Genomic DNA, 57,671 nt, shown 5'->3' on the forward strand with positions numbered 1-57,671 from the left:
CGCCACGATCGTGCACTCGGACAGAGGCAGCCAATCCCGGAACAAGAGAATTTCGCGAAAGCGTTGCACCGCAACGGATTGGTCGAGTCAACCAAACCCGGGGCAGTCCCGCCTCCGCAACCCAGAGAATCAACGCCTCCGGACCCGCGCGACCACGACCCGTCGCCACCGCGGACACCTCAACCCCGCGTAATTTCGAAGCGCGTGATGGAGCAGGCCGTACGCGACGGCATAATTCAGCACAACCCGGCGCAGGTTACCGGGTGGCAACGCGACTACCAGCAGGCCGCAGACGAATTGGACGATCCCCGCTCACTGGCACTGCCTGACCGGGAATCACTCACCGCGCTTTCCGACGCGCTTGTCGAGCGGTCCGCAACCGGCTTCACCGGGTGGGCCGACGTGGTGATATTCGCAGCCTGCACAGCGGCGCGGATCGGGGAGGTCTCCGGCGTCCGGGCCGAGGACATCGACCGGGAATCCTGGATGTGGACGGTACGCCGGCAGACCACACCCGGACCCGGTGGCCTGATCGACAAGTGCGCCACGGGAGATCGCCGGGCACGGATCACTGACCACCACCCAGCGGTACCTACACCCGGACCGACAGTCGATCACGGAGGCGGGAACGGCGATGAACGCCGACAACGACTCAACGGGCTGATCAACGGGTACCACCGGGCAGTCTGACACGATCTCCAAAACACCGGTTCAAAGCCGGTAAACGAGTTTGGCACGGTACACAGGCCTGACGCTCCCACACGTCGTCCCATGGCAGAACGCGGGCGTTGAGCACCTTCGGCGGTCATGCGTTCGGCCGCGCGCCGTAGTCCGGGCCGGCCTCCACCAGGCAGACAGACCGGTCGGGATCCTCGCTCACCCGGCTTGCCAGCACGGAGCCCGCCACCCCGCCCCGAGGATGACGACGTCGTAGCCGGTGGCGGCCGACGTGCCCGTCATATCCACTCCAGGGCGCCGTCACCAGCGGCGGCCTCGACCCGCGGGCGGGTCCAGTTCCGCCGCACGGGCGAGCAGCGCGCCCCGGTCGATGGAGTCGACGTTCGTCGCCGCCACGGTACAGGCGTAGGCCCCGGAGATCGCGCCGTACAGGGCGCACCGCCGCGCCGGCTCTCCTGCGAGCCAGCCGAGCAGGAAGCCTGCGGCGAAGGCGTCGCCCGCACCGTTGGAGTCCACCACCAGCGCCGGCGGATCGACCGCCGGAACATGGCTGAACTCGCCGTCGACCAGCAGGTACGCTCCCTCGGCTCCGGCGGTGGCGACGACCGTGCGGGCCCGGCCGCGTTCGACGATGCGGCGCATCGTCTGCTCGGGGTCGGCCAGTGCGGCCGACGACACGAAGACGAGGTCGGCCGCGTAGGCGAAGTCCTCGTGGTAAGGCTCGTTGCCGTCCCAGTTGTGCAGGTCCGTGGAGATGGTTACGCCCGCCGCGTGCAGCGTGGGGAGGGCGAAGGCGCACGGATAGGTGATCGACACGTGGGCGTGCCGGCTCGCCGCGGCGAGGGCGGTGACCGTCTCCACCGGGAGCCGGTCCCCCGCCTCGGATCGGCTGCTGTCGTACAGGGACAGCCGCCGTCCGTCCGGGGCGACGAGGTTGACCGCACGGCGGGTACCGGCCCGCAGCGGAAAGGCGGTGAGCGGGATGCCCCGCTCGGCGTGCAGGGCGCGAACCAAGTCGCCCTCGTGGTCGTCGCCGATCACATCGATGTGGTGGGTACGCAGACCCAGTGCGTGGACCGCCATCGCCACGAAGTCGCCGGTCTGCCCCGCGCGGGTCGTGATCGCCGGCACCATGTAGCTGTCGGCGAACGGAAGGGGCAGCTGCGGTGCGTGGACGATGGTGTCCACGCCGGCGCCACCCAGAACAAGGACGTCGATCTCAGTGCTCACAGGTGCTCCTCAGGGGAGGTGGTGCGGGGCTGGTGTAGATGGCGGCGACATCCCGCCCAGGGTCCAGGTGGACGGGGAGTGTTTGGGACCAGGTCAGCGCCTCGCCGCTGACCTCGTCGACGAGATCGACGGAGCGCGCGGAGATCCCGAGGTCGCCGGGGGCGAGGACGAGCGTGCCCCGGCGCGGGACGTCGGGGTCGAGACTCACCACGCACAGGACCATGTCCCCCGTGGCGGGGCCCGTCCTCGAGTACGCGATCAGCCGATCGCCGTCGATGTGGTGGAAGCGCAGGGTACGCAGCCGGTGCAGGGCGGGAGGCACCCGCCGGATCTGGTTGAGCTGGCCGATCCACTTCTCGATGGACCGGGCGGCGGCGAAGTCGCGCCTGCCGCAGCTCGAACCTCTCGGCGTGCGGCCAGGCGTGGCCGCCGGGTCGGGCGGGCTCGTTCGCGCAGATCTCGTAGCCGCTGTAGATCCCCCAACTCGGGGACATGGTCGCGGCCAGCGCGGCGTGGACCGCGAACATGCGTGGCCCGGCGTGGTGCAGGATGCGCGGCAGGACGTCACGCCTCCACTGCCGCATCGCCGCCGTCGATCGCCTCATCACAACCGCTGCGCAGAGAAGAAGCCCGCCAACAGCACCTGACGACCGACCGAGTGGACGCCCCAGCCGTTGCCCCGCTCAGCCCGACGTGCTCCCACGATGCTGGTACGACTGCTGTCAAAACCGCCCACAATCGATGAACTACCGGCAGGCGGTGGAGCGAAAGCCCAGCCCCCCTGCCAAGATCGACGCCATGACAACGCCGCAGCCACCGTAACAGGGACTGTAAAAAACAACGGCTCTGTCTCACGTTCGGTGGTGATGAAGCGGGCCAGCGCGGTCATCTGTGGACAGGCGCTGGTGAGGGTGTGGACGAGCGTTCACTGGTGGTCTGTGAGCTGGTCGGGTGGGGTCAGGAGGTAGCGGGTCAACCGGCTGGGAGACAGAGCTGGGCGGTCGGCTTCGATGCGGCCTTGGGTGATGTAGCGGTAGAGCAGGTTGAGGCTGCCGGTGTAGCCCAGTTCCTGATCTCGGCGAGAGGCTGCGTAGCGCCGGCGGCGGGGTCTTGTTGGCGGCGTCGGCGCAGGTGGTCACGGTAGGGGTCGACGAGGGTGGGCCGGTGCTGCGGTGCGCGGGCCAGGCGTTCGGGTTGGCTGACGCGGGCGTGGCGTGTGACGGTGTTGAGACCGAGGTGGAGCCGGCGGGCGCATTCGAGCAGGCCGACGCCCTTGTCGAGCAGGTCGTGGACCTGCTGCCACCGCTGCCGGGTGGTCACGGCCCGGATGCCGGCCTGCGGCGGCAGGTCAGCGGCGGCCCAGCACGTACTGTGGGCGGTGACCTCTTTACGGACGGCCTCTGCGAGGTTGTGCCACAAATGCCAGCGGTCCGCGATCTGCACCGCGCCGGGTAGGGCGCGGCGGACCGCTTCGGCATAGGCGCCGGAGAGAGTCCCGACACACCACCTCGACACCGGGATGCTCCCGCAGCCACGTTTCCAGCGTTGCGGCCTTGCGGTCGGGCAGCACATCAACGCGCTCACGGGTGACCGCGTCGATCAGGACGGTGGCATAACGCCGGCGTCGACACGACGCGAAGTCATCCACCCCGAGCACGCGGGGCACCCGGCGCTCGGGCAGCGGCAGGCGCAGCAGGGCCCGCAGGGCGGTGTGCCGGGACACGACCACCGCCAGGCCCGACACCCCGGCCCGGCCAGCCAGATGACGCACCACCGCACCGACCTGGGAGATCAGCCGGGTTTGCGGTCGGTGGCGAGGCCTTGGCAGGTGGCCTGCATGTGGGAGGCCGTGGAGCTGGGGGTGTGAACCGCCCGATCTCAGGTTGATCTGAACCCAGCTTTAGGTTGTAGAACGGCAAGGTGGCTCAACACACGATCACCAACCCCCCATCGTCCCCTTCCAGTCACCGGCGGCGGCTGCCGTACCGGTACTGGGTCGCCGTCGTCTATGTGCTGGGCCTGTTCGTGGAGATCATGGACACCACAATCGTCAACGTGGCGGTTCCCGCCTTGGCCGCCGAGTTCGGGACGACGCCGAATCACACGCACTGGGCGGTGTTGGGCTATCTGCTGTCACTGGCCCTGTTCATACCCGCTTCGGGCTGGATCGGTGACCGCTTCGGCTCCAAGCGCGTCTTCCTCGTCGCCCTCGCCCTCTTCACCGTGGCTTCGGCCCTGTGCGGCCTGGCCCAAACGCTGGACCAACTCATCGCCTTCCGGATCCTGCAGGGTGTGGGCGGTGGCATGCTGACCCCGGTGGGTGGGGCCATGCTGTACCGGGCCTTCCCACAGTCGCAGCGCGCCAAGGCCGCCACCGCCGTGTTCGGCGTTGCCGTGCTTGCTCCCGCCGTGGGCCCCGTGCTCGGCGGGCTGCTGGTCGACACAGCGTCGTGGCGGTGGATCTTCTACATCAACATTCCCCTCGGCATTCTCACCATGGCCCTGGCCGCCACCGTGCTGGTGGAGCATCGTGAGCCCCACGCCCACCGCTTCGACATCGCCGGGTTCGTGCTGGGAGGTGCGGCCCTCACCACGATGCTCTACGGGCTGTCGCTCGGCCCGACGCTGGGGTGGACCTCCCCCACCATCGTGGCTGCCCTGATCTGCGCTCCGCTGTTGGCAGTCGCCTTCGTCATGGTCGAGCGCACCAGGTCCGAGCCCTTGGTGCACGTGGCGCTGTTCAAGGATCCGATGTTCCGTATCGGCAACATCGCCGGCAGTTTCCTCATCGGGGGCTACCTCGGCTTGATCTTCCTGCTGCCGTTGTTCCTCCAGGGCCCCCAGGGTCAATCCGCACTCCACAGCGGCCTGATCCTGCTACCCCAGTCGGTCGGAGCCCTCGTCTCGTCGCAGATCGCCGGCCGTTGGTGGTACCGCCACTACGGACCCCGCCCGCTCATGCTGTACGGGGCGCTTCTGGCCGCGGCCAGTGGCGTCGCCCTCCTCGCCGTCGGGGCTGACACCGACCCTCTGGTCACGGCCGCTCTACTGGGGCTACGGGGCCTGGCCATCGGACCGGTGTTCATCGCCCTCCAGACCGCCACCTACGCCACCATCAGCCCGGCCGCGACCGGGCAGGCCGTCGCCATCTACAACACCCAACGTCAGGTCAGCGCTGCGGTCGGTATCGCCCTGGGGGCGGCATGGCTCACCGCCCGGACCCCGGACAGCGCCGAGGCCGTCGATACGGTGTCGGTCTTCCACGAATCCTTCGTGCTGGTCAGCATTCTCCTACTTGTCGGCGCGTTGATTTCAGCCAGGATCAAGAACGCCGACGCTCGAGCCACCATGGATCCGCCACCCGAACCACCTACCCGCACGGCAGGAGAGGAGTCGGACCGGCCAGCGCAGCTATCCGTTCCAGGCAGTTGACCGCAGCCTGCACCCCCGCCGGCGGAACGTATCCGTTGCCGGCACTGACCGACGAAGGTGCGCCGAAGGCGACCTGGTTCTCCCGTAGGGCGGCAAAGACGTGGTCCGGATTCCCGGCGACCGGAAGGCCGGCGAGCAGCATGCCGGTCATCGCGATATGGAAAGTCCGCTCCGCCCATCGTGTGGTACTGGTTGTCCAATCCGAGGATCGGGCCAGAGTTGTAGTTCTGTAGGCCCCGCGCTTGGGTAGCTGTCCCGGGACCACAAATGTTTGATCTTGGTGCTAGATACGGATCGGCCCCGCGCAACGTTGTTTCGTGCTAATGCCTCGTCGTACAGCCTTGGACGGGTAATCCGGGTGGCGGATCTTGGAGTTGGTCGCGAAACCGGTCTTCGGTTGGGCGCGTTGGTTGCGCCGGCGGATGTAGTCGCCGGTCGCGGTGTCCTGCTCGGTGTGGGTGCGGTGGTCGGTGCCGCCCAGGGCGAAGTAGCGCACGGCGGCGAACTCGGCTTCGATCCAGTTCAGCCAGGACGCGTACGTCGGTAGGAACACCAACTCGACGTGGTTGGTGGCGCACCAGGCGCGGACCTCGGGGTGTTTGTGTGGGGAGAAGTTGTCGCAGATCAGGTACAGCTTCTGGTCGGGCCAGCGGGCGCGTAGGGTCTTCAGGAAGGACAGGAACTCGCGCCAGCGTTTACGGTCACGGATGCGGTAGTGCAGCCTGCCGGTGGCCAGGTCGAGGGCGGCGATCATGTGCCGTACGCCCTGGTCGCGGTGGTAGGTGACGCGTAGTCGCACGGGGTGTGCCTGGGGTCGCCGGGCCGGCCGGGGCGGGGTTGCAGGTTCAGGGGCCCGAACTCGTCGACGCACAGCACACGCCCGCCCGGCGGCGGGTGGTCGTAAAGGTCCAGGATCCGGCGCATCGTGGTGGTGAGGTCGGGGTCGGTGCTGGCTTTCCAGGTCTTGGTGGCCTGCCATGACACGCCACGTTCGTGCAGGACACGGCGCACGGTCTCGACGCTGATCGTGGTGACGTAGCCGATGGCGGTGAGGTAGTCACGCAGTTTGGCCAGGGACCAGCCCGAGGACGGCTGGCTGAGGAAACGGGGGGGCGCACCGGGCGATGACGTAGATCCAGTCGCGGGTCTGCTCTTCGATCCGTCTCGGTGCGCCCCCGCTCCATTGTGGGTTCAGGGCGTCGAACCCCCGCTCGTTGAACGCGTGGATCCTTCGCCGTCCGGCTGATCTGCTGCAACCGCTGGCCCTCGGCCATCGGCACCCTGCCGGGCGAACACTTCCGGTCTTCTACCCACCGGCCACCACCTCCCACACGAGCACTGGGAGACAGCTTTCCTGATCCATCCTCAGAACCGACGCATTACCCGATCAACGTTCAAAGACGAGGCGCTAGGGGACAGTTGAGCTGATTCCGTCATCGATTCGACTAAACTGGACCGGACAGGTCACGATCACGAGGATCGGAGCAACGCGCCGTGGCCACCCCGGACCTCGCGATCCCTCCAGGACCCCGAGCCGACGCCGACGTAGCAGGCGTTTGCTCAGTCCGGTGAGGGCGGTGTTCCTTCCCAGACCGAACTACTCGAGGAGCGTGCCCGTGTTAGATTGACAATCTGATTTTTCCATTGGACGATCGATCGATGACCGGCGGCATCAACTACCTTGACGAGCCCGACCGCGTCGCCGCCGCGCTACCACCACTACGCAGGCAGCTACTCGGCAGACTGCGGGTACCGGCCTCAGCGACACAACTCGCGACAAGCCTGCGCATCCCCCGCCAGCGGGTGAACTACCACCTGCGCGCGCTTGAGGCGATCGGCCTCGTCGAGCTGGTCGAGGAACGACAGCGACGCGGCTGCACGGAGCGGATCATGCGCGCCAAGCCGGGCGCGCTCGTGGTCAACCCGACCCTGATGGGTGTGGACGAGAACGTGCCCGAGCCTGACGGTGCGCTCGCCGACCAACACTCGGCCGAACACCTTGTCGGAGTTGCGGCCGCCGCGGTGCGCGACGTCGCCCGCATGCAGGTCGGGGCGGCGGAGTCCGGCAAACGCCTGCTCACGTTCACAATCGAGACACACGTGCGGTTCGCCGACCCCGCCGTGGTACACCAGTTCACCGAGGAAGTCACCGAGCTCATCACACAGATAGCGACCACATACGACACTGAGGGCGGCCGTCCGTACCGAGTGGTCGCTGCCGGATACCCGGCACCGGCAACGGAGGCACCAACGATTCAATGAATACCCCAAAGATCGAAATTACGGTTGACACCACCGTCGACGCTGCTTGGCAGGCATTGCGAGACACCGACACCCTCCGCCGATGGCACGGCTGGGACACCGACGAGATCGCCGAGGAAATTCAATCCATCTACTTCACCGATGTCACCGTAGATGACCAGAGACGCGTGCTCGTCGCCAACGGCGGCGACCGTTTCGAGGTGCACCCGCAGGCCGACGGAGTGCGCGTCACACTCACCCGTGCGCCACTGTCGGGAAACCCGGAATGGGACGCCTACTACGACGACATCACCGAGGGGTGGACCTCGTTCCTCCAACAGCTACGCTTCATACTCAGCCACCACACCAGCGGCACTCGACGTACTCTCTTCTTCTCCAACCAGCACATCCACTCCAGCACCGTCGTTGACCGGCTAGGCCTGACCGGCGTGGCGGCAACACCAGCCGGCAGCCCCTACACCGCCACCGTCGTTGGCGGCAGGACAACAGGCAACGTCTGGTTTCGGTCGACCCATCAACTCGGCCTGACCATCGACGCATGGGGACCAGGGCTGCTGGTGCTCGCGGGGAACGCACCATCGCAGACCAATCCAGCGGGATCCGCGACGGCCATTCTCAACACCTACAACCTCGACGACACCGCGTTCGGTCAGGTCTCCGAACAATGGTCAGCGTGGTGGGCCAAGCACACGCACTGACATCGGTACCACAACAGCGAGAGGAATGAACACATGATGAGCCAAGACAAGGTAGGCACAATCGCGGGCTTCGACCTCACCGTGCAGAACGCGGACGGCGTCCGTGACTTCTACGCGGATGTGGTCGGCTGGAAGCCGGAGCCGCTGAGTATGGGCGCCTACGACGACTACATGATGCTCGCGCAGGATGGCAACCCGGTCGCTGGCATCTGCCACGCCAAAAGCAGCAACGCTGACCTGCCGCCGCAGTGGATCACCTACATCGCGGTCAGCGACCTTTCCGCGAGCCTGGCCCGGGTGACTGAGAAGGGTGGCGAGGTCGTGCGGCAGCCCAACGGCACCGGCCCGGGCGGGTTCGCACTGATCAAGGACCCTGCGGGCGCGGTCGTTGCGCTGATGCAGAACCCACACACCAGCTGAGCCGCACTCGGCCTCAGCGATCGGCCACCCGCCGGGCCACGTAGAGCATGTAGCGCGGCTCGAGCGACTCCACGCAGTAGGCGAATGCAGTAACGAATCCGTCGAAGACCGCGTCGCCGTGCTGTGCGCGCAGGTCCGTTTCGTTGTCCCGCAATGCCTGCAACAGCAACGCGTAGGTCCGGTGGGTGTGCTCGGTAAGATCGACGAACTCGCGAAGTTCAAAGCCAGCCGTGCGTAGCAAGGCTGGATAGTCGTCGAGGGGGACGATGGGTCCCAGTAGGGCGACCCCGCGGAATGCCTCCACCGCGTCGGCGCGCGTCCCGGTCAATGGTGGGTGGGTGAAGAAGTCAGTAGCGACGAACAGCCCACCGGGCTTGAGGGTACGGGCGACCTGCGCGAGCGCGCGGGCGCGGTCGGTCATGTGCACCAGTGACTCGATCGCCCATGCCACGTCGAAATGGGCGTCCGGAAACGGAAGCTCCTGGGTCGCGTCGGCCATCTGGAAGCTAGCCCGGCCGGCGAGCCCGGCTGCGACCGCGCCCTCGTTCGCTCGCTCGACCTGGGTATCGGAGTCGGAAACACCCGACACCGAGCAACCGGTTTCAGTAGCCGCCCGCCGCGCGGGTTTACCCAAACCACAACCCACGTCGAGCAGGTGCTGACCAGCGCCGAGCCTGCTGCGGGCGAGCACCAGCTCGGTCAGCCGGTCGGTGGCAACAGTCTGGTCACTGGTGTCGTCGGGGCTATCCCAGTACCCGACGTGCAGGTTCTCGTCCCAGACATCGGTGCGCATCGACTCATCTGATTTGTAGTCGTACCTGGCCTGCTCGTCGGTGACGGACATACACGTTCTCCTCGTCGGAGGCTGCGGTCAGGTTCTGCGGTACGACACCGGCAGTGAGCGCAGGCAAAAAATTCCGGGTGCGTCGTAGTACGAAAGCGCCTCCACCGCGGGCGCCAGCGATGTGGTGCGTTCAGCGAGTAGCCCCAGCACGACGGAGGACTCCATCCGGGCCAGGCTGGCGCCGAGGCAGTAGTGAATCCCGAGCCCGAAGCCGAGGTGCTTGCTGTCCCGGCCAAGCACGAACGTGTCGGGATCGGCGAACTGCCGCTCGTCTCGGTTACCGGAGGCGATCCACAGGCGCAGGAGCTGGTCACCAGGCACCACCTGATTACCGATCGTCACCTCGGTCGTGGTGAACCGGTAAACCTCAGTGAACGGCGTTCGGTGTCGCAGTACCTCCTCGAGCAGAATTGCGGTGTCAACCTGTCCCTGCCGCCACCGCAGCATGATGTCCTGTCGCTCACCCAGAGCCAACAATGTGTTGCCGAGCAGCGCGGTCGTGGTGATGTGGCCGGCGGTCAGCAAGAGAATCGCAAAGTTGCGAATCTCCCTGTCGTTGAGGCGTTCCCCGTCGATTTCGGCGTGCGCGAGCGCGCTGATCAGGTCATCCCCGGGCTTGGCGCGACGACGCTCTGCGTGGTCGAGCATGTAGCTGCCAAGTTCATCGAGCGTGGACTGCATGCTCGCCATGTAGGCGCCATCGAATGGATCATCCGCGCTGATGGCGTAGAACTCGTCAGCCGCACGAACCAGGTACCCCCGGTCACTCTCGGGTAGCCCGAGGAGCTCGCCGATGACATACACCGGTAGCAGGTAGGCGAGGTCGCCGATGATGTCGAACTCGCCCTCGACCCTACGGTCCACGAACGCCCGGTTAAGCAGCAGCTCACCAATCGAACGGACACGCGGGGCCAGCTGCTCGACCAGTCGCGGCGTGAAGGCCGCGCTAATCAGCCCCCGCAGCCTGGTATGCCGCGGAGGGTCGACCGCGACCAAGCTGCCCTCGGCTTCTTCGGCCAGCTCGGGCGGCATCGACCGGCCCGGGTCGGACGAGAACGTGACAGGATCCTTGAGTATCTGGGCGATGTCGGCGTACCGAAACACATTCCAGCTCTTGGTGCCCTGGTCGTACCACACGGGCTGGTCATCCCGCATCCGCCGGAACCAGGGCAGCACGCGCTTACCTCCGTCCGCGAACGTGAGGCGCGGCACGGCAGCCATCACCACTCCCTCCGACGATATGACAAATTGTCATGACAGCGTGACATCCAGTCATACAGCAGGCGGACCTTGTCGGGCAAGGGGGCGTTCGTGGCATCCGCACAGGAGCACCGCACCCCTTCGTCCATAGGCAGTGGTGGATAGATATGAAAGACGTCCACCAGGGCCATACGGTGACGGCGCTGCGATTGGCCAGGCGGAGGCCGGCCTGATCGACGTCATCCGGGTCAGCCGCGCCGCACAGAGGCCGTTTCCTGCAACCCACGGAGCACGTACGGCACCGCCTCCGCCTGGAAGTCGACGTCCGGGACGAGCTCACGCACGCTGCCCTCAAGCACCAGGAGAGCGAGGATCGGAAAGACGAACTGCGGATCGGCGTACAACCCACGCGATCGCTGGATCGCGAAGAGCGTGGCGGCGAAGGACGCCAGGTCGAAGTCCGAGGCCCTGACCGAGCTATTGCGTGCCACCAGGGCCACCACGTCGTTCCGGAAGCCATCCCGGTCGTACCGGCCCCCGCCATCGAGGGCCGTCGACAACAAGATCTCGGCGCAGCGCTGCCCGTCACTACGGCCGAGGTAGTAGAAGAACTCGGCGAACCTGCGGCGAGTGAGGTCGGTCAAGCCGCGGACGAAGCCGGTGTCCACGATCACCGCGGTGCCATCCGACATCAGATACAGGTTCCCCGGATGGAGGTCACAGTGCACGAATCCGTCCTGGAAGAGCATCTGGTACGCGGCCCTCAGCCCGTTGAGCATCGCGGTCCGCCGGGCGGGGGTTCGCTCGGTGTTTCGTTCCAGCGCCCCGATCCACTCCGTCACCAGGACCGTGTGGCCGGAAAGCTCCGACACGACGGCCGGCACCCGGACGTCCGGCAGGCAGCTCAGGTTCTCGCGCAGCCGGGTCAGCGACTGCGCCTCCCGGACGAAGTTGAGCTGCTCGTACACGGCGGCCGAGACTTGGTCGACTATCTCCGCCAGTGGAACCTGACGCATCGCTGGTAGCCGGCCGACGACCCGAGCGACGGCACCGACCAACGCCAGATCGAGTCTCATGGTCTCTTCGATTCCCGGCCGCCGTACTTTGATGGCGACCACGCGACCGTCGTAGAGGCAGGCCCGGTAGACGCAGGCGATGCTGCCCGCCGCCGCCGGTGTCAGCCCGGCCGCCCCGCCGATGACACGGGATGTCACCATTGGTGGCACGGTTCGGATGACGGCGGCGAGGTCGGACGGCGGGGACACCCGGTCATGCAGCCGGGACAGGTTCCGGCACAGCCACGGAGGCAGAAGGTCGACCCGTGTGCTGAGCACCTGACCCAACTTGACGTAGGCCGGACCGAGCTGTTCGACCGCGTCGGTGAGAGTGACTGCCAGCTGCTCCCGGACACGGGCTCCTCGCATGCCCCTCGGCCGCAGGGCGTCGATCAGCAGGCGAACCGCGAGCCGCCCGGCCCAGCCCACCAGCAGCACGGCGATCGTGACGGCCCGAACAACGAGAGCCCACCATCGAAACAATCGTTTCAGCATCGATTCTCCTCGGCAACGGCAACGGCAACGGCAACGGCAACGGCAACGGCAACGGCAACGGCAAGAACCCTAGTCCGGCCCTGCGCAGTTTTCTGTTTCCTGGGAACGGGACAGCAAGACTTCGAAGTAATTTGCACCCGAAGCTACGCTTTCTTGCTGCACTGCGTCGCAGTGTTGACGTCACCCCCTCGCACTGCCAACCCTTGAAACGCACCACCGTAGGCGGGGCCATGGCATGTGGAGCAGCTGCCGGCGGAGCCGTCCACTCTTGGGCGACTCCATGGCTCGCCGCCTGCGGCCGAAATCTGAACCGGCAAAGAGGTCGCGAATGGCTCGCACTCGGCCTTGCAGCGGGTGTCCGTATTCGCCGTCCGAGGCGAAATCGCTCGGTGGCTGCTCCACACCGGGTTTCGTCGCACGCATATCGCAGGCACCGCAATCACCAGAGATGAAAGGGTGATCAAGAACATGACACTCCAATCCATCGGTCTGTCCACCGGGGGTCGGGACCGCGCGCCTGAGTGGGAGCACTACCTCAAGGGTGACCCGGCTCTGTTGAACAGCGAGCTCGGCGACATCCTGGACCGGGACGCGGTGCGGCTCGACATCCGCACCGACGACCAGGTCGCCTACGAGGCGTTGCACCACCCGGACCCGATGGTCCGCGAGCAGTCCCTGTACCAGGCGATGGACCGCCGGCTGCCGGAAGCGATCGACCTGATCGCGGAGAGCATCGCCACCGACGAAAGCCGTGAGGTGCGGTGGAACGCGCTGTGGGCGCTAGAGAAGATCGGCGGGCCACGGGCCCTGCAGGTCATCGAGCGGCACGTCAACGACGACGACGCCGACGTCGGCGAGTGGGCGAAGCTGTTCAGCTCCGAGCTGCGCACCGGCCTGCCTGCCTTTGACAACCGGTCGTTCACCTGGGACAGCGACCGGACCTTCGACGAGACGATTCTGCTCAACATCCACTGCGATGTCTATGTCGCACTCGATGAGACGGGACGCAACTGGGGCAAGATCTCCCTGGCCCCGCAGGGCCTCGCCCGCAGCTACGGACAGGCGCATGCGTGCCCGAACACGGACACCCGGAACCAGAAGCTCATCATCAGCAAGACGCTGTCTGGCCTGCACGACGACGGAACACCGCACACCGAGAACTTTGTGTTCCGTGGGCTCACCAACCACGCCAACCCCGGCCGCGGCAGCTTCTACTTCGAGTCGCGCGGTCTTCGCCCGATCTTCCTGTCCGGCCGTGCCGACGACGACAGCCTGGGGCACCGCAACGAGATGGTCGCCGCCAAGCGCAGTGGCGAGTGGACCCTCGACCCGAGTATCCAGATCAGGGGCGAGTCGGCGATCCGCTACGTCCGAGGCCGGGTACACACCTGGGGCTATGTCAACTTCGACACCATGGCGGGCAGCTCGCTGGAGGAGGTGCTGTTCCCCGGCAACAGCATCCTCGGCACGTTGGACACCCCCACTGGACCGCTGGCCAACGCGTTCATCGTGGGCACGTTCAAGGGCAAGCTCGTCGACTGGGATGGCGACGACAAAGTCAACGTCAACTCGCTCGACATCTACTCGACGCGGGATGGGGATGTCGACTCCAACCAGGACGGCACCGCCGACATCCCGGGGGTGCAGTTCTGCCCCCGTACGAACTGGATGAACTGAACTGACTGAACTCCGGGGCGGACGGCGGTAGCTGTCCGCCCCGGAGCCGTCCAACGACGGTCTGCCGGACGAAGCCGAGCAGGGGCGCCATTGTCACACTTAATTCCCATTTGCCGCTTTTGGGCCACGTCGTTCGTGATGCCATTAGCAAGATTAGATAACTATGCACAGCATAAAGGGCGCTTGACTGAACGCAACGATGCAAGCGGCCGTACACGGACTCGGCAAACCCGGGAGGACTAACCTCGGGTCTTTGTGGGCCCTGGGTGGCGCAATCGACGGCAGCAAGAGACATGTGACCGCGCCCGTCGGGTTAGATGCGGCCGCGACTCGGCGACCCTGGGGAGGGCTACGCGATGACCACTGTTGACCAGCTATGGCGACAAAGGGGGAACTGTTTAGAATGTGCCCAAGTCACGAGGTGTAGCAACCTGGGGATGTGTCTTGAAAACCCTACCAATGCCGCTCGGCTAGATTCCGTCACTCGGGCTATCGAATACATGACAGCCCATTTCTCGGAACCCCAACGCCTTTCCGACATAGCTCAGGCCGCGTTGCTCAGCCCGTTCCACTTCCATCGGGTATTCCGGCACGTCACATCCACCACACCGGCACGATTTCTGACCGCACTGCGGATGGCCCGCGCCCGGAGCATGCTAGTCAATTCGAACCTGTCAGTGACCGAGGTCTGTCTGGGCGTCGGATACTCCGGCCTCGGCACCTTCATCAGCCAGTTCACCAAGCTGACCGGAATGTCGCCACGACGGTTCCGGTCGGCAATGTCCGTCTTCGGCCACATTCGGTTGAGCGAGCTGACCGATCCGGCCGCCGAGCGCCACTTCACCCCGGGACCAGTCGGCGCCGTCACCGGCGGGCCGAGCACCGGCGGCTGCGCGGTGCTAGGGCTCTACCGGTCAGAGGAGCCCGACGATGTCCCGGTGACCTATGGCGTACTGGAAACCAACCGCCTGAGCCACTTCCGGCCGCTGGCAGACGGGGCGTACCACGCCGTGGCGCTGGGCTTCGACAACCGCTCGACGCTGTCCGACGTGCTCGGCGACAACGGCTGGCAGGCGCAGTTCGTCGGTACGGGCGACACGCCCATCGTCGTCCGCGGCGGACGCACCGACCGGAGCTTTCAGATCGCGCTTCGATGCCCGCGCCCCATCGATCCTCCCGTGCAGCTCACCTCGGCACTGCTCGCCCTGGCCCAGCGTAGGCAGCCGCCGCTACTGAAGACGGGTAGCTGACGGGAGCACACGTTCTCGGCCACAACCGCATGTGGAATCGCTGCGGCACCCGACCCAGGTGAGCAGGTCGAGTGCCGCAGCGATCACCCGCTGAATGCCGTCAGGGCCACCCGCAGCTCGACCGGCAGGTCGACCGGCACCGGGCCGTCCAGGGTACGGCGTAGACACGCCACCGTCTGCTGGCCCCGAGCGACCTCCCGCCCTCCACGACGGAACTCGAAGTGCATGCCCAGCCGGTGCCCGTGCTGACCGTCCACGCGCATCCGCACTTCTATCTCGTCTAGGCCGAAGCACTCCTCGTAGTAGTCCATGCCGCACGACACGGTCACCAGGACCAGGTCACCCCGACGTATTTGATCTAGGACGGCGGGTGCGTGGTCACCGAGAAACCGCTCCCGGCAGTGCCCCTGCCAATGTAGGAAGTGCGCGAAGTAGACGTTCCCCACGACATTGGTCTCGTCCAGGGTCACCACGTGTCGATGGACATACCACCTACTCATGTCGCCCCAATCTGGTCGCCACCGCCACCACCACCTGCTTCGCCTCTTTGCCCCAGGCCAACGCGGTCGTCACCGCCACGTCCTGCCCCGTGGAGACGAGCAAGCCGTCCGGCTCCGCCTCGCCGTGCGCCAGTGCCTGGTCCGGATCGACGCCGAGCTTGACCAGAGCCTCCCGAGCGGCCCACAACCGGGTTGTGGCTACCTCTGGGGCGTCTCCGGTGTGCTGCCGGAGATCGTCCACGGTCACCCGCGCGGAGGCGTCCAGCAACCCTGCCAGCGACCGGTCCGTCACCGGCTCCCAGTCCACTCCCACCGGACGGTCGGTGAGCGCGACGAGCACCTGCCCGTCGGCGTAGCTCGCGCTGGCATACCGGCCGGGCACGTGGAGCGCGCCGGACGGCTTGTGGCCCAGCTCCGACTCGGGCAGGGCGAGATGCCGAGCCACCAGACCGCGCGCACCCTCCGTCTCACGCCGGCCCGCTCCCACGACGAACTCCACTGCGTCGACCGCACCGACCTCGATTAACCGACGACTCAGCCACGGAGCAACCAGCTCCACGCCAAGTCGGCCGCAGTCCCGGGCCGCGATGAACTCCGGGTTCTCGCCGACCGCTCGCAGCCGCAAGCCCCGCCACCGCGCTACCGGACTACCGGAGCGGGTGACGTCGACGTCGAAAACGTACTCGTCCGTGCCATGCCACGTCTCCCGCGCCTCGACGGTGAGTAGACCGCGCAGTGGCTGCCAGACGACCACCTCGGCCGCGCCCACCGGTAGTACCCGGCGGTGCGGCGCACAGGCGAGCAGCGTATGGATCACCGCGTCGTGCCCACCCGGGCAGCCGAGCAGCAGATCCTGACCGAGGAACGACGCGAACCAGCGCTCCGATTCGCTGGCCTCGACCACCGCGCGCACCCCGAACGCCGAAACCGATTCCGCGCAGACGAGACGACGCATCTGTCCCTCATGAAAGAGCACCGATTCATACCAGGAATGAGCGCCGTTCTCCTCCGGTCCGGCCGTTTCCACCCGCGAGCACGGCCGGGACTCCTCGCCGCCCCCCACGCTGCTCGCCGGCGGCGCCGGGGGTTGCCCGACCACCGTCCCGCTAAATCGGTCAGTAGCGAAACCGTCGGTGTCCGCGCGGATCACCACTGCGACATCCGTCCCGCCCTCATCGGCCAGCGCCGCCACCCGAATCCGCCTCGTGTGGAGCTCGGGAATGTCGATCGGCGCGGCGAAGCGGACGTCCCGAATCGCCCAACCGACCCGGTTGCCGAGGGTCAACGACGCCAGCTGCACCATTGCCTCCAGACCCAGCACGGCGGGCAGCAGCGACACATCGCCGACACGGTGATCCCGTAAATACGGGTCCGCTCCGGCCGACAAGACCGCCTCGGTCACCGTGGCAACCTGTCCAATCCGGCTGACCATGACTTCAGCGAAGCGCAGCCGACCCAAATCGGGAGCATCAGGCGCGGGCTGTGGACTCAACGTGGCGGATTCGGGAAACGCCGCCGTACACAGCACGGTCACCGGAGCGGTCGGATCGGTGAGGATTCGCCACAGCGCCGCGACACCGTCATCGGGGGCGATGCCGCCAACCCCGCGCCTACGCAGCGAATCGAGTACGTCTAGACGGACCCCCATACCGATCCCGGACCAGACCGACCACTCGATCACGTGCGCCCGAACCGCCGGGTGATCGCCGGCCCACCGTTCCACCTCATGACGCAGCCAGTCGTTACCGACACAGTAGGCGGCCTGCCCGGCCAACCCCTGACGGCCGATGATGGAGCCAAACGCCAGCACCAAACGTAGGTCCGGCCCCACGGCGGTGAGCAGTGACTTGAGCCCGTCCACCTTGCCGCCCAGGTGATCCTGAAGCTCCTTCGCCGAGACCTGTGAAAGCTGCGCCGGCCGGTTGATTCCGGCACCATGCACAACCGCCCGGACCGCGCCGAGCCGCCCCGCACCGGCCACCACCGCCCGTACCGCCTCGGGGTCGGTCAGATCGGCTCGCTCATAGTGCAGCCGGTCGTCGCCGAGGACCGCACTCAGCCGCCGCAGCGCTTCGCCCGTTTCGGCGTCCTCAATGGGGCGCCGCCCGAGGACCAAGAGCCGACATCCGGTTCGTTCGGCGATCGCCGCCGCGACGAAAGCCGTGATGCCAGTGGCACCACCGGTGACGATACAGAGATCGTCGGGGCCCAGCGGCACCTCCCGCGACCCGTCGGCCGGGCGATGCAGGGAGGTGACCAGCCGCTGGACGCCGCGGGGCCCGACCCGTAGCTCCCCGTATCCGGCCGGCACCGCCAACCCGGCCAGCCTCGTGATGTCTTCAGGGGAGGTAGCTTCGAGCACTGTCACCGCGCTGCCCGGAAGTTCTGCCGCGACCGAACGGCCGACAGCGGCGGCGGCGGGATGGCCGTCGTGCACGATCGCCAGCCGGGCCGGCTGCTCGACGGCGATCCGCGTCAGGGCGGCAGCTACCTCCACGGGTCCGTCGTCTGGGCCGAGTGCGACAGCTAGTCCGTGCGACGCTGCTGTCTGCTCAGACACGGCGGGGAAGACCGCGTGCAAGGGGTGGCCCACCGGCGCCTCGACCCGCCACCGTACGCCGCTGGTGGCCATCACAGTGTTCTCAACCGGCACCCAGTCGTGCCGGAACAGTCGTACCCAGGGTGCTACGCCCTGGACCGGTTCCTCCTCATCATCAGCGGCGGGCAGCTGTGCGAGCACCTCCGCCGCCTCGGCGACGGTCGCCTCGGCCAGCGACAGTGGCGCAGAAGGTGGTTGCCGGCCCAGCGCCGATGCGACCGCGGCGACGGTACGGGCGATCCGCAGTGAGTTCAGGTGCAGGTCACCGAGGAGTCTGGTTGCCGGGGCAATGCTCGTCACCGGTAGTTCCAGCTCGGTGGCGAGGTGGGCGCACAGCTGGTTGAGTGGGTCCACCTCGGGCGGAGTCGGCGCTGGCCGAGCGGAGGCGGTCCGCACCACCGCATCTGCCCCGCTCGACAGCGGCTCGACTCGACCCGGCTGGGGAACGGGTTCCGCCTCGGTCGACACAGATCCCGCCCCGGGCAGCCCGGCGGCGGAGATGCCGGAACCACACGGGCTGCTGAGAAATGACATGGCCGTCCCTGGCCGGAGCGGGCGGTAGGGCCGCCCCGCGTACCAGGCGGTGAGGTCGCCAGCGCCGGCGGCAACGACAGCAGCGGTGGCGAGGGCAAGTGAGCGGGGCGATCCCCCGCAGTCCAGGCTGACCGCCGGTACGGCCGAGAACCTGGCAGCGAGCCGGGACAGCATGGTCCCCGGACCTGCCTCGACGAGCAGGTCACACTGCTGGCCAAGCGCGCGGGCTGCGGCGACGAACCGCACCGGGGCGGTGAGCTGATGGGTGAGCAGGGCCACCAGGTCGTCGCTTTCGCGCAACGCCTCTCCGGTCACGCTGGATACGACCGGCCACGACCGTCGGGGAAATCCGACCATGTTCAGCTCGGCGGCCCAGGCCGGCTGGGCAGGTCCCATCGCCGGGCTGTGGAAGCCGTACGACACCGGTAGTCGAACCGCCTCGATGCCGCTGTCCCGTAGCGCCGCCTCCAGCCCGGCAAGGTTCTCGTCGGCGCCGGCGAGCACGGTACGGTCCGGAGCGTTGAGGGCCGACACCACAAGACCGTGCTCGGTCGCCAACCGGACCGCCCGCGCCTCGTCGACGGACAGACTCACCATGCCCGTGCCCGCCATCCCGTGCCGCGCCATGACGCGGCCCCTGACGACGACCAACTGGATGAGCCGGCCCATGTCCACAGCACCAGCCCAGGCAAGGGCGGTCAACTCGCCGAGGCTGTGCCCGACCGCACCGACTGGGGCGCAGCCGAGTTGATCCAGCCAGGCCAGGCCGAGGAGTGACTGCCACACCACGGCGGGTTGTGCCGCCTCGGTGCCGGAAGCCCCGGTGTCCGCGGGCCGCTCGGGCAGCTCGCGGAGTAGCCGGGCCAGTGGGCCGGGGTCGTGCCGCACAGGGGCGCCTTGGCCGGGCAGGAGCAGCCCCACTCGCGCCGGCGGTCCGCCGCCCAACGCCACTCCGGCGCTCTCATCGACCAGGACGTGGCCGTTCCACGTAGCTAACAACCTGGTCGCGGCGCGGGCCGCGGCGGTCAGCTCGTCGGCGTCCTGGACGACCAGGGCGCAGCGGATCCTGGCTGTCCCCCCGGCTGCAGCGCTGAGAGTCGCCGCGACGTCACCGACCTCGGCGTCGCTAAGCATCGCGCCCCAGTCGACAAGACGGTCGAGTTGCTTGGTCAACTCACCTCGGTCGGCGGCTTCGAGCAGCACGATCTCCGGTTGGATCGGGGGGTGTGCCCAGGCCTGGGCCGAGGCGGAAATCCGGCGGTGGCCGGCAGCGGCACCGGACGCGCCGCTCTCCACCACGACGTGGCTGTTGATCCCGCCGAACCCCATCGCGGAGACGCCGGCTGTCAGCCGGTGGCCCCGCCACGGCTCCGGCTCGTCGAGCACTCGCAATTTGGCGTCTGCCCCGCGAAGCAGGGGGTGCGGTGTGTGGCAGCCTGTGGTCGGCGGAAGTATCCGGTGATACACGGCGAGAACAGTCTTGATCAGTGCCGCCGCTCCAGCGGCCGCCTTCGTGTGGCCGATGTTTGCCTTCACTGAGCCGAGCGCCGCAGCACCGGTCGCATCGCGCCGGATTCGGGTCAGCGTTTCCAGCTCGACCCGATCGCCGACAGCGGTTCCGGTGCCATGCCCCTCGATGAGGCCGACGTGCTCCGGCTTCACCCCGGCCGCCTGATATGCCCGCCGCAGTGCCAGCGCCTGCCCGCCCATGTCCGGCCGGGTCAAGCCCCCGGACCCATCCGAAGACGTCGCCCAGCCGGTCAGCCTCGCGTAGACACGCAGTCCACGCCGTTGCGCCTCGTCGGCGCGCATGAGGGCAACGATGCCGCACCCCTCCCCCGGCAGGAAGCCGGTGGGTTGCTCGTCATACACACGCATCTGCCCGTGGGCGAGCGCGCCGAGGCGGGCGAAGCCGATCATCTCCAGCGGGTCCAGGGACAGGTCGACACCACCGGCGAGGGCGAAGTCCAGCTCGCCGGAGAGCAACGCGTTGGCCGCGGTGATGACGGCGAGCAAACTCGACGCGCAGGCACCATCGACCGTGTAACCAGTACCGTGAAAGTCAAAGTGGTTGCAGATGCGGCCAGCGATGGTGTTACTCAGCGCCCCTGCCAGTGACTCGTCGCCCGGCTCCGGGAATGCAGCGGCGATCCGGTGCCAGGCCTGATCGAGTACTTGTGCGGCGACCGCGGAATCCACTCTGGTGTCGTGTAAGGCGGCCTCCACCGATCGGCGAACGAACGGCCAGTGCATCCGCACCAGGCCCGCCCGGCTGAATTCACCGGTGAGCGAGTTGCCGAGCACAACACCGACGCGGTCGGCGTCCAGGTCGGCGCCCGCGGGGAATCCGGCGTCCGCCAGGGCCGCCCCCGCCGTCTCCAACGCCAGCCAATGCGCATGATCCGCAGCTCGCCAGCCAACCCCGGACACGCGGAAGGCCTCGCGGTCGAAGTGCCAGTCCCGCAGCAGTGCGGCGCGGCGGACGTACGTCGAATCCGGCGCGTGCGGCGCCCCGAGCCGGTGCGCGGGGTCCAGCCGTTCGGCCGGGATCGCCCGAAACGCGCGGCGGCGGGCCAGCACCGAGCGCCACAGTTGCGTGGGATCGTCGGCATCGGGATAGCGGCAAGCCATGCCGACCACCGCGATCTGCCGTTCGTTCGCCCTCATGCGGCTGCCTTCCCCAGGCGCGTCCGCCGGGCCCGAATCAGCCGGTGGCGATCGACCAACAGCAGGCCCGCCCGAAGGGTGCAGGTGATGACCAGAGCGAGGAACAGTCCGTACGAGACGTGTGCAAGCACCAGCAGGCCGTAGACGGCCGCGGTGCACAGCCCGAACCACACCTGATTGCCGCGGGCGCGGGGCGTGGTGCCAGGATCAGTGATCATGTAATTGGTGAAAAGGATGAAGGCAAGGCCAGTCATCGGCAGTAGCGCGGCGACGAAGTCGTGGTCGAAGAGGACCGCTCGCAGTAACGCCTGCCCGACGAAGCCGGCCAGCCAACCCAGGATCAACGGCATCTTTCCAGTGAGCTTGCCGTTGAGCAGCGTGCCGGCCATGAGGACGCCGAGCGGCAGCAGCCAATCCAGCGCCCCGGAGATCCCAGCGGTGAAATGATAGGGCGGCGCGATGCTGACCCAGGGAAAGAGCAGGAGAGTCAGCGCGATGCCGGCGTTGGAGGGGTTGAGCACGTGCCGCGGCCGACCATCGACTCGGATCCGCAGGACGTGCCGGGAGGCCACCGCCGTGGCGATGGCGAACAGGTACGGCCAGGGCGAGGAGTTGCCGTAGAGCAGCATCGCGCAGGCCAGCGCGCCGATGTGGGTGGGTAGGAGGTAGTCCACCAGCCGCCGGAAGCCACCGAGGAAGGCCGCCGGGCGCCGCTCGACACGGGCTTGGAACGTTTCCAGGGCCAGATCAAGGGCATAACCCAGCAGAAGGGTCAAAACCGGCGTCACTGGTGCCTGCTCGAACCCGAGGAAGAGGTGGCCGAGCAGGGTGAGAATCGTGATGGACAGGGCGAAGCGACGCAGGGCTCGTACTCGGAGCTCTCCTGGAGCAGCGGATATCACAACGCACACCGTTTCGTCGGTGGGTGAGACGGGGCTGAAGGGCCGCTTAGCCGGCTGGCGCGTTGAGAAGAACAGCGCCCGGCCGACGCGACGGATTTCGGTATCTCTGTCATTTCTGTGCCATCCCTCTCTGACTATCCACGTATAAGCGCCGCTCGTTGCGAAGAGTCGGAAGCAATCGGTCCCGGTGCGGCCGCATTCCTACGGCAATCGGGAAGTCCGTTGTAGATCGCTTAACCCTCTGCGTACTTCTTCCGCCTTGCGCTACGTCGACGGTCGACGCACAAAAGAGATCCGTCGGTCACGGATCGTTCGGCAGGTCATACCGGCGTCGGTCCCGGCTGGCCTGCAGGTCGGACCGCAGCTGCATGACCTGCCCGCGCAGCTCGCCAATGATCAGCTGTGCACTCTCCCGGACGCTGGCCACCTCATCTCGCGCCTCTTGGCGAATTCGGGCGATCTCGGCCCGGTGCTCTTGGAGCAGGCGCTGACGGTCGTCCCGGGCCTCGTCGAGGGTGCGCTGCCAGCGTTCCAACAGCTCGTTTCGTTCCGAAATGATCGCGGCGCGGGCCTTTTCGTGGGCCGCGGACAGGGCCTGCTCTACAACGAGGGCGTCGTCGCGCGCTTTCTCGGCGAGACGGGCCTCCTCGCGGCCGCGCTCAACCTTGGTGACGTGCCGGGTGCCCAGGTAGGTCAGGATCGCGGTGCAGACGGCAGCGATGGGTGTTCCCAGGGACTGCCAGTCCACCGTCAACTCCTCCGGTTCACACTCGACAGCACTCTGGCCTCCGCACACGCGACGATCCGTGGGCAGTTCGTCACGAGCCAAGCGAGGGCCAGCTTGGAGAGCCAGATAGCAGACCGCCAGTCGGCCAGCATCGACTCCACGGCCGCGACCACCCGCCAGCTCGCCACCAGCCGTGCCGCGCCCCGGGGCCCGGTGACCGGGAAGGTCAGAGTCGTAGCCCCAGACCCGGGCGGTGTCGGCATACCGGTAGGAACTTCCTTGACCACAGCCGGCCCGGCACCGGCACCACCTCGACATCGAGCAGGTGGCACCGGATGCCAGACAATCTGGCCTGGGCCGTCGGCGGGGCGTATCGCAGGGGGATCAGGAGGGCTGTGGACCTCTTGACCGTGGTGAGCGGGTTCTGTCGGTCCCGCTCACTCGTCCAGGTGCCCGCCAGCAGGTGCCGTGCGCGATGGCCAGGGCCCACCGAACCAGACATTCACTGCCTCCGTCACCTGAGCGTGCGACTCCTTTCTACGCGTCGCCGAGCCAAGGCGACTTCTCGCGGATTGTCTTTGCTGACTGGGTTCGGGACGCGGCCGCGAGCACCGCCACGGCCAGGTCGGTGTCACGGTCGGCCGGTACCGGGCGCAGGTTCAGCAGCAGCCGACCGCCCCGCAGATCCCCCACCACGGCCGGACCACCCCGGCGCAGCCGCCCTGCGAGCCGTTGATCGATGGCGACCGCATAGCTGCGCAGGCGGCTGCTCGCGTCACCGAGCACCGTGACGTGGGATTCGACCAGGTCGGCGGTGACTCCCCCAGCCCGCAGTGCGCCAACCAGCCACTCGCCCCGGGCCCTCAGGTCAGTGTGAACCGTCCGAACGGCGGCGAGCGTGGGGGTACCGCCGTCGACAATGGTCGCGCACAGGGCGGCGAGGGCCAGCTTGTCCGCCTGCATCGCACGGGCGAGCGGGTGCCGTCGCACCTGCTCGATGACGGCCCGGTCGCCGATCAGCAGCCCGGTCTGCGGCCCACCCAACAACTTGTCGCCACTAGCGGTGACCAGTGTCGCTCCCTGTCGCAGCGCAGTCTCCGCGTCCGGTTCACCAGGCAGCGCCGGCTCCGGGCGGAGCAGACCCGAACTGATGTCGGCGATCACCGGGACGTTCAGGCCGGCCAAGGCCGTCACATCCGGCCTGCCGCACACTCCGTCCGAGGCGTCCCGGGCCGGGACCAGGGTGAGCACGCACCCGGTGCCGGACCACACGGCTTGTCGGTAGTCATCCAGAACCGCGCCGTCCGCGGTACCAACGGGGCAGAGCCGGGCTCCGGTCGAGGTGAGCAGTTCGGGCAGCCGGAAGCCGTCGCGAATCTCGTACAGTTCCCGTCGGCTGATCACCAGCTCCCGACCGGGCGCGAGCACCGTTGCGGCGAGTGCCAGCGCCGCAGGGTTGCTGTTGACCACGTACGCCGCAGCGGCCGTCGGCACTGCCGCGAGCAGCGCGGCCACCGTTTCCCGCCCGCGACGCCCCCGCTGCCCGGTGTTCAGGTCGTACTCCAGGTCGATGCAGCCAAAGGCCGCCTCAACTGCCCGCCGGGCCGAACCGGACAGCACAGCCCTACCGAGGCTGGGATGTACCAGAACGCTGGTGGCGTTGATGACGTGGCGGGTCGCATCGGTCGTACCCCCGCCCAGCGAAGCGACCCTCGACATGTCCCAGGTGCCTTCGCCGTGTGTGCGGACAACCGTCGTCGCCGGTGGCAGGTCGCCATCGGTCCTGGCCGGCATCGCGGTGGGCTGCCTCGTCTGGGCCCTCATCGCGTGGTCACCCGGCCATCGTCATGCAGCACGAGTTCGTGCCGACCCGACCCCAGACTGACCTGTGCGGTCCGCACCCCGTCCGCCGTACGCCAGGACACGACGAACGGAGTGATCCCGTCGACGGCGAAGAAGAGCTCGGGGCTGGATACCCCGGCGTGTCCATTACTGGGATAGAGCTGGGCCCGTAGGTCCGGCCGGCCACCGCCCGGCCTTGCGACCACGGACGCGCCGAGGGCGACGGTGGGCTGCCGTCCGCCCTCACCGGCCCGCTTCAGGACCAGTGTCGACTGGCTGGTCGACCGGGACCTGTTCAACACCAGCCGGCTGTCCTGCCACTGGTTGGCCACCAGCGCGTCCGGGCGACCGTCGAAGTCCACATCCCCAATGGCGATACCACGACTGACATCTAGGTAGCCCAGCCCGCTCTGCGCGGCGATGTCGACATACCGTCCGTCATGTCGCGTCCAGAGCACGTTGGCCTGGTGGCCCGAGATGTCGTCGCCGGGGCGGAAGTGGGGCCAGGCCCACGGGTGTTGGAGCAGCTGATCATTGATCATGGCAAGTTCCTGGAGTTCGGGCCAGCGCCACCGTTTCCCGGCCACGAAGCCAGTCGCCTGCAGCAACTCGTCATTGCCGTCACCGTCGAAGTCAACCGCCTTGACGTCCCAGGCCCACCCGCTTCGGGAGAGGCCCAACGCCTCGCTACGATCTTCGTAAGGCAGCCGACCGTCGAGCAGATCTGCGCCCGGTCCAGTCGGGATAAAGGCGAAGTTGCTTTCCTGTAGACCCCACGGGGTGGTGATGTTGCTGACCACGATCGTGGGCAATTCAGCGCCGTCCGGGTAGGTGTAGGTCACACCCATGCCCTTGAAGGAACCACGGCCCAGCACCTTGGATTTCGGCAATAGCGCGGTCCGCTCTCCCACGACCGGACGCAGGTCAAGCTGCCCCGGTCGGGAGTGGTTCACCAACAGGTGATCCGGGCCAAAGTCGTTGGCGAGGTAGACCTCCGGCAGCAAGTCCCCAGTCAGGTCCTGCATGCCGAAGGCGAGCGTCCACGACCGCGCGACACGGTCCGGCACGCCAATGGACGCGTCTAGCCAGGCCGGTGCCGTGTCCGGGGGCCCGGGGCGGGAGAGAAAGGCTCGGTTCGTCCCACCGTTGCCGGCGTCCGCCATGCTTGCCTGCATTCGCATCCGCCCGTCTCCGGCTGCCCCCGGATCAAGCACTCGGGCGCCATCGGGAAAGTAGTTACCCGCCAAAACGTCAGGCGCGCCGTCGCCGTCTAGGTCGCCCACGACCAGCGCGGTGGTGTTCCAGACCTGCGGTGGCTGGACCAGTTCCACCGGATGCCAGCCAACACCGACCCGCAAGAATTGCACCGGCGACCGGCCCCAGTAGTAGACGATCAGGTCGCTGTCGCCGTCCGCGTCAAGGTCCGTCGGAACACAACCCATTGGCGCGATGTGGTCCATCGGACCGGGTGGAGGAGTCAGGGACGCTGCTGGATACCGATCGCCGGTTCCGGGCACCGGGAAGACCCGAACTGAGTCATCCCTCGGGTCGACCAGGCACACATCGTCCTGGCGTCGATTCCCGTCGGCGTCGAGCAGCGCAACCGCGGCGCCCACGGCGGAGATCCAGGACCGGATTCCCGACAAGTCAGGCGCGACGACACGAACATGCTGGGCCTGCGCGGGGGCGGTGTTCAGCGGGCGTATCTCGAAGGCGAAGCGAGCAGCCACGACGTCCGTCTCCCCAGGATCGGGCGAGGGCCGGACGGTGAACATCCCGATAGCGGCGACCACGACCATCGCCAATGCTCCGGGCAGCATGCGACGTGGTGACATGGACATGGTTTCTCCTTTGATCGTAGCGGCGACAGCCGCCGACAGAACTGGGGCTCAGCCGAGCGCAGCAGTGAAACGGCGGCGAATCTCCCATTGCCACCACCGGTAGGACTCGATCTCGGGACCGAGGGCGCGGGCGGACTCGTAGGAGTCGCGCGCCCAGGTGGCGGCGGTGTGTCCCGACACCCCGGTGAGCGCGCCGACGGCCGCCTCCGTATGAGCGGGAATGTGACCTGCGGTGCGCTGTGCCTCGGCGGCGAAGACCGCGCCTTGGGCCAGGGCGGCACGGTCCTCACCACCTAGCGTGCGCAGCTGCTCGAGATGGCGAACCGTGCAGCCGCCCGCGTAGGACGCGGCGAGGCCAACGCCGGCCCACAGTTCACGTCGTAGACCGGGTGGAAACCGCTCGATTTGTCGGCTGAGTCCGAAGCCGTCACCACACTCGACGAACCAGAGGCTGCGGCCTACCCCCTGCCAAAGCACCGCCTGAACCGGATCCTGGCGGTCTGGTCGATTGGCCAGCCGGCGTATCCAACGCGGTCCTCCGAAGAAGCCACGGGCAAAACCCGCCCCGTCCAGGGCGAGCCAGCGCAGTAGCGGGTCGAGCGCCAGCCGACGATGCACCACCCGCCAGGGCAGCAGGGCGGCCGACCATCCGGCTCCGACATGGATCAGGTGTACGAAGCCCGCACCGGGACCGGCGAGCAGGTCACCCAGATGGGTATCACAGCCCCTCGGGCCGTTCCGCCAAGATCCTCGACGCGGTGTCGCGAGATCTGCCAGCCCCGCGGCCAGCGCAGCTCCCTCGTAGGCGAAGCCGCGATCTTCAGGTCGGATCCGCGCCAGTTCCGCGTGGATGTCGATCCGCCCGATCCGCCGCCGCAGCTGGTAGCCCTCGACGAAGGTGAACGCGCGGTTCTGTAAGAGCAGTCGACTGGCTGCTTCACCGCGCCGGTGCTGGCGCCCGGCGAGTTCGACGATCGCAGTGGGCAGGGGTGGCACGAGCAGTCTGCCCCTGCCCTTTCTGGCCTTCACCGGTACGGCCGATCGTCGGCCTGACTCCTGCCGGCGAGGGCGAGCCGGTGTCCGTAGGCGTCCCGTGGGTCGTTCAGTGGCGTCACCATAGGAAAGATGACCAGCTCACGCCTGGGTACCATGATCACTCCGTGGTGTCGTCGGGGTCAGGCCGCTGCGCGGGAGAGCCCGCACGACGAGGCCGGCGGGCGCACCCGTGCCAGTACGTGAGTCGCCCGGTGCGGTAGGCGTCGAGGTAGAAGTGCGTGGACTCATGCCAGTCCGCTAGTTCCTCATCCGTCGCCACAACGGCAAGTTCGTCGGCCCGATCAGTCAGGGCAGCCTCGATAGCCCGGAAGCAGTCGACTGCGGAATCGGTCGCGTCGATCATGTGGACATCTGTCAAACCCGCCAAGGTGAACAGGTCGATCGACCGGGGATGGCGGGGCAACGGACGCAGGCCGTCAAGGTCCCAGGCCTGCCGTTCTATTGCCGTGGTCATCCTGGGGCCCGCTGCCGTGTCGGAAAAGATCAGCCATCCCCCTGAGCGGAGCGCTCGCCGGGCATTGCGTAGCGCGGCGACCGGATCCGACAGCAGGGTGAGTGAATCGATGACGAGGGCCAGGTCATAGAGCTGATCCGGCTGCCATCGGGTGACGTCGCCCTCCATGAACGACACACCAGCCAACCCCGGACCCGCTTCGGCGCGGGCCCGGCGAGCAGTGGCGAGTTGAACACTGTTTAGCTCCACCCCGGTCACCGAGCAGCCGGTGCGCTGGTTGAGGTATCGGGCAACCGCGCCGGTGCCGGAGCACAACTCGAGTACGTGCGTCAGCGGCCCGACCCGGAACGTCGTCGCGATGGCGTCGAGCAGACGCGCACCGCCGATGTTGGTGAACTCCCACCCACCGTGGACCGGCTCGTACACGGCTTTCCGCCAGAGCGGCCCGGCCACCGTGTCGTAGATAAGGTTCTTGTCGCCCTCTGCTGGAACGACATCCCGCTGTGGCGCCTGTTCCGATGCTTCCGTCATTCTTTGCTCCTCCTATAGGCGCTGTGCCTGGTCACGCCCTCTGATGCCCACCCGACCGGATGGGGCGTGGTCACATCCGTCATCTGCGTCGGGTGTCGACGGGGCTCCGCACCGGGCCAAGCGGTGGCTGCTCGATGACCTTCGGCGTTCCGGCTTCGGCGACCAAGGGGCGGGCGAGTGAGGCGAGAGGCGAGTCGGAAGCCCAGATGTTCTCCGCGAGCCAGTACTCGACGGTTGTCCGAGTACGGGTGAAGACGACCTGTTCGCCGTCGGCGGACGGCACGGGGTAGCGGACACCCGGCCCTGCCTCGGTCACTACCCGCCCGGCACCATCAGGTAGCTGCTCGTACAACTCTTCGACCCTGGAGGCGACCATTGTCGACAGGGTTCGACCATCCCGGGTCAGCTGTGGGTTGTTGCGCTCGATGTAGTCGGGACCCGCGACCGTCACGATCTCCTTGCTGGCTACGTCGATTCGGTAGAAGCCCCAGGTCCAGTCGCCGCCGCGAGTGGACATGAAAATGACGCTACGTCCGTCGGGAGAAAACGACGGGGCCTCGTCCCACCAACTGTCGTCGGTGAGGTTGGTGAACCGGCCGCTGTCGAGCTCCAGCACGAGCAGGTTCGCCTCAAAGGGCTCGGTCTCGCTGCGGAACACCAGGCGCCGTCCATCCGGCGCGAAGGAGACGGGTGCGTGCAGTCCACGTAGGTCAGCGCGGTCGGTTGTCCAGAGCCGTACCCGGCCACTGGGCACGTCGACGGTCGCGATCTCCCATCGAGAGCTGGGGTCGGGCCGGATCGTGCAGGCGATCGTCCGACCATCCGGGGACCAGGTCGGAAAAGCGGCCTCACCAGCGGGTAGCGGCTGCGAATTCCCCGTATCCAGGTCCAGAATCCGCAATGTGGAGCGGCCGCCGACTTCGGCGCCGTAGACAATTCGGCGCCCGTCCGGAGCGAAGGACGCATAGCGGGGCTTGCGCTCCGCCGGCACGAGGTCCCGTACGGTTCTCGTTCTCCGGTCCCAGATCGCGATGCCGGCCCCCTCGTCGACCAACCGGTGGAAGAAGAGGTGATTTCCGTCTTGCGTCCAGGTGGGCCAGCGGTCGTCCGCACCGGTAACGACGAGCGGGTCGCCGACACCATCACCGAGGCGCTGCACCCAGATAACGGACCGCCCCTCGTTACTGCGGGAAAAGGCGACCGCCGGCCGGGTTGGGCAGATGGTTGGCTTGTAGTCCCACGACGAGCCGTCGGTGACCTGGATTGCCTCCGCGGTCTGGCTATCGAGCAACCACACCGCGCCCGCACCCGTGTCGTACGAGTGGCAGACGAGCCATCGCCCGTCCGGGGCCCACGAGCAGGCGCCGGCGCGTCCCGGGTGTATCGTCACCGGGCGAGGCGTGCCGCCGGTGGCCGGCACCACCAGAAAGTGGCGGCGACCCCACGAGCCGCCAACGAAGGCGATCGTGCGTCCATCCGGTGACCACGAAGGGTACTCCTCCTCGTGATCGGCCGACGTCAGCTGCCGGATCTGTCCGTCGCTCAGCCGGTACAGCCAAATCGCCTTGTGGCCACTGCGTGATGAAGTGAACGCCAACTGCCGGCCGTCCGGTGACCATTGCGCCTCTATGTCGTCACCGGCCCCCCATGTACCCTGCTGCCATTTCCCCGAGCGTAGGTCAAAAAACCAAAGATTGACGGAGCCATTTCTTTTCGAAGAAGCGACAAATCTACTTCCGTCCGGAGCTATGGCGCCGTCCCCAGAACCGTTCGGATCGACGGCGAGTCGTCGTAGCCGAAATCCCGCTCCCCCCGCCCCTGCGATACCATCGCCCCCCGCAAACCGCTTCACGGCACGAGCCGGTAACAGCGGGACGGCCCAACAGGCCGATAGATGAACGCCCCATATAACTGCATCTCGAACCTCCTCAGTCACACATCGACCGACTTACTGCTTTGCGGTGGATACGACGATCTAGTCCTACCTGGATAAACGAGGTACCATCTTCTTGAATCTTGCTGACACGAGCCGTTTCCCGGTCGACAACACCCATAGCATTGATTGAAAAGGTTCAGCAAGATCCAGGTGGATCGGCCGGGGTCGCTGCCATTTAATTGCGCGAAGCGGAGGCCGGCGGACGCCGGCCTCGGGAGGGGGTCCAAGGGATGGCTGGGCTTTCGGTGGCGACCGACATCGTGCACCCGCTGCTCGCACCAGCGGCCAACACTCAGGTCTTCGACGGGTCGGTACTGCCGTGGACCCAGGTGGCCGGACTAATCGAGGCGGCCCGGTGGACCACCTCGCAGTGGAACCGACAGCCGTGGCGCTTTCTTGTTGGTCGTAAGGGTGACCGCACATACCACGAGCTACACCGCGCGCTGACGCCAACGAACCGGATGATCGCCCATGGCGCCGGGACGCTGATACTGGCCCTACGCCAAGCTCAGGGCGTCGACGGCGGCACGTTGGATGGCACCGAATACGAGCTCGGGCTCGCAGTTGCCCGGCTCAGCGTGCAGGCCCGGGCCACCGGCTGGCGCGTTGTGCAGCTCGGCGGATTCCGCCGGCGCCCGCTGATGGCGACCTTCGAGGTGCCGGCAGACTTCGAGCCGTTCGTCATCCTTGCCGTCGGCCGTGTGACCGCCGATGTGACCTGCGCTCGCCCACCCCGTTCCCGACTGCCTTTGGCGGAGATCGCCTTCACCAGTCGATGGGGTACGACGCCAGGACCGTGAGCCTGATGAGTATGTGGCAGCGGACAGCGGGGCGGGGAGTGTGCCTACCCCGACGACGCAACGTGCGGCGGCTCGCTACGGGTGCCCGTTACGCCAGGTCACCTGGATCGGCGATACCGTCGACGGGTTCCCACAACTCGAAGCGGTTGCCCTCAGGATCGACGGCCCAACCGAACCGCCCGTTGTCGTCGGTCTCGATGCGGTGGTCCACCTCGGCACCCCCGGCTTTGAGCTGGGCAAGCATGGCATCGAGGTCGACCACTCGAAAGTTCAGCATGGTCTTTTGCGCCGGCGATCCAAAGTAGTCTGTATCCTCGGAAAATGGGGCGAAGACGGTCGGACCGCCCTGCTGGAACCAGTAGCCGTCAAGATCCTCCGCCACCACGCCCAGATTGTCCCGGTACCACCGGCTCAGACCTTCTGGGTCTCGTGCCCGCAAGAAGTAGCCTCCGATGCCGCGCACCCGCTCCATCCCCATCTCCTTTCGGCCAGTGACACGATTGGTCGATGTCCTGAAACTGCGGACCAGCCAGTCTTTCCTTCCACACGCTACTGCCAGTCCCCTGCGACCTCGAGCATCCACCGCAGGTCGATGAGGAAGTTCATCCAGTCGATCTGGTGTCGTCCTGCCCGTCCCGACATCAAGCACGACGAGGACAGCGACTCGGACAGCTCTCGCCGTGTAGTTCCGCCGGGACTGGCTAGATCAGACCGTAAGCTTCGGTGTGCGCGTACTTGCGCGAGCCACTAGGGCAAGCAGCGAGCGGGAGAACTCGATGGGCGGGTCGAAGCGACGCTGACGGCGCAGGGCGATGTGGAAGGGCTGGTGGGACCGCCCGTCCCGAGCGATCAGCGTTCGCGTACCGAAGCCGACTCGGCCGAGGGCGCCGACGGGTGCCCCGAGTATGTCGGCGACGGTCGTGACCGGGCTATACCCGACCGAGACGGTGTCGTACTCGCCGTCGCTGACCGGTGGGGTGCGCACCACGTGATCGGTCTCGACGACCTGGAAGGTCGACGGCCGCTCCCACGGGTGGTCCGTGCGGTACAGCCCGAGAAGGGCGCAGTACCGCTCCTGTCGGTCCGAGGTGACCGCGCCGACCGGGCCGTCTTCGGCCATCGCGCCGCTGAACTCGATCAGCTCCTGAATCGGCACTTGGCCGATTCGCTTGACGACCGTGCGGAACCGGCGCGGGGACAGACCCGTCAGGTGACCGAACTGACTGATGAACGTTCCAAGACTCGAATATCCGACAGCTGAGCAGATTTCCGTCACTGACCGCCGTGAGTTAAGTAGGAGGTGCTGCGCCTCGCACATCCTGAGCGCGGCGAGAAACCGCGCCGGGGTAGTGCAGGTGATCTCTCGGAATATTCGATGAAAATGGAACTGGCTCATGGTTGCCACCCGTGCGACATCGACGAGTTGGATAGGCTGCGCCAGGTTTTCGATCATATAGTCCACAGCCCTGGCGACTGCCGTCACCCGTGCCGCACCCGTGGGTTCTATGAGGCAACGGCCGAAGCTCGCACAGAGTTCGATTTTGTCGCACTGCAGACAGTTGGCCTCTCTGATCCACCGCAAAGTGGACTGGCCACGCATGAGCCCCACCCCTCCCCGAAGGCCGTGCCGTCCGCGGCGGATCATGACGCCGATGCGTCCGTTGTGTGACTCGGGTCGACCGTGTGATCGCTTCGCCCCTGGACGGCGTTGACCACCGCACGCTGGAAGGGCCCCTGCGGCAGGCCGGTGCCAACGAATAGCTCGTCTGATGAGACCGCGTACCAGTTAGGCCGGGTGCGGCTGGGCCCGCTGCACCGCACGGGCGGCCGGTGCGGCGGGGTTGACGCGCGGCGGGCGGCCCCTCCAACAGCGCCCTGCCCCAGTCGCCCGACCCGAAAGCAGCTCATCGACCCGGCGGCGGACGAGGTGCCCTCGTGCGCCGATGCCGGGGGCAGTTGTGGAGCCCGGACGTCGAGCTGGCGTTGACCGGCGGCCCGCCGATCACGGCGATCGGTTCGACTGCACACCAGGCCGGGGCACCGGCGTGACGTACTGGCGAGTGATGAGGCCGAGCACGGCGGCGCTCAGCGCGATCAGTGCGTTGCTTTGGTTCGGCGTCACGCTGACCACGTCGAAGGCGACGATCAGGTTCATCACCGCGACGACCGTGGCCTGTACGAGCACGGGTTCACGGCGCAGGATCACGGCTTCTCCTTCGCGGTCCGCCGCGCTGCGGGCCACTGGTAGGACGGTCTCCCGCCCAGGGGGGCGTCGATACGGAGGCGCGTAGAGTCGAACCAGGACTGGTACTCGTCACATGAGCAACGTCTGTTGATGTCGGAGGCCTCGACGGCGCCGGGGCGTAACTTCAGCACCCTCGAGTTCCCGGCGGGGTCGGACTCCGCGGCGAAGCGGTCGAGCAGCGCCGTACCCGCCACGTCGGGGGACCCCCAGCCGTTGTGCACCGGTTCGTAGATCGCTACGTGCCACGGAACGCTGACTGCGGTGTGGTAAATCATGATCTTGCCGGTCGGGCTGGATATGCCGGTCAGACTGTGAGCCATGCGGATCTCTCCAAAGGTGACGAGGGGTTCGGGAAACTGATGCCCGGCCGGAGCGGACATCATCTGCGGCGCGTGTCAACCGGGCTGCGTACCGGCCCGGTTCGGGGCCGCGGGTCGCGGGTGCCGCGCCGCCGCGCCTCGCCATCCGCGAGGTCCGCGACGGGGGAGCCGTCACCCCACACGTTTCTCGCCAGCCAGTACTCGACAGTGCGGTGCGTGCGGGTGAACGCGAGCATCGAGCCGTCCCGACTCGGCACCGGGTAGCGGGCGGCGGGCCCGACCGACGAGAGCACACGCCCGCTCCCGTTGGGCAGTTGTTCGAACAGATCCTCGACGCCCGAGGCGACGAGGGAGTAGATGAGCGTGCCGTCTGGCAGCAGGCGGGGGTTGTTCTTCTCGATGTAGTCCGGGCGGGCCAGGGTGACGATCTCGCCGCTTCCCAGCTCTTTGCGGTAGAGGCCCCAGGTCCAGTCGCCGCCGCGGGTGGACATGAAGATGACACCCGCGCCGTCCGGGGTCCACGACGGCGCCTCGTCCCACCATGGGTCCTTGGTGAGCTTGGTGATCCGGCCGTCCCGGACGTCCAGGACGCACAGGTCCGCCTCGAATGGCTCAGTTTCGGACTTAAAGACGAGCCGGGTGCTGTCCGGTGACCAGTCCAACGGACCGTACAGGCCCTTGAGCCATGTGACGCCGCAGGTCCACACCGTGCTTGTGCCCGTCACGAGGTCGTAGGTCGCGATCTCCCACCGCAGCCTGCTCGCCTTCCGCGTGAGATAGGCGACGGTGCGGCCGTCCGGGGCCCACTGCGGAAACGCCGCGTCCCCGAGCGGCAGGGGCTCCGCCACCCCACCGCCGATGTCGCGGACCTTCACCGTGGATCGCCCGGTCTCCTCCATGGCGTAGATAAGTCGAGTGCCGTCGGGGGAGATGCTGCCGTACCTCGGCTGTTCGTTCGGCCCAACGACTTGTACGACCGCGTTGGTACGGCGGTCGAGGACCCAGATGCCGACCCCACGGTCGACGAGCCGATGGAAGAAAAGGTGCTGCCCATCGGCGGTCCAGTTCGGCCACCGGTCATCGGCCGCATCCATGACTAACGCGCGCCCGCGGTTCGGCTCGTCGAGCCGCTGCACCCAGATCACCGAGCGTCCCTCGACACTCCGCGAAAACGCGACGACCGGGTGCGCGCTCGAAACGGTCGGTTTGTAGTCCCACGCGCGGCCGTTGGTCACCTGCCGCGGCGCACCACCATCCAGCGGCAGGATCGACACGACGCTTGCGCCGGTGTCGTAAGAGTGGCAGATGAGGCCGCTGCCATTGGGCAGGTATGCGCACGCGCCCGCTCGGCCGGGCTTGTCGGTCACCGGCACCGGCGGCCCGCCTGTGGCAGCTACCAGGTAGAAGTGCCGTTGTCCCCAGTCACCCCCGACGAAGATGATCTTAGAACCGTCCGGCGACCAGTGCGGATACTCCTCATCGTGAGAGCCGAATGTAAGCCTGCTGATCCGCGCTTCGTGCACCCTGTATAGCCAGATCGCCTTATGACCGCTGCGGGATGAGGTGAACGCGAGGCACATGGAGTCGGGAGACCACTGCGCCTCGAGGTCTTCGCCCGCGCCGCGGGTGCCCTGGTGCCACTGCTTGGTGGCGATCTCGTAGAACCAGAGGTTGAGCGAGCCCGCGCGCCGCGACGCGGCGACAAAGCGCGAGCCGTCCGGCGAGATCGCCCCGTCGCCTGCTCCGGCCGGGTCTTCAGCGAGCCTGTGCAGCTGGAACGCCGGGCCACGCACGGGTCCCGGTTGCGGAAGCGAGCTCACCGAACCATTCATCGTGTTCTCCAGGTCACCGTTGCGATTCGTCCCAAGCTATTCGGCACGATATGCGCGGCGTGCATTTCTGGCCTTCTCATCGTTTGCTATCGCCGTGTGGGTACTCGCGCCGTTCCCGCACGGTCTCCGGCCAAGCAAGGGGTGAGAAGTCCCCGCACACCGCCGGTGGCTAGAAACGTCAGTGGCGGCGATGTCCCGATCCGCTCGGCGTCACCGCAGTTGGGAAGTGCGCCCGGGGTCGAAGATCGCCGGTGGCCTGTAGACGTAACTATCGATTGGAGTGGTTGTTGTGACTGAGGTTCAGGATTTCGGCCGACAGCTCGGTGAATTCTCGCGCGGTCTGCTCGGTGCCACCGGCGCCGACGAGGGCACCGAGTTCGTCTCCGACGGCCGTGCCGAGAGCGAGATCCGTGGCTTCCTCGCGGAGCTACAGGAGGCGTACGCGCGGGCGGACATCGACTGGATCGTCGACTCGCTCGCCGAGGACTTCACCACCTACGAGCTCGTGGCACTGGACGGCTCGCCCGTGGTGATCCGCGAAAAGGCGGCGATGCGCGAGTACCTCACCACCCTGTTTCCCGCTAGCGGGGAGAACCAGGTGAAGTCGATCACGGCCAACCAGGTGGTGGCGACGGCGACGCTCGGCCTCATCAACGAGGAGGGCGACGTCGTGATCTCCAAGGCGGACACGACCAAGGAGCATCAGCCACTGCGGGCCAGCGCGCTCGCCGTTCGCACCGCAAACGGCTGGAAGTGGCGCCACTGGCACATGTCCGAGGCCGGCCCGCGCTTCCGCGTGAACGCGGCCGGCGTGCCGATCGACGACAACGGCCAGGTGATACCAGGTGCCCGCGTAGTGACTCAGGATGGCGTCGGTCGAGTCGTCGTCGACGGGCACGAGTCACGGCCAGGCGTCACCCTGACATCCGGGCAAACCCGCCGGGACTGAATAGCCGTGCTGCGCCGGGTCCGCGGGAGATTGGACGAGACATGAGTTCTACCGTCGGCCGGATCATTCGGCCGGAGCACACCACGGCGGGCACCGCGCCCGCACCGGTGACCCACGTGACCAATGGAGAGGAAAACCTGTACCCGGACTACCTCGGAAACTTCTCCAAGGGGTTGCCACACAACGAGTTCGGTGAAGTTGATCGGTCTGCCTACCGGCAGTTCGTTCGTCGGCTGTCCACTGGAGATCCCGGTCAGATCGAGGGAATTGAGCTTGACCCCTCCTGCGAGCGGCCGCTGGTCAACCCGCAGGCCGGGCTCTCGATCGATGCGATCGGTCCACGCAGCACGGACATGACCATACCGCCCGCACCCAGGATGGATTCGGCGGAGCTGTCCGCCGAGCTGTGTGAGCTCTATTGGATGGCCCTCTGTAGGGACGTGCCGTTCACGCGGCTCACCCAGAGTGACGTGGCACAGGCGGCGGCCGATGACCTGACGAGGCTGTCGGACTACCGGGCGGTACGCCAAAACGGTCGGGTCACACCCGGCTTGCTGTTCCGCGGTGACAGCCCGGGCGATCACGTCGGACCGTACCTGTCGCAGTTCCTCTGGCGGGATATCCAGTTTGGCACGTACCGGTTCGAGCAGCGGCAGGACACCGTGCGTCCCAACCAGGATTACATGACTACGTTCGGCACGTATCTAAAGGTGCAGCGAGGGTGGAACCGGACGTTGGCGCCGTCCGAGCGTGACCAGGAAAATCGGCGGTTCCTGTACTCGCCGCGCGCTCTTGCCCACTGGCTGCACTTTGACGGCGGACCGACCCCAGCAAAGGCGTTCTTCCATGCCGGGCTGATCCTGGACAGCCTCGGTGTGCCAGTCGACGCGGGTAACCCGTACGCGGACAGCACCTCGCAGCAGGGCTTTTCCACGTTCGGGACCCCGCACCTGCTGGCGCTGGTGACCGAGGTAGCCAATCGGGCACTGCGTGCCGTGTGGTATCAGAAGTGGTTCGTGCACCGTAGGCTGCGCCCCGAGGTCTTCGGTGCGCGGGTGCACCAGCGACTGAGCGGGGGCCGGGCATACGAGTTCATCGATCGCGAAGTCCTCGAGTCCGACGCGGTCACCCGGGTGTTCTCGAAATGGGGCTCCTACCTGCTGCCACAGGCATTCCCGGAAGGCTCGCCCATGCACCCGTCCTATGGTGCGGGCCATGGGACCGCCGCCGCGGCCGCTGCGACCGTCCTCAAGGCTTGGTTCGACGAGACTGCGGTGTGGGAAAACCCAGTCCAGGCCAACGAGGACGGCACTGCGTTAGTGCCGTACGAAGGCCAGGACGCCGGCCGGCTCACGGTTGGCGGAGAGTTGAACAAGCTGGCTGCGAACGTCGGCATCGGCCGTAACATCGCCGGCGTGCACTGGCGAACCGACTGGACGGAGTCGGCAAAGCTGGGTGAGAGCCTCGCGATTCAACTGCTCCGTGAGCAAAAGGCCTGGTTCAAGGAACCCCACTGGTTCACGGTAACCAGGTTCGACGGCACCACTGTGCGGTTCTGACCCGTTCGGTGTACCTCAGAGCCTGCGCCGCGCGGCCGGTCGCCCTGACCGCCGCGCGGCACAGGTTGTTGTTCCATTCCACGAACGCGGGTCAGCGCTCCCCAACTCGAACTCGACGGCATCCAGGTTTGCCGACGCCGACTTTCACCTCGAGTGCGACCCGTGTGCCGGCCCCACACAGTCCTACACGGCAAGCGACAACCCGAATCCAGATCCGCCGGCAACACCGCAGCGGGCCGACTCTGATCCGGGGGCTGGCTTTCCCCGCGATGTTCAGGGTGCGCGGATTCATCGGCTGGTGTTGCTGTCATACCGCGCCGCTGTCGGCATTCCGCTCACGACAGGGCGGCATGACACACGAATGATTTGCCGCAAGGCGTAGTAAGCAGGCGGATGTTCACGCGAGCTATCGATCGTAGGAAAGAGCGTTCCGCGACAGGGCAAGGGGTAATGCGATGATTCAGCACACGTGGTCCAGGGCCGGCGACAGGCGGCTGTTCGCACTCGCAGCGGCGGCAGCACTCTGCGCCGCGTGCACGACCGATCAGGCGCCGGAACCGGGCGAGGAGCCCAAGGGTCCGCCGCTGTCGTTCGATATCTCGGCCGTAACGCCGGTCGGCGACAACCCGCGCGCAATCGCGGCTGCGGACCTCAACGGCGACGGCGTACCCGATTTGATCACCCCGAACCTCGGGCCGGGCAACGCGTCCGTGCTCTTCGGCGATGGCAGGGCAGGCGTGCGACAGGTGGTTGAGGTCGCCGCCGGACCTGCCGCGCTGCGTAACGTGACTGCGGACCTGAACAATGACGGCAACCAGGATATTGCGACGATCAACGTCAGCGACGAGACCGTCACGGTGCTGCACGGTGACGGCGCAGGCGGGTTCGGCGAGCCGGTCGCGTATGAGGCGGGTGACGGCCCGTCCGGTGTGATCGCCGTCGACCTGAACGGCGACGATCTGCTTGACCTCGCGACCGCCAACTATGACGGGGACGACATCAGCATCATGCTGGCCGACGGCACCGGGTACGCCCCACCCGTGCATGTCGCCGCGGGCGACGGCACCGCTGACATCGTGGCCGCGGACGTCAATGGCGATGGCCGGATCGACCTGGTGACCGGCAACCACCACTCCGACGATGTGAGCGTGCTGCTCGGCGACGGCGCGGGCGGGGTCGCGCCTGCGGTCTCCTCGCCAGCGGGCGACGGTCCACACGGAATCGCCATGGCAGATTTCAATGGAGACGGGCACGTCGACCTCGCGACACCAGACTACGAGGGCGACACCACATCGGTGCTTATCGGAAACGGCGACGGCACCTTCGCCGCGCCATCGATGCTTCCCGCTGGGGATGGTCCGACGGGGCTGGTCGCGGTTGACCTTGACGGTGATGGCGCGATCGACCTCGCGACCGCGAACTTCGAGTCCGACGACGTGTCTGTGCTTCCTGGCAACGGTGACGGCACGTTTCGGGACCCGGTGTACGTGTACGCCGGGGACGGTGCGGTGAAGATCGTCGCAGTCGATCTCGATGGTGACGGCCTACTCGACCTCGCCACCGCCAACTCCCACGACGACAACGTCACCGTGCTCCGCAATAGCACCAGTCAGTGACCAATCACTTACCGGTGGCGTATGACAATTAGACATATCGTCCGGTATGGTCGCCCGGTAAGTAATCCGACGACGCACGCCGGGGCAGGAGACGACGATGACGGCAGCGATCGTGGCGCAGGGGCTGGTGAAGCGGTACGGCGAGACGACCGCGCTCAACGGTTTCGATCTCGAGGTGGCCGAGGGCACTGTGCTCGGTCTACTTGGCCCCAATGGTGCGGGAAAGACGACAGCGGTGCGGGTGTTCGCCACCTTGATCGAACCCGACGCGGGGCACGCGGAGATTGCCGGGCTCGACGTGGTACGGCAGGCCCGGCAGGTTCGCCAGACCATCGGTCTGTCTGGCCAGTATGCCGCCGTCGACGAGATGCTCACTGGGCAGGAAAACCTCGAACTGCTCGGCCGGCTGCACCACCTCGGCCGGCGTGGCGCGCGGTCGCGTGCCTGGGAGCTCCTCGAACGATTCGGGCTCACCGAGGCGGCGAACCGTAGGCTCAAGGAGTACTCCGGTGGTATGCGGCGCAGGCTCGACCTGGCGGGTGCACTCGTTGCCCGACCGAAGGTGCTCATCCTCGACGAACCAACCACTGGACTCGACATCCGTAGCAGGGAGGCCACCTGGGAGACCGTCGGTGAGCTGGTGTCGGCTGGGTCCACGCTGCTGCTCACAACGCAGTACCTGGAAGAGGCGGACCGGTTCGCCGACCGCATCGCCGTGATTGAGCACGGTGCCGTCCTAGCCGGCGGCACACCCGATGAGCTGAAGGACCAGGTCGGGGGTCATCGGCTCGAGGTGACCCTGTCGCGCCCCGCCGATCTCTCCCGGGCCCGGAGTGTGCTCGCGTCGGTCGCGGCGGGTGAACCGGTATCCGACGCGGAGGGTCGCCTCTCGGTGACCGTCGCGGCCGCTGACGGAGTGCTGGTAGACGGGATACGGCGCCTCGATGCGGCCGGGATTGAGGTCGTGGACGCGTCGCTACGCAGACCCACACTGGATGACGTGTTCCTCGCGCTCACCGGTCACATCGTCGAGACCCCCACCGAGTCTTCCTCGGAGAAAGAGGCGCAGGAGGTAGTGCGGTGAGCTCATTGGTGTGGGCCGTCGGAGACGGCATGGTGCTGGCGAAGCGGAACCTGATCAGGACGTTGCGAATGCCCGACCTGTTCATGTCCTCGCTGATCATGCCGATTATGTCCACGCTGCTGTTCGCCTACATCTTCGGCAGCGCTATCGAGGCCCCCGGTGTGTCGTACCGGGAATTCTTGCTCGCCGGTGTGTTCGTACAAACCGTCGTGTTCAATTCGGTGATCACAGGCGCCGGGTTAGCCGAGGACATCCAAAGAGGCATCGTGGACCGGTTTCGGTCACTGCCGATCTCCCCCTATTCTGTACTTTTTGGTCGGACCGCCAGTGATCTGGCGAATAATGTCCTGTCGCTGGCCGTCATGGTGTTGGCCGGCCTGCTCGTCGGATGGCGGATTGACAGCTCGTTTGGCGAGGGCGTAGCGGGTCTTCTGCTCCTACTGGCGTTCGCCTACGCACTGTCGTGGCTGCTCGCCGTGGTGGGGCTATCCGTGCGAGCGCCGGAGGTCGTGAGTAACGCCAGCTTCATGGTGATCATGCCGATGTCGTTCATCGCCAACACCTACGTCAGCCCCGAAGGCTTTCCCGGGCCGCTACGCGTGATCGCCGAGTGGAACCCCGTTTCCGCGGTGGCGCAGGCGGCACGGGAGCTGTTCGGCAACACCAACCCGGCCTACCCGCCGGGCGACACCTGGCCGCTACAAAATCCCATAGTCGCCTCGATCGGGTGGATCGTACTCATCCTTGCGATCTTCGTGCCACTGGCCACGCACCGGTACCGCAAGGCGGTGCGCCGCTGACCAAGTGGGCTCCGCGCGCCCGGCCCGGTGTCCGGTCCGGGCGCGCGGCGTGCTCATAGCGGCAGGCCGAGCTGGGTCGCGACGGTCAGGAAGTCGTAGTACAGCTTGCCGCTGGCGATCCTGCCGTCCCGGAAGTAGTAGAGCTCACAGCTCAGTCCGCGGATCCGGCTACCTGTCGGCGGGTGGAGTTCCCCGTTCGGTAGCGGGAACGGCGCGGTGTGTGTGCCCTCGTTGACCACCTCGGCTACCGCGATATCTCCGCAGATGATCAGATTGACGATCTCGACACGGGCATCCGGCATCGGCGCTCGGTTCAGCTCTTGGCGCCTGCGCCACCCCGCCGGCCCATGGACGACCTCGCCGGTCGGAACGTCAACGCCCTCGTAGTCCTCGGTCAGCAGCGCCATCGCACAGTCGAGATTGTTCTCATTGAAGTTTCGGTATAGCGCGCGGAGGGTCTCCTCGTTGCGACTTTGCTCAGTCATGTCACGATCTCCGTCCGATTCTGCCGGTCACTACATGCCCGTTGTACCCGGCACCAATATCTGACTTCTTCTTATCGACTGGGAATTTCACCCGGACCGCGTTTCGAAGAACCGCGCAAGCCAGAAAAAGACCTACCGCTGCACCTCGGCCTATAACGGGAATGAGCTTGGGTTGCCAAGGAACTGCGAATGCAAGGAGAAGACCCGTGCGCAAGAATGCGGTAGGTAGGTGGTGGTGGTTCGCGGCGCCGGTCGCAGTGGCGCTGGTGGCCTCCGGTTGCACCACGGACAACGACGGCGGGGAACGACCGCCGCCGGTAACCTCGACCACGTCGGCCGCCTCGACCCCAGCACTGGAGCCGAGGACCCCTGAGCCGGGCCCGCCGCCGGAGACGCCCGCCGCGTTCGCGTCCGCCACGGTCTATCCCGCCGGCGACGCGGCCGCGGACATCCTCGCGGCGGATCTGAACAACGACGGCCATCTCGACCTCGCCACGCCGAACTACAACTCGAACGATGTCGCGGTGCTGATGGCAGACGGTACCGGCGGCTTCCTGCCGCCTGTCACGCTAACCGCTGGTCGCACGCCGAACGGCCTGGTTGCCGCCGACTTCAACGGCGACAACTGGCTCGACCTCGTCGCAGCGAACTTGGGATCGGACGAGATTTCAGTGTATCTGAACGATGGCCAGGGCGGATTTGGTGAACCGGTGTTCACCCCCGCAGGGGATGGTGCGGCCCGGATCGTAGCCCGGGACCTTAACGGCGACGGCAACCTCGACCTGGCGACTCCGAATCTCAATGGCGACAATGTGACCGTGCTGCTCGGCGACGGGCAGGGCGGATTCGGCGAAGCATCGCACTTTCCGGCCGGGGACGGCGCGCTGCGCCTGTCGATCGCCGACATCACCCGCGACGCCAAGTTTGACCTGATCGTATCGAACTACAACTCGGGCAGCATTAGCGTTCTCGAGGGCGACGGCCGTGGCCGCTTCGGCCCACCGTCGGACTATCCAGCGGGGGACACGGCCTCCGGGGCGGCGCTCGCCGACTTCAATGGCGACGGCGTGCTGGACGTCGCGAGCGCCTTGTACGAAGTGGACCAGGTTGCAGTGCTGCTCGGCGACGGACAGGGTGGATTCGGCGCTCCGACGATTCTGACCTCCGGGGTGCACCCGGGTGACCTTGCCACCGGCGACTTCAACGGCGACGGCTACCAGGATATCGTGGCGCCGAACTTCGACTCCGACGAGGTGACGTTGTTCCACGGCGACGGGCGGGGTGGATTCGCCGTACCGGAGAACATCGCGGTCGGTGCGGGGTCACCCGCGATCGTGGTGGCGGATTTCAACGGTGACGGCAAGGCCGACTTCGCAACGGCAAACTCCCTGGACGACAACGTGTCGGTGCTACTCAACACCACCGGCGACTGACGTCGGTGGATGGATTGCTCCCGTCGGCCATCCGCGCCGGCACGTTCCCACCCAGGCCCCGGGTCGGGAATCGCGATTCGACAAGCGCTGTGCGCCCTGGTCAGGGCACACAGCGCTTGTCGTCAGGCAACCTAGAGCAACCGAGCGAAGGGTATCGGTGATGATGCTGAGTTCCCAGGCAGCCTCGGTCTGGCGGCCCCGCCCGAGCTGGAGTCGAGATTGTGGATGACTCGGTGCAGGGCGGAGTGCGGCACGCTGAAGGCCGATCGGTCGTACCGGCCCATCCGGTGCTTGACGGTTCGTTCGGGGCTGCAAGCCCGACGGCGCCTGGGCTAGGATCTATTCATATATGGAGGCGTTTGAGTTCCTGGTGGTCTCCCCCGCCTTCAAAGCGGGTGGGCCTGGCTCAGCCTGGCCGGCGGGTTCGATTCCTGTCCGCCTCCGCCAAGGACATCTACGGGGTGGTACGTCGATGGTTGTGGCCGAGGAATCGTGGCGTCTGACTCGGTACGCCCGCGGCGGGGGCTGTGCCTGCAAGATCCCGCCGGGGGAGCTGGAGGCCGCGTTGGGCGGTGTTCTCGGCCCCCTGACCGAGCCAACTCATGAGCTGCTCGTCGGCCTGGAGACTGGCGACGACGCCGCGGCGGTTCGGCTCTCCGGCGACACCGCGATCATCGCGACCACCGACTTCTTCACCCCGGTCGTCGACGACCCATACGACTGGGGCAGGATCGCCGCCGCGAACGCCCTGTCCGACATCTACGCGATGGGCGGGGATCCGATCCTGGCCGTCAATCTGTTGGCTTGGCCGCGTGACCTGCTGCCGATGTCGACCGCGAGCGAGGTGCTGCGCGGTGGCCAGGACATCACCCGCGAGGCGGGTTGTCATCTCGCCGGGGGCCACAGCATCGACGACGCCGAACCGAAGTACGGGATGGCGGTTACCGGGATCGGCGATGCCCGTCGGTTGCTACGCAACGACGCCGGACGGGCGGGGATGCCGCTAAGCCTGACCAAGCCGCTGGGCGTCGGCGTCCTGAACTCGCGGCACAAGTCGACTGGTGAGATCTTCCCGGCCGCTGTCGCCACGATGACCACCCTGAACCGGGACGCCTCCCACGCAGCCCTGCGCGCCGGGGTGACCTGCGCGACCGACGTGACCGGCTTTGGCCTGCTCGGGCATGTACACAAGCTCGCGCGCGCCAGCGGGGTGACGGCGGTCGTCGACGCGGCCGCGGTGCCGTACCTGGACGGCTCCCGCGAGGCCGTCCGGGACGGGTTCGTCAGCGGAGGTAGCCGCCGTAACCTCGACTGGGTGCGGCCACACACCCGTTGGGGCCCGGGTGTCACCGAGTGGGAGCGACTGCTGCTCGCTGATGCGCAGACCTCCGGTGGCCTGCTGATCGCGGGGGAGATCCCCGGAGCCACCATCATCGGCGAGCTGGTTCCCGCCGATGGCGAGCACACCCTGGTCGTCGGATGACCGCCGACCCGCGCCGGCACATCCCCCGCACCGACACACTGCTCGCCGATCCACGGTTGTCCGAGGCACACCAGATGTTCGGCGCCGACGCAGTGAAGCAGGCGATCCGAGAGGCCCAGCAGCGGGCCCGGGACGACCGGATCAAGCCCGCCGACGTCCTGCCCGCCGCGCTCGCCGCACTGCCGCCGGCCCCCGCACTGCTGAGCCGGGTCATCAACGCGACCGGCGTGGTGCTGCACACCAACCTCGGCCGCGCCCCGCTGTCGGCGGCGGCCGTCGCGGCTGTCACCGCCGCCACCGGATACACCGACATCGAGTACGACGTGACCACCGGCGCCCGTGCCCGCCGCGGCCGTAGCGCCCTCGATGCCTTACGGGCCGCGGTGCCCGACGCCGGCGACGTGCACGTGGTCAACAACGGGGCGGCCGCGCTCGTGCTGGCCGCCACCGCACTCGCGGCGCGCCGGGAGATCGTCGTCGCCCGGTCCGAGATGGTGGAGATCGGCGACGGCTTCCGACTACACGAACTGCTGGCAAGCGCCGGCGCCCGACTGCGCGAGGTCGGCGCCACCAACCGGGCGCACCTGCGCGACTACACCGAAGCCGTTTCCCCGCGGACTGGATTCATCCTCAAGGTCCACCCCTCCAACTTCCGGATCGAGGGCTTCACCTCGGCGGTCGGCGTAGCCGAACTGGCCAGGCTACCGGTCCCGGTGGTCGCCGACATCGGGTCAGGGCTGCTGCGCCCGGAACCACTGCTTCCCGACGAACCAGACGCCGCCACCTGGCTGCGCGAGGGCGCGACGGTCGTGACCGCGAGCGGTGACAAACTGCTCGGCGGCCCGCAAGCTGGGCTCCTGCTCGGCCGCCAAGAGGTGATCGAGACGCTACGCCGCCACCCTCTCGCCCGGGCGCTGCGCGTCGACAAGCTCACCCTCGCCGCGCTGGAGGCGACCCTTCGCCAGCCCGTCACCCCCACCACCTCAGCCCTACACGCCGACGAGGGGGAACTGCGGGAACGCGCAGAGAGGCTGGCAGCCCGGCTGGTGGCGAGCGGCATCGCCGCGACGGTGACGCCCAGCGACGGGGTCGTCGGCGGCGGCTCGGCGCCAGGCTTGCGGCTGCCCGGCTGGGCTGTCCGACTTCCACCAGGACTCGCCGAGCCGCTGCGCCGCGGCGTGCCCTGCGTGGTCGGCCGGATTCACGACGGCCACCTCCTGCTGGACCTGCGCTGTGTCCCACCAGTCGAGGACGAGGTGGTGGCGCAGGCGGTGGAGTGCGCATGTTCGTGATCGCCACAGCCGGCCACGTGGACCACGGAAAGTCTACGCTGGTGCGGGCACTGACCGGCATGGAACCCGACCGTTGGGCCGAGGAACGCCGCCGCGGCATGACCATCGACCTCGGGTTCGCCTGGACCACCCTCGACAACGAACACATGACCGCGTTCGTCGACGTGCCCGGCCATCAGCGATTCGTGTCGAACATGCTGGCCGGCGTCGGGTCGGTCACCGCCGTCCTGTTCGTCGTCGCCGCCGACGAGGGCTGGCGACAGCAGTCGGCGGAGCACCTGGCGGCACTGCAGGCCCTTGACGTGCGCCACGGCATCCTCGCGGTCACCCGCTGCGACCTCGCCGACCCCACGCCGACGATCGCCCAGGCACGCGAGCGGCTGCGGGACACCGGTCTGGCCGGAATGCCGGCGGTCGCGGTGTCCGCCGCCTCCGGCCACGGCCTCGACGCTCTGCGCACCGCGTTGCGCGAACTCACGCGGGCGCTTCCAGCGCCTCGGCCGGGTCCAGCGAGACTGTGGATCGATCGATCCTTCACCGTACGGGGAAGCGGCACCGTGGTCACCGGAACACTCGGGTCAGGCACCATGGCGGTTGGCGACGAACTCGTGCTCGAACCCGCAGGTCGACCCGTACGGATCCGCGGCCTGCAAAGCCTCAAGACCAAGGTCGCGCGAGCCAAGGCAGTGTCCCGGCTGGCGGTCAACCTACGCGGCCTCGGCGCCAACGAGGTCCGACGCGGGTACGCGCTGGTCCAGCCGGGTGCCTTCACGAAGGTCACCACCATGGACGTACGGCTGATACGGCAAGCCGACAGATTACCTACCCACCTCGTCCTGCACACCGGATCGGCGGCGGTGCCCGTACGCCTGAGAATGCTCGGACCGCACGCCGCCCGCCTCACCCTGACCACCGCGCTACCGCTACACATGGGCGAGCGGGGCCTGCTGCGCGACCCAGGTGCCCAGCACATCGTCGCCGGCGTCGTCGTGCTTGACACCTTCCCAGCGCGACTGCACGCTCGAGGCGACGCCAAGCGCCGGGCCCACCAACTGACGCGGATGAACGATCAACCCGATGTAGCGTCCGAGATCACCCGCCGTGGAGCCGTGCGACGCGACGCGCTCGTCACCGCCGGCGTCCTGGCCCAGGAAGCCGAGGCACCGCCGGATGCTATCGCCGCGGGTGAGTGGCTGGTCGACCCGACCGTCTGGAAGACCTGGTTGTCCGCGCTGAGCGCAGCCGTCGACGAGTGGACGGCGGCGAACCCGCTGTCACCCGGCCTCGCGCCGGAGGCGGCGGCCCGGCGAGCCGGCATCGCCGATCCTCGGCTGATCGAAGCGCTCATCACCGACGCAGGGCTTGTCCTCGACAGCGGCGGCGTGCGCCGCAAGGACGCCAAGACGCGCTTCCCCGAACCAGTGCGCCGAGCGATCGACGAGATCCACGCGCGGTTGCGCGAGGACCCGTTCGCCGCTCCCAGCACCGAGGAGCTCACACGACACCGGCTGTCCCGCCAACACCTCGCCGCCGCGGTCAACGCCGGTCTGCTCTGCCGTCTCGCACCCGATGTCTACCTGCTACCCGACGCACCGGCCGAGGCGGCGCGCCGACTCGCGAGCATCGAGCAACCGTTCACCGTCAGCCAGGCCCGCACCGCATGGGACACCAGCCGCCGCGTCGCGGTACCGCTTCTCGAGTACCTCGACAAGCAGGGTGCGACCCGACGCGTGAACAACACGCACCGGGTCATTAGCTCCCCATTGCTCGATGTCGAGCGAGCCGTACGGAAGACCCCCGCGCGTGCGGGGACGAGTCGCCACGCTGACCGCCGACCGGCCCCCACCGCGGAAGACCCCCGCGCGTGCGGGGACGAGGACGCTGGGAGCGTGTCGTCCAAGCGGCGCTGAGGAAGACCCCCGCGCGTGCGGGGACGAGCGGCGAGCCACCCACGCCAAATGCTGAAACGTCGGAAGACCCCCGCGCGTGCGGGGACGAGGCCGGGCTGTATCGCGTCGCCTGCTCAATCGTAGGAAGACCCCCGCGCGTGCGGGGACGAGGCGGCACCTTACCGAACGCTCCGCCCCAGCACGGGAAGACCCCCGCGCGTGCGGGGACGAGGCTGAGGCTGCATACGCCTCGCATGGCTTCGTCGGAAGACCCCCGCGCGTGCGGGGACGAGGCTGAGGCTGCATACGCCTCGCATGGCTTCGTCGGAAGACCCCCGCGCGTGCGGGGACGAGGATACCGACGAACAGCCCGGTCTGCCTGCCGCGGGAAGACCCCCGCGCGTGCGGGGACGAGCCCGTCGATGTAGCAGCGGCCGGCATCATGCGGGGAAGACCCCCGCGCGTGCGGGGACGAGTGGGACGTGACCGCCAACGGACTCGGTGCCTGGGGAAGACCCCCGCGCGTGCGGGGACGAGGGCTTGGCGGGCGGCGAGGTCGTCCAGGAGGGCGGAAGACCCCCGCGCGTGCGGGGACGAGCGTCTCCGTCACGGCCGGCGTAACAGCACCCGAGGAAGACCCCCGCGCGTGCGGGGACGAGAGGCCGGGGGAAGCCTCTGCCTAGCACGGCTCAGGAAGACCCCCGCGCGTGCGGGGACGAGCTGCGCTGACACCGATGTCCTGGCGGCCCTGGGCGGAAGACCCCCGCGCGTGCGGGGACGAGGGTGCCTCTGACCTCCGCCCGCTCCGCCCGGTCGGAAGACCCCCGCGCGTGCGGGGACGAGTTCTCGTAGCCCTGCTTCTTCGCGGAGGCGAACGGAAGACCCCCGCGCGTGCGGGGACGAGGCTGCGCCGCTCTCGCTGCATCGGTGACCCCCTGGAAGACCCCCGCGCGTGCGGGGACGAGGCTTGTTGACCTGGGGTTTTAGCGACGGTTTCGGGCTGTCAGGATTAGTCCGTCGAGGTCGACGGGGTGCCATCGGTCTCTGCCGGTGGTGCGGATGGCCCAGCCTTGTTCGTTTTGTGCTGGCTCGGCCATGATGGCTTGCCCGTCGCTGACGCGGTCGATGAGGAGGTTCCAGAGGCGGTCACGGACGCGAGCGCTGGGGTTCCCAACGAAGACACCGGCGGCGACTTCGATCATCCATCGGGTGAGGTGGCCGCGTAGACCTTGCTGGGTGGCGATAAGGACGATAACGGTCAAAAGTCCACCTTCTCGTCATCGACTGGTGGTCCACTGACTGCGATGAAGGCTTGTTCATTGAGGCTGTCGGCGTAGTCGGAGGCCCAGTTGATGCCGCCGGGCACGTTGCCGAGTTCGTCGTCCCACAGTTCGTGGAGGTCTTCGTCGGTGAACGCGTGGCCGTCTTCGAGTAGCAGGCTCTTGATGTCGCGAACGATCCGGGTCATGAGTTTGCCATCTCTGACTCGGTCACGGAATGCGGTGCGGGCGTCTCGCTCGCTGGTCAGGCCTTTCGCGGCGAGGTCGAACGCGATGGGGATCGTGAACTCAGCTTTGTAGAGGTCGGCGATGTCGAGTACGAAGGAGGTGGCGCCGCCGGTGTGGATGAATCCGAGGGCGGGGCTGGCGCCGAGTCCGACGACCGCCGCGTGGCTGATGCCGTAGAGGCAGCTGTGCGCAGCTGATAGGAGGCGGTTGATGTCGTCGCCGGCCTCGAATGGTTGGCCGGGTTTGTAGGTCCGTCCGTCCCACGGAACGCCAGTTCGGACGGATTGTTCCCGGTAGATCTTTTTTACGCGGGCTCCTTCTCGGCCGCGCAGCTGTTGCATGGTGGCGGTGCTGACGTCTTCGCCGGGGAACCGCATGCCGAACATGCGTCGGGCTACCGCGAGGCGTTCCTTGGTACGGGTGACGAGGTATGCCTGTCGGAGGAGCAGTTCGCCGCTGCGGCTGGGGCCGAGGCCGCTGGCGTAGAAGCGGACGCCATACTCGCCGACCCAGCAGATGGCGGTGCCGGAGTCGGCGAGAAGGCGTACGGCGGCGTTGGTTATTCGTGTTCCGGGTCCGAGAAGCAGGGTCGCCACCATGGCGGCGGGTACCCGGATGGTGCGTTCGCGGTTGACCAGGACGACGGCGTTGTCGTCCCGGTCGATGTGGCATCGGTCAACGTAGACCGAGGAGAGTCGGTCGCTGATGCGGTGTAGGTCTTTCGGGTCGGCCAGCCACCACATGTCAGGCTCCGGCTGGACGGGGGTGTGGTGGGGCGAGGGTGATCAGTCCCATGCCGTATGCCTTGCCGGGGCCTACTCCGTCGAGGAGGCTGCGCTGGGCTGTCTGCGGGTCGATGACCTCGATCAAACCTTCGAAGGTGGCTGTATCCAGCGTGACGCGGCGCGACTTCTCGCCGTCGCGCTTGTCGAAGCTGAGCCGCTCCTGGGCTACGAGGTACGCGGTTGATCCGTGGTCGCCGGTCAAGGGTTGGAAGCCCCACCGTTCGAGCCGGTCGCGCAACCACCTGAGTTGGTGGGCGGCGGTGCGGTGTGGCACCCGTACGCCGCGTGGTCGAAGCGACGCGGTCAGCCGGTCGCGCTGCTCGGGTGACGGTCGGGTTGGCTTCTTGGTGGTGCTGACGGGGTTGGCGTGTAGCCGGAATGCGAATTGGCGGCCTCGGGCTACTTGGTTCAGCAGCGGCTGGTACGCCTTGATGACTGCCTGTGGGTCGTCGGAGGAGGGCCAGCCGGCTTGTTCGACGAGGTGTTCCCAGCTGGGGCGGGTTTCGGTGAGGACGAGCAGGCTGAGCCGGTGCCGGTTGGTGGTGTCGAGGCGCCATAGGACGCGTTCGGTGACCGGCTGTCGACTCAGCCCGCCCAGGATGACGGCGTGTAGTGCCTGGCGGTTACGCAGGAAGCTTTGTGTCTTGGTGCGTAGCGGGTTGAGCCGGATTCGGGAGAGGTAGGTCATCAGTCACCGCCCAGTAAAGCGAACGGGTCGTGGCCGTCTTCTCGTGCGCTTGACGTGTCGTCGTCCAACACGACCCATTCCTGTCGGATGCGTCGGGAGGTGAAGTCGCGGTGGTGAGGATCGAACGTGACGGGTACGTCTGCGCGGATGTCGTCGCCGCTCGGGTCGTCGATGGTGACCGGAAGCGTGGTGCGGCGGTGGCCGTTGCGGTCACGGCGGTGTGCTTCGCCGGCTTGCCAGGGCACCTGTCGGAGTACGTCGAGCAGGGAGGTGCCGGGCCAGAGTGTTTGTGGGTTGTCGTCGGATGGCGACAGCAGGAGTGGTTGGGTGGGTGGACAGGCTCGCCGGCCGAGAAAGAGTGGAAAGGCTGGGCCGTACAGCGCGTCGCGTAGGGATTCCAGCAACTCACGCGGGCCGTTGATGGCGGCGACGAACACCGCGTCCTGTAGGTAGAAGCGCCGGGTGACGTGGGTGAGTTTCGGTGGTGAGGTCGTCTTCTGCGTCCTTTTGGCGTTAACTGTTGCCGACAGGAGGGGTCGTCCACGTAGGTCGCTGACGGTGTGGTAATCCCGCAGCATCGAGCCGGGCTGATCGGTGCGGACACCGAACGACAATCCGAGCAGGTCCTCGATGGGGTCGTGACGGCGGCGGCCCTGGGCTGCGGCGAGTAGCCCGATGATGCCGCTTTTGGTCGGCTCGGCCTGGGTGTCACGGCGGTTGAACTGACTGTGCCCGCCCCAGGACTGCAGTGGTCCGGCCAGGCGCAGGACCAGGTACCAGCCCGCGATAGCGGTGTGTTCGGCAGTCATCGCGGCGCTATCTCCCGTAGCCGAGTCCGCATGTCGGTCTCGACCGTCCGGATGACCTCGTCGAGTCCCAAAGGCGACCCGAACGCCTCGCGAAGCTCGGCGGTGTCTGGGCTACTGCCGTCCGGTCGGTCGTATTCGGTGGCGACCAGGGCGGGTGTGGCTCCCCACCGCTTGCTGGCCTTGGTCAGTTCCCTGGCGAGCCGGACGGTGGACTCTGCGACCAGGCCGGATTGACTACGCACCGGCCTTTCGAAGGCCGAGACCAGATTCACCGGCTGATCCTGACGCACGACGGCACTGACCAGGCTGGGTATCGTCCGGTGCGCGAAGGTGTTCTGGTGCCCGGTCGGCATCGACTTGGCGAACGCCCGGATGAAGGCTCCCAGCGCCTGCACCGCCGCGTCGTCGTCGCCCCCGAGGTTGGCGCGCAGCTGGTGCATCCCCACGGTGGCATACCGGTAGAGGGTGGCGGAGGTGAACTCGACCGTGCCGATCATTGAGGCCCCGACGTCTTCCCGGTCGGGGCGGGGTTGGTCGTCGACCGCGGTGAAGTAGTCGAACTCGATTTCCGCGGGATGCGTGGAAATGGCATGGGCGACCTGCGCTGCCGCCTCAACGTTGAGGGTCGACAGATCGGCGACCATCCGGCCAAACAGTGCGACGTCGATTGAGTGCCCAACGGCCAGGGTCTCCCGTACCGGTAGGTCCGCTACGGTCTTGGCCAGCGCGTCGCCCGCGAGTGCGACCAACTCGTCAACCTGCCCGGCGACCAGGTCCACGATCGCATCCAGCTGTGCCCAGCCGAAGAAGAGCAGGTACGCCGTCTCGCCGGCGTTCTTCCCCTCGCTGATCTTCAGATCGTGTAGCAGGGCGGTGCTCAGCCGGCCGGCAGCTTCAGCGTCAATCTTGGTACGTTCCCGTAGCCGATCGGCCAACAGGCTGGAGATCCGCGTGGTTCGCACGCCGAGTTTGTTCTGCGGAATCGCGAGTTCGTCGCGGAAGGCGAGGCGAGTAGCACGCTTCCACGCCTGCGAAGACACCCGGGCACGCCGGGCACCGCCGTACACGGCCTGTTTGGGACTGCCGGCGTCGTCGCGGTTCAGACACGACGGCGGAACAGACTGGATGACGTGCAGGTCGACGTAGATCTTACTGGTCACACGGACTCCTGAGAAACATTGATGGTGGCGGACTCTTTGGTTTGGTGGGGGATCGTCCGAGTACGCCGGTTGTCGTCGGCCCCGCCGTTGGCGGCCGGACGGTCTGACCCACCGCTTTTCGGCTCGTCGTTGGTCGACGCGGCGAAGTATCGGCTGCCCCAGGCGCGCCGGACTGAGGCGATCTCCTCGGGTCTCTGCCAGCGCACCAGGTCGTGGTATAGACGGGTGTAGTCCAGCGGCTGGTCGATCGTGCGCAACTGAGTGACCAGGCCACGCAGATGCAGGCAGATTTCATCGAAACTGGTGGCGGTCGCGGCAGCGGCGAACCGTCGGTCCACCGCGTCCTGACTGAACTTGCCGTTCAACCGCAGAGCCCGCATCGCGGTGCCCAACCCGATACCGCTCACATGCATCGGTTTGACCTTGGACTGCTGGTGGACCGCGTAGAGAGTCAACGCGGCGTGCTCCGCCGCCAGCCGCCAGCTCCGCCGGCCGTCCTGCTGCAAAGTGGTGTAGTAGCGCCACATCTCCGGAACGTCCCCGGCATCGCGACCTGCGCCGCGTCGCAACGCCGCTAGGTCACTGCCGGGCACCTGGGTCGGCTTTCCGTCATCGCCAACGTGCCGCTCCCAGTAATGCCGGACCTTGAAATCGCTATCGGCCACGTCAGGTAGCTCCCGTCATCGTCGCTTCCCGTTGAAGGTTGAGAATCTTGCGTACGGTTCCGCGGAACCAGGCCTCCGCCATACTCGCGCTGGTCGAGACACCGTCGTGCCGTATCCGGCCGAGGAATGCACCTGCCGGCACCGACGAGAGCACCGGCTCGGCTGCCTCGAAAGCCACCCGGAGAGCGTCCCGTCGCCACCGCTGCTGGGCGCCCTCGACATCCTGCGAATCGCGTTGCAGCTCGCGGAGGGTCTGCGCCACCAGCGGCGTGAACTCAAGAATGAAGCTGTCGCCGACGCGCTGCCCCTTGTCCCACGGAAGCTTGTCCCCACCCACCGCTTGGCGCAGGTCGTCACCCAGACGGTTGCCGGCGTTCCGCAACGCCTCCGCCTCGGCCACCACATCCAGCAGCAGCTTCCGAACGGGACTTTCGGGATTGAGTGCCGCCACCGGCAGCGGGATCCGGTCCGCCATGACGTCCTCAACGATCGCGGACTGGTTGCCGTACTCAACACCAACCGTGACGACCTGCACCGGCAGGTCACGGGCCACAATCCGACGTGCCCGCAAAATGTTGAGCTGCCGAAGGAGTTGACTGCTGGCTACCGACTCTCCCGCGTCCATGCGGGTGGCTAGCAGCGGCTCCAGCCCCCGCCATGCAGCCCGACCAGGAGCATGCCGTACCGGTCGATTCGGCGGATCACCGGCTTTCGGTTTGTCCACCCGCCGCCACGCTGTGTGTGGCTCATACTCCGGAAGCTGATCAACACGGTCTCCGGCCGCAACCACGACTCTGCGCACCACCGTCGCGCCTCCAACGGTCTCCGGAACCAGTCGGATTCGGCGTGCCTGCCAGGTCAGCAGATCAAGAATTCCCCTTACCGGTCGTCGCGACCACGCCGCAGCACCCGGCCAGCGGTCGGTCGGCCGGTCGTCGTCCTCGTCAGCTGCCCACTGCGGCCGATCGTGCTCCCGCGGCTGGGGCTGAATCGAAGTATTGAGCAAGATGGTCTCGAACAAGTTCCGGCCCACCGGGATGACCACCCCGAGTCCACCGAGCGGACCGGTCGGGTTACCCGTGGTCTTACCACCTTTGACCTTCGGATCACCGACCGCCCCTGACTTGATGGCGGCTGTATCCCAACACTGCGTGGCCAACACCGCCCGAGCAGCCTGGGCACACGTCAACGCCGGCGGATCCGCCTCCGTCCGGGACGCGAAGAGGGGCACGTTGTTACCCGTCGCCGCCGCCGCGATCAGCAGCGAGACCGGCTTCGTCTCATCCTTAGCCGTTCGTAACCCGGCGACCTGGGCAAACGGACGCAGCCCGAACAAGTCAAATCGATCACGGTGGTCGCTGAGGTAGTCGTCCATCGCCTCATCAAGCCGGCCAGCCGTCCACCGCCGCCTCCACTCCCGGTCATCAGTCGGGCTCCCACACGCATGCAGATAGACCGGCAACAGCACCTGACGCAGCACTGCGACCATCTCCAGCGGATTGTCCACCGCCAGCCCGTTCAACTCGTGCGCGCGGGTCAACGCACACCGCAACGACACCTCCCTCGACCTGCCCTCATCGACAACTGGAATCCACTCCCCATCCACAAGGTCAAAAGATGCCTCCATGGGCCCCCCTTTGCGTCGCTCTAGACCAACCACTCAATCGTCAGAAAGCAGGCAATCACCCAACACCCGGATGAACACCGCGACCACAGCTCCGAACAAGACGCGAACTGACCCTCGGACCAGAGGCATACCCCGCCCCTTAGGCGGCGCACCAGCCAGATCCACTCCCAAGCATGTGGCGAGGTGCCAGCCAGCCACGGTGAGGCCGCTATCCCTGCCCATGCGGGGGGTCATCGCCGCCGCCTCGGAGTTCGCTGCCAGAGGAGCCCGAGGTCGTGGTCGTAGGTCAGCTGATGGCCTGACAGGGTGAAGGTGCCGCTTGCGTCGAGCACCAGGGCTCGGGCGTGTCGTAGCCAGTTGTCAGTGGCCCAGCCAGCTAGGGGGCGAAGCTCAGCCTTGGCCGCGGCGGCCAGTTCGTCGTCACCAGGCAAGCGCAGGGTCGCCTCGATGACCTCGTTGGCGATCTCGGGGTCGCTGACTGCCTCGCCGTTGACCCCCATCCGCCGACCCGCGAGGGTCAGGTAGCCCTCGTCGTCCCGACGCACCAGTACGACCTCGACCGACTCGGGTCCGTCCCGCACCACCACCGACACCGCGTCGTCGTTGCGCGGTTCCTCGGTATCCTGCACATGCAGCCCGGATAGCGTCGCCAGTCCTAGCCTGTCGGCGCCAGCCAGAAGGATTGGCTCCGCGCGCGACCGGCGCCTACAAGTCGCATCAATCCATTCGGTGCGGGCCTCGTCCACAGCCGCATGCCAGGTCTCGGGCGTGACTTCCTCGTCGCCGTACCCCCGATGGACCAGACGGGGCACGTCCTCCGGGATGCTCCAACCATCGGCTGAGGATCCGATCACCAGTGCGGCTGCGCGCAGCAACGGGTACCGGGAGTAGATCGCCTCACTCCCTCTAGGAAAGACCGGAGCCAGACCGGACCTGACCCGAAGTCCGGTCACGACGACTGCCGGTCGGCGTACCCGCTCCGGCCGGTCGGCTGCCGGCCGCTTATGGCGGTGGACTCGCCCGATGCGTTGCAACAGCAAGTCGATGGGAGCCAGGTCGGTAACGAGGATGTCTGCATCGACGTCAAAGGACTGTTCAGCCACGTTGGTGGCAACGAGGATCATGCGGTGTGGACGCTTGGTCTCCGGATCATCGGGGCAGCCAAGGGCATGCAGGGCCTTCGCGGTACGGTCGGCACGTTCCGCCGCGGTCAGCCGTGCGTGCAGCAGCCGCACGTCACTGCCGAACACCTTTTCGAGTTCTTGGTATGTCTGCTGCGCTCGGGCGACTGTGTTGCGGATGACCAGCGCGCAGCCGCCCTCGGCGAGACGGTCGCGCAGCAGCGCGACCACCGCAGGATTGTCGTCCGCTGAACCCACCTCCGCGGCTACCGCCACACCATGATCCAAGACTTCGACATCGACCTTTTCGGAGTGCCGCCACGACGAAGCGGCCAGTGCATCTATCGTCGTATGGCCATCCACGACCGTCACCGACCGGACGACGGGATAGCCCTCGCCCGCACCCGGATCGTCGATGGCGACCTGGCGCCGTCCAGTAGCTCCCTGCACCCACGCCTGAACGAGGTTCGCTCGCATTCCGGCTGGAAGGGTGGCCGACAGTAAGATCGTCGGTATGCCCGCGTCCGCGAGCCAGCGCAAGGCCTCAAACAGGAACTGCGACGTGTACACATCGTACGCGTGAACCTCATCCAGAACCACCACGCGGCCGGCAAGTCCCGCATGACGCAGCATCACATGCTTGGTACGGGTCGCCGCGAGCAACAGTTGGTCGATCGTGCCGACGGTTAGC

General features: G+C 67.2%; 46 protein-coding genes, 1 tRNA gene, 7 pseudogenes and 1 CRISPR repeat array (2 of these 55 only partly in view). Of the genes and pseudogenes, 19 read left to right on the forward strand and 35 right to left on the reverse strand.

The window, feature by feature from the left end; genetic code table 11:
- Both SALPAC6_RS25570 and SALPAC6_RS25575 read left to right on the forward strand, forming a co-directional pair.
- Positions 1–90, forward strand: a pseudogene (locus SALPAC6_RS25570) (DDE-type integrase/transposase/recombinase) (its annotated part extends 529 nt beyond the left edge of the window); the annotation flags it as partial.
- Between the two features lie 111 nt (positions 91–201).
- A pseudogene (locus SALPAC6_RS25575) lies at positions 202–664 on the forward strand (site-specific integrase); the annotation flags it as partial.
- Between the two features lie 314 nt (positions 665–978).
- Here SALPAC6_RS25575 and SALPAC6_RS0108215 read toward each other — a convergent pair.
- The 3 genes and pseudogenes from SALPAC6_RS0108215 to SALPAC6_RS28660 all read right to left on the reverse strand — a co-directional run.
- Positions 979–1,908: an adenosine kinase gene (locus SALPAC6_RS0108215; RefSeq protein WP_018252947.1), complete on the reverse strand. Its 930-nt coding sequence runs from the start codon at positions 1,906–1,908 to the stop codon at positions 979–981.
- Positions 1,898–2,230 carry a hypothetical protein gene (locus SALPAC6_RS0108220; RefSeq protein ID WP_018252948.1) on the reverse strand — a complete coding sequence of 111 codons (333 nt, stop codon included), beginning with the start codon at positions 2,228–2,230 and terminating at the stop codon, positions 1,898–1,900. The genes SALPAC6_RS0108215 and SALPAC6_RS0108220 overlap by 11 nt, the downstream gene beginning before the upstream one ends.
- Before the next feature lie 543 nt (positions 2,231–2,773).
- Positions 2,774–3,718: pseudogene (locus SALPAC6_RS28660) on the reverse strand (transposase); the annotation flags it as partial.
- Positions 3,719–3,828: 110 nt separating this feature from the next.
- Here SALPAC6_RS28660 and SALPAC6_RS0108235 point away from each other — a divergent pair.
- Positions 3,829–5,428 (forward strand): annotated as a pseudogene (locus tag SALPAC6_RS0108235) (MDR family MFS transporter).
- Here SALPAC6_RS0108235 and SALPAC6_RS30020 read toward each other — a convergent pair.
- From SALPAC6_RS30020 to SALPAC6_RS30030, 3 genes and pseudogenes are all read right to left on the reverse strand, one after another.
- Positions 5,330–5,573, reverse strand: a pseudogene (locus SALPAC6_RS30020) (chitinase); the annotation flags it as partial. The pseudogenes SALPAC6_RS0108235 and SALPAC6_RS30020 sit on opposite strands and share 99 nt — an antisense overlap.
- 50 nt (positions 5,574–5,623) lie before the next feature.
- On the reverse strand, positions 5,624–6,139 hold the full coding sequence (locus SALPAC6_RS30025; protein WP_223874428.1) for a transposase: 516 nt from the start codon (positions 6,137–6,139) through the stop codon (positions 5,624–5,626).
- Positions 6,091–6,351 carry a hypothetical protein gene (locus tag SALPAC6_RS30030; protein ID WP_223874429.1) on the reverse strand — a complete coding sequence of 87 codons (261 nt, stop codon included), beginning with the start codon at positions 6,349–6,351 and terminating at the stop codon, positions 6,091–6,093. Before SALPAC6_RS30030 ends, SALPAC6_RS30025 begins: the two co-directional genes overlap by 49 nt.
- A gap of 648 nt (positions 6,352–6,999) precedes the next feature.
- Here SALPAC6_RS30030 and SALPAC6_RS0108245 point away from each other — a divergent pair.
- Genes SALPAC6_RS0108245 through SALPAC6_RS0108255 form a run of 3 tightly spaced genes read left to right on the forward strand, consistent with a single transcriptional unit; the run spans position 7,000 to position 8,720 of the window.
- The gene (locus SALPAC6_RS0108245) at positions 7,000–7,602 is read left to right on the forward strand and encodes an ArsR/SmtB family transcription factor (RefSeq protein WP_018252952.1); all 603 of its coding nucleotides are present in this window, start codon (positions 7,000–7,002) and stop codon (positions 7,600–7,602) included.
- Positions 7,599–8,300: an SRPBCC family protein gene (locus SALPAC6_RS0108250; protein WP_018252953.1), complete on the forward strand. Its 702-nt coding sequence runs from the start codon at positions 7,599–7,601 to the stop codon at positions 8,298–8,300. Before SALPAC6_RS0108245 ends, SALPAC6_RS0108250 begins: the two co-directional genes overlap by 4 nt.
- Positions 8,301–8,336: 36 nt before the next feature.
- Entirely contained in the window at positions 8,337–8,720 is a 384-nt protein-coding gene (locus tag SALPAC6_RS0108255; protein ID WP_026189440.1) for a VOC family protein, read from the forward strand.
- Between the two features lie 13 nt (positions 8,721–8,733).
- Here the strand turns inward: SALPAC6_RS0108255 and SALPAC6_RS0108260 are convergent, their stop codons facing one another.
- The 3 genes from SALPAC6_RS0108260 to SALPAC6_RS0108270 all read right to left on the reverse strand — a co-directional run bounded on the left by SALPAC6_RS0108260 (position 8,734) and on the right by SALPAC6_RS0108270 (position 12,314).
- Positions 8,734–9,564, reverse strand: coding sequence for a methyltransferase domain-containing protein (locus tag SALPAC6_RS0108260; protein ID WP_018252955.1), 831 nt, complete (start codon positions 9,562–9,564; stop codon positions 8,734–8,736).
- Positions 9,565–9,591: 27 nt separating this feature from the next.
- Positions 9,592–10,785 carry a cytochrome P450 gene (locus tag SALPAC6_RS0108265; RefSeq protein WP_018252956.1) on the reverse strand — a complete coding sequence of 398 codons (1,194 nt, stop codon included), beginning with the start codon at positions 10,783–10,785 and terminating at the stop codon, positions 9,592–9,594.
- Between the two features lie 227 nt (positions 10,786–11,012).
- Positions 11,013–12,314, reverse strand: a complete 1,302-nt coding sequence (locus tag SALPAC6_RS0108270) for an ABC1 kinase family protein (protein ID WP_018252957.1) — start codon at positions 12,312–12,314, stop codon at positions 11,013–11,015.
- Between the two features lie 468 nt (positions 12,315–12,782).
- Between SALPAC6_RS0108270 and SALPAC6_RS0108275 the strand changes: the two genes are divergently transcribed.
- Positions 12,783–13,991 (forward strand): HEAT repeat domain-containing protein, encoded by a 1,209-nt coding sequence (locus SALPAC6_RS0108275; protein ID WP_026189442.1) that lies wholly within the window; start codon positions 12,783–12,785, stop codon positions 13,989–13,991.
- Positions 13,992–14,491: 500 nt separating this feature from the next.
- Positions 14,492–15,241 (forward strand): helix-turn-helix transcriptional regulator, encoded by a 750-nt coding sequence (locus SALPAC6_RS0108280; RefSeq protein WP_223874276.1) that lies wholly within the window; start codon positions 14,492–14,494, stop codon positions 15,239–15,241.
- An 83-nt stretch (positions 15,242–15,324) separates the two neighbouring features.
- Here SALPAC6_RS0108280 and SALPAC6_RS0108285 read toward each other — a convergent pair whose 3' ends face one another.
- From SALPAC6_RS0108285 to SALPAC6_RS0108330, 11 genes are all read right to left on the reverse strand, one after another.
- Positions 15,325–15,741 (reverse strand): acyl-CoA thioesterase, encoded by a 417-nt coding sequence (locus SALPAC6_RS0108285; RefSeq protein ID WP_026189444.1) that lies wholly within the window; start codon positions 15,739–15,741, stop codon positions 15,325–15,327.
- A complete protein-coding gene (locus SALPAC6_RS0108290) occupies positions 15,734–21,541 on the reverse strand; it encodes a type I polyketide synthase (RefSeq protein WP_018252961.1) in 5,808 nt (1,935 codons plus the stop codon). The genes SALPAC6_RS0108285 and SALPAC6_RS0108290 overlap by 8 nt, the downstream gene beginning before the upstream one ends.
- Positions 21,538–22,443: a hypothetical protein gene (locus SALPAC6_RS0108295; protein ID WP_018252962.1), complete on the reverse strand. Its 906-nt coding sequence runs from the start codon at positions 22,441–22,443 to the stop codon at positions 21,538–21,540. Before SALPAC6_RS0108295 ends, SALPAC6_RS0108290 begins: the two co-directional genes overlap by 4 nt.
- 301 nt (positions 22,444–22,744) lie before the next feature.
- Positions 22,745–23,191, reverse strand: coding sequence for a hypothetical protein (locus SALPAC6_RS0108300; protein ID WP_018252963.1), 447 nt, complete (start codon positions 23,189–23,191; stop codon positions 22,745–22,747).
- Between the two features lie 205 nt (positions 23,192–23,396).
- A complete protein-coding gene (locus tag SALPAC6_RS29355; protein ID WP_162562060.1) occupies positions 23,397–23,672 on the reverse strand; it encodes a hypothetical protein in 276 nt (91 codons plus the stop codon).
- Between the two features lie 35 nt (positions 23,673–23,707).
- Positions 23,708–24,964, reverse strand: a complete 1,257-nt coding sequence (locus SALPAC6_RS0108305) for an aminotransferase class V-fold PLP-dependent enzyme (protein WP_018252965.1) — start codon at positions 24,962–24,964, stop codon at positions 23,708–23,710.
- Between the two features lie 26 nt (positions 24,965–24,990).
- A complete protein-coding gene (locus SALPAC6_RS0108310; RefSeq protein WP_026189445.1) occupies positions 24,991–26,853 on the reverse strand; it encodes an FG-GAP repeat domain-containing protein in 1,863 nt (620 codons plus the stop codon).
- A 48-nt stretch (positions 26,854–26,901) separates the two neighbouring features.
- Positions 26,902–27,849 carry a DUF1702 family protein gene (locus SALPAC6_RS0108315; protein WP_018252967.1) on the reverse strand — a complete coding sequence of 316 codons (948 nt, stop codon included), beginning with the start codon at positions 27,847–27,849 and terminating at the stop codon, positions 26,902–26,904.
- Between the two features lie 29 nt (positions 27,850–27,878).
- The gene (locus tag SALPAC6_RS30735; protein ID WP_263404710.1) at positions 27,879–28,004 is read right to left on the reverse strand and encodes a hypothetical protein; all 126 of its coding nucleotides are present in this window, start codon (positions 28,002–28,004) and stop codon (positions 27,879–27,881) included.
- Between the two features lie 2 nt (positions 28,005–28,006).
- Positions 28,007–28,894 (reverse strand): class I SAM-dependent methyltransferase, encoded by an 888-nt coding sequence (locus tag SALPAC6_RS0108325; RefSeq protein WP_018252969.1) that lies wholly within the window; start codon positions 28,892–28,894, stop codon positions 28,007–28,009.
- A 79-nt stretch (positions 28,895–28,973) separates the two neighbouring features.
- Entirely contained in the window at positions 28,974–30,284 is a 1,311-nt protein-coding gene (locus SALPAC6_RS0108330) for a TolB family protein (RefSeq protein WP_223874430.1), read from the reverse strand.
- Between the two features lie 776 nt (positions 30,285–31,060).
- On the opposite strand from SALPAC6_RS0108330, the gene SALPAC6_RS0108335 reads away from it, so the two are divergent.
- A complete protein-coding gene (locus SALPAC6_RS0108335; RefSeq protein WP_018252971.1) occupies positions 31,061–31,630 on the forward strand; it encodes a nitroreductase family protein in 570 nt (189 codons plus the stop codon).
- Between the two features lie 88 nt (positions 31,631–31,718).
- On the opposite strand, the gene SALPAC6_RS0108340 is transcribed toward SALPAC6_RS0108335, so the two are convergent.
- From SALPAC6_RS0108340 to SALPAC6_RS0108365, 6 genes and pseudogenes are all read right to left on the reverse strand, one after another.
- The gene (locus tag SALPAC6_RS0108340) at positions 31,719–32,102 is read right to left on the reverse strand and encodes a VOC family protein (protein ID WP_018252972.1); all 384 of its coding nucleotides are present in this window, start codon (positions 32,100–32,102) and stop codon (positions 31,719–31,721) included.
- 234 nt (positions 32,103–32,336) lie between these two features.
- Positions 32,337–32,786, reverse strand: a complete 450-nt coding sequence (locus SALPAC6_RS30035) for a hypothetical protein (protein WP_223874278.1) — start codon at positions 32,784–32,786, stop codon at positions 32,337–32,339.
- 33 nt (positions 32,787–32,819) lie between these two features.
- A pseudogene (locus SALPAC6_RS30950) lies at positions 32,820–33,275 on the reverse strand (helix-turn-helix domain-containing protein); the annotation flags it as partial.
- Positions 33,276–33,632: 357 nt separating this feature from the next.
- Positions 33,633–33,836: a hypothetical protein gene (locus tag SALPAC6_RS0108355; RefSeq protein ID WP_018252975.1), complete on the reverse strand. Its 204-nt coding sequence runs from the start codon at positions 33,834–33,836 to the stop codon at positions 33,633–33,635.
- Positions 33,833–34,195 (reverse strand): hypothetical protein, encoded by a 363-nt coding sequence (locus SALPAC6_RS0108360; protein WP_162561489.1) that lies wholly within the window; start codon positions 34,193–34,195, stop codon positions 33,833–33,835. Before SALPAC6_RS0108360 ends, SALPAC6_RS0108355 begins: the two co-directional genes overlap by 4 nt.
- Positions 34,196–34,254: 59 nt before the next feature.
- Positions 34,255–36,027, reverse strand: coding sequence for a PD40 domain-containing protein (locus tag SALPAC6_RS0108365; protein ID WP_018252977.1), 1,773 nt, complete (start codon positions 36,025–36,027; stop codon positions 34,255–34,257).
- A 289-nt stretch (positions 36,028–36,316) separates the two neighbouring features.
- Between SALPAC6_RS0108365 and SALPAC6_RS0108370 the strand changes: the two genes are divergently transcribed.
- The 5 genes from SALPAC6_RS0108370 (at position 36,317) to SALPAC6_RS0108390 (ending at position 42,035) form a co-directional block, all read left to right on the forward strand.
- Positions 36,317–36,976 carry a nuclear transport factor 2 family protein gene (locus SALPAC6_RS0108370; protein WP_018252978.1) on the forward strand — a complete coding sequence of 220 codons (660 nt, stop codon included), beginning with the start codon at positions 36,317–36,319 and terminating at the stop codon, positions 36,974–36,976.
- A gap of 107 nt (positions 36,977–37,083) precedes the next feature.
- A complete protein-coding gene (locus SALPAC6_RS0108375; protein ID WP_223874431.1) occupies positions 37,084–38,535 on the forward strand; it encodes a vanadium-dependent haloperoxidase in 1,452 nt (483 codons plus the stop codon).
- A 455-nt stretch (positions 38,536–38,990) separates the two neighbouring features.
- Positions 38,991–40,151: an FG-GAP repeat domain-containing protein gene (locus tag SALPAC6_RS0108380; protein WP_018252980.1), complete on the forward strand. Its 1,161-nt coding sequence runs from the start codon at positions 38,991–38,993 to the stop codon at positions 40,149–40,151.
- Between the two features lie 97 nt (positions 40,152–40,248).
- Entirely contained in the window at positions 40,249–41,235 is a 987-nt protein-coding gene (locus SALPAC6_RS0108385; RefSeq protein ID WP_018252981.1) for a daunorubicin resistance protein DrrA family ABC transporter ATP-binding protein, read from the forward strand.
- A gap of 29 nt (positions 41,236–41,264) precedes the next feature.
- Complete coding sequence (locus tag SALPAC6_RS0108390) at positions 41,265–42,035, forward strand: ABC transporter permease (RefSeq protein WP_188115252.1); 771 nt, start codon at positions 41,265–41,267, stop codon at positions 42,033–42,035.
- 53 nt (positions 42,036–42,088) lie between these two features.
- Here the strand turns inward: SALPAC6_RS0108390 and SALPAC6_RS0108395 are convergent, their stop codons facing one another.
- Complete coding sequence (locus tag SALPAC6_RS0108395) at positions 42,089–42,520, reverse strand: ester cyclase (protein WP_018252983.1); 432 nt, start codon at positions 42,518–42,520, stop codon at positions 42,089–42,091.
- Positions 42,521–42,777: 257 nt separating this feature from the next.
- On the opposite strand from SALPAC6_RS0108395, the gene SALPAC6_RS0108400 reads away from it, so the two are divergent.
- The 5 genes and pseudogenes from SALPAC6_RS0108400 to selB form a co-directional block, all read left to right on the forward strand.
- The gene (locus tag SALPAC6_RS0108400) at positions 42,778–43,953 is read left to right on the forward strand and encodes an FG-GAP repeat domain-containing protein (protein WP_018252984.1); all 1,176 of its coding nucleotides are present in this window, start codon (positions 42,778–42,780) and stop codon (positions 43,951–43,953) included.
- A 351-nt stretch (positions 43,954–44,304) separates the two neighbouring features.
- Positions 44,305–44,400: transfer RNA gene (locus tag SALPAC6_RS0108405), tRNA-Sec, on the forward strand.
- 25 nt (positions 44,401–44,425) lie between these two features.
- Positions 44,426–45,436 carry a selenide, water dikinase SelD gene (gene selD / locus SALPAC6_RS0108410; protein ID WP_018252985.1) on the forward strand — a complete coding sequence of 337 codons (1,011 nt, stop codon included), beginning with the start codon at positions 44,426–44,428 and terminating at the stop codon, positions 45,434–45,436.
- A complete protein-coding gene (gene selA / locus SALPAC6_RS0108415; protein WP_018252986.1) occupies positions 45,433–46,728 on the forward strand; it encodes an L-seryl-tRNA(Sec) selenium transferase in 1,296 nt (431 codons plus the stop codon). The genes selD and selA overlap by 4 nt, the downstream gene beginning before the upstream one ends.
- Positions 46,719–48,491 (forward strand): annotated as a pseudogene (gene selB, locus SALPAC6_RS26880) (selenocysteine-specific translation elongation factor); the annotation flags it as partial. The gene selA and the pseudogene selB, both read left to right, overlap by 10 nt.
- A gap of 25 nt (positions 48,492–48,516) precedes the next feature.
- Positions 48,517–49,582: a CRISPR direct-repeat array (repeat unit 28 nt; unit sequence GGAAGACCCCCGCGCGTGCGGGGACGAG).
- A gap of 18 nt (positions 49,583–49,600) precedes the next feature.
- On the opposite strand, the gene cas2e reads toward selB, so the two are convergent.
- The 8 genes from cas2e to SALPAC6_RS27465 form a co-directional block, all read right to left on the reverse strand.
- Positions 49,601–49,879 (reverse strand): type I-E CRISPR-associated endoribonuclease Cas2e, encoded by a 279-nt coding sequence (cas2e, locus tag SALPAC6_RS0108435; protein WP_016814346.1) that lies wholly within the window; start codon positions 49,877–49,879, stop codon positions 49,601–49,603.
- Entirely contained in the window at positions 49,876–50,868 is a 993-nt protein-coding gene (gene cas1e, locus SALPAC6_RS0108440; RefSeq protein ID WP_018252988.1) for a type I-E CRISPR-associated endonuclease Cas1e, read from the reverse strand. Before cas1e ends, cas2e begins: the two co-directional genes overlap by 4 nt.
- Position 50,869: 1 nt before the next feature.
- A complete protein-coding gene (gene cas6e, locus SALPAC6_RS25600) occupies positions 50,870–51,598 on the reverse strand; it encodes a type I-E CRISPR-associated protein Cas6/Cse3/CasE (RefSeq protein ID WP_018252989.1) in 729 nt (242 codons plus the stop codon).
- Positions 51,598–52,407, reverse strand: coding sequence for a type I-E CRISPR-associated protein Cas5/CasD (gene cas5e, locus SALPAC6_RS0108450; protein WP_018252990.1), 810 nt, complete (start codon positions 52,405–52,407; stop codon positions 51,598–51,600). Before cas5e ends, cas6e begins: the two co-directional genes overlap by 1 nt.
- Entirely contained in the window at positions 52,404–53,567 is a 1,164-nt protein-coding gene (cas7e, locus tag SALPAC6_RS0108455; RefSeq protein WP_018252991.1) for a type I-E CRISPR-associated protein Cas7/Cse4/CasC, read from the reverse strand. Before cas7e ends, cas5e begins: the two co-directional genes overlap by 4 nt.
- On the reverse strand, positions 53,564–54,232 hold the full coding sequence (gene casB, locus SALPAC6_RS0108460) for a type I-E CRISPR-associated protein Cse2/CasB (protein WP_018252992.1): 669 nt from the start codon (positions 54,230–54,232) through the stop codon (positions 53,564–53,566). The genes cas7e and casB overlap by 4 nt, the downstream gene beginning before the upstream one ends.
- A gap of 1 nt (position 54,233) precedes the next feature.
- Complete coding sequence (casA, locus tag SALPAC6_RS0108465; RefSeq protein ID WP_223874274.1) at positions 54,234–55,859, reverse strand: type I-E CRISPR-associated protein Cse1/CasA; 1,626 nt, start codon at positions 55,857–55,859, stop codon at positions 54,234–54,236.
- 230 nt (positions 55,860–56,089) lie between these two features.
- Positions 56,090–57,671 carry the 3' portion of a CRISPR-associated endonuclease Cas3'' gene (locus tag SALPAC6_RS27465; protein ID WP_080636021.1) on the reverse strand. The gene runs 1,253 nt beyond the window's last position, so the window shows 1,582 of its 2,835 coding nt (coding positions 1,254–2,835); the start codon falls outside the window, past its right edge; it ends in the stop codon at positions 56,090–56,092.

This window comes from Salinispora mooreana, assembly GCF_000379065.1.
In the GTDB taxonomy this organism is placed as follows: Bacteria; Actinomycetota; Actinomycetes; order Mycobacteriales; family Micromonosporaceae; genus Micromonospora; species Micromonospora mooreana.

Excerpts from the sequence above, each read along its gene's own strand:
- SALPAC6_RS0108245 (WP_018252952.1), top strand. The coding sequence starts at position 7,000 with ATGACCGGCGGCATCAACTACCTTGACGAGCCCGACCGCGTCGCCGCC.
- SALPAC6_RS0108250 (WP_018252953.1), top strand. The coding sequence starts at position 7,599 with ATGAATACCCCAAAGATCGAAATTACGGTTGACACCACCGTCGACGCT.
- SALPAC6_RS0108255 (WP_026189440.1), top strand. The coding sequence starts at position 8,337 with ATGAGCCAAGACAAGGTAGGCACAATCGCGGGCTTCGACCTCACCGTG.
- SALPAC6_RS0108260 (WP_018252955.1), bottom strand. The coding sequence starts at position 9,564 with ATGTCCGTCACCGACGAGCAGGCCAGGTACGACTACAAATCAGATGAG.
- SALPAC6_RS0108265 (WP_018252956.1), bottom strand. The coding sequence starts at position 10,785 with ATGGCTGCCGTGCCGCGCCTCACGTTCGCGGACGGAGGTAAGCGCGTG.
- SALPAC6_RS0108270 (WP_018252957.1), bottom strand. The coding sequence starts at position 12,314 with ATGCTGAAACGATTGTTTCGATGGTGGGCTCTCGTTGTTCGGGCCGTC.
- SALPAC6_RS0108275 (WP_026189442.1), top strand. The coding sequence starts at position 12,783 with ATGACACTCCAATCCATCGGTCTGTCCACCGGGGGTCGGGACCGCGCG.
- SALPAC6_RS0108280 (WP_223874276.1), top strand. The coding sequence starts at position 14,492 with ATGACAGCCCATTTCTCGGAACCCCAACGCCTTTCCGACATAGCTCAG.
- SALPAC6_RS0108285 (WP_026189444.1), bottom strand. The coding sequence starts at position 15,741 with ATGAGTAGGTGGTATGTCCATCGACACGTGGTGACCCTGGACGAGACC.
- SALPAC6_RS0108290 (WP_018252961.1), bottom strand. The coding sequence starts at position 21,541 with ATGAGGGCGAACGAACGGCAGATCGCGGTGGTCGGCATGGCTTGCCGC.
- SALPAC6_RS29355 (WP_162562060.1), bottom strand. The coding sequence starts at position 23,672 with ATGTCTGGTTCGGTGGGCCCTGGCCATCGCGCACGGCACCTGCTGGCG.
- SALPAC6_RS0108305 (WP_018252965.1), bottom strand. The coding sequence starts at position 24,964 with ATGCCGGCCAGGACCGATGGCGACCTGCCACCGGCGACGACGGTTGTC.
- SALPAC6_RS0108310 (WP_026189445.1), bottom strand. The coding sequence starts at position 26,853 with ATGTCCATGTCACCACGTCGCATGCTGCCCGGAGCATTGGCGATGGTC.
- SALPAC6_RS30735 (WP_263404710.1), bottom strand. The coding sequence starts at position 28,004 with ATGGTACCCAGGCGTGAGCTGGTCATCTTTCCTATGGTGACGCCACTG.
- SALPAC6_RS0108325 (WP_018252969.1), bottom strand. The coding sequence starts at position 28,894 with ATGACGGAAGCATCGGAACAGGCGCCACAGCGGGATGTCGTTCCAGCA.
- SALPAC6_RS0108335 (WP_018252971.1), top strand. The coding sequence starts at position 31,061 with ATGGCTGGGCTTTCGGTGGCGACCGACATCGTGCACCCGCTGCTCGCA.
- SALPAC6_RS0108340 (WP_018252972.1), bottom strand. The coding sequence starts at position 32,102 with ATGGAGCGGGTGCGCGGCATCGGAGGCTACTTCTTGCGGGCACGAGAC.
- SALPAC6_RS0108360 (WP_162561489.1), bottom strand. The coding sequence starts at position 34,195 with ATGGCTCACAGTCTGACCGGCATATCCAGCCCGACCGGCAAGATCATG.
- SALPAC6_RS0108365 (WP_018252977.1), bottom strand. The coding sequence starts at position 36,027 with ATGAATGGTTCGGTGAGCTCGCTTCCGCAACCGGGACCCGTGCGTGGC.
- SALPAC6_RS0108380 (WP_018252980.1), top strand. The coding sequence starts at position 38,991 with ATGATTCAGCACACGTGGTCCAGGGCCGGCGACAGGCGGCTGTTCGCA.
- SALPAC6_RS0108385 (WP_018252981.1), top strand. The coding sequence starts at position 40,249 with ATGACGGCAGCGATCGTGGCGCAGGGGCTGGTGAAGCGGTACGGCGAG.
- SALPAC6_RS0108390 (WP_188115252.1), top strand. The coding sequence starts at position 41,265 with ATGGTGCTGGCGAAGCGGAACCTGATCAGGACGTTGCGAATGCCCGAC.
- SALPAC6_RS0108395 (WP_018252983.1), bottom strand. The coding sequence starts at position 42,520 with ATGACTGAGCAAAGTCGCAACGAGGAGACCCTCCGCGCGCTATACCGA.
- selD (WP_018252985.1), top strand. The coding sequence starts at position 44,426 with ATGGTTGTGGCCGAGGAATCGTGGCGTCTGACTCGGTACGCCCGCGGC.
- selA (WP_018252986.1), top strand. The coding sequence starts at position 45,433 with ATGACCGCCGACCCGCGCCGGCACATCCCCCGCACCGACACACTGCTC.
- cas1e (WP_018252988.1), bottom strand. The coding sequence starts at position 50,868 with ATGTGGTGGCTGGCCGACCCGAAAGACCTACACCGCATCAGCGACCGA.
- cas6e (WP_018252989.1), bottom strand. The coding sequence starts at position 51,598 with ATGACCTACCTCTCCCGAATCCGGCTCAACCCGCTACGCACCAAGACA.
- cas5e (WP_018252990.1), bottom strand. The coding sequence starts at position 52,407 with ATGACTGCCGAACACACCGCTATCGCGGGCTGGTACCTGGTCCTGCGC.
- casA (WP_223874274.1), bottom strand. The coding sequence starts at position 55,859 with ATGGAGGCATCTTTTGACCTTGTGGATGGGGAGTGGATTCCAGTTGTC.